General features: G+C 48.5%; 33 protein-coding genes and 2 rRNA genes (2 of these 35 cut by a window edge). 20 read left to right on the forward strand and 15 right to left on the reverse strand.

What is annotated here, in order from left to right:
- From ACO05Z_RS11255 to ACO05Z_RS11300, 10 genes are all read left to right on the forward strand, one after another.
- Positions 1-78, forward strand: the 3' end of a protein-coding gene (locus ACO05Z_RS11255; RefSeq protein ID WP_421902274.1) for a nitroreductase family protein. 759 nt of this gene lie to the left of the window's left edge; only the last 78 of its 837 coding nucleotides appear in the window; the start codon falls outside the window, past its left edge; the stop codon is at positions 76-78.
- Positions 79-187: 109 nt separating this feature from the next.
- Complete coding sequence (locus ACO05Z_RS11260) at positions 188-1084, forward strand: phosphatidylserine decarboxylase (RefSeq protein WP_421902275.1); 897 nt, start codon at positions 188-190, stop codon at positions 1082-1084.
- 702 nt (positions 1085-1786) lie between these two features.
- Positions 1787-2869, forward strand: coding sequence for a hypothetical protein (locus ACO05Z_RS11265; protein ID WP_421902276.1), 1083 nt, complete (start codon positions 1787-1789; stop codon positions 2867-2869).
- Between the two features lie 41 nt (positions 2870-2910).
- A complete protein-coding gene (locus ACO05Z_RS11270; protein ID WP_421902277.1) occupies positions 2911-4440 on the forward strand; it encodes a TolC family protein in 1530 nt (509 codons plus the stop codon).
- Between the two features lie 2 nt (positions 4441-4442).
- The gene (locus ACO05Z_RS11275) at positions 4443-12215 is read left to right on the forward strand and encodes an Ig-like domain-containing protein (protein ID WP_421902278.1); all 7773 of its coding nucleotides are present in this window, start codon (positions 4443-4445) and stop codon (positions 12213-12215) included.
- 35 nt (positions 12216-12250) lie between these two features.
- Positions 12251-13198, forward strand: a complete 948-nt coding sequence (locus ACO05Z_RS11280) for a hypothetical protein (protein ID WP_421902279.1) — start codon at positions 12251-12253, stop codon at positions 13196-13198.
- A gap of 11 nt (positions 13199-13209) precedes the next feature.
- Positions 13210-15462 (forward strand): ATP-binding cassette domain-containing protein, encoded by a 2253-nt coding sequence (locus ACO05Z_RS11285; RefSeq protein ID WP_421902280.1) that lies wholly within the window; start codon positions 13210-13212, stop codon positions 15460-15462.
- 2 nt (positions 15463-15464) lie between these two features.
- On the forward strand, positions 15465-16757 hold the full coding sequence (locus tag ACO05Z_RS11290) for an HlyD family type I secretion periplasmic adaptor subunit (protein WP_421902281.1): 1293 nt from the start codon (positions 15465-15467) through the stop codon (positions 16755-16757).
- Between the two features lie 36 nt (positions 16758-16793).
- The gene (locus tag ACO05Z_RS11295; RefSeq protein ID WP_421902282.1) at positions 16794-18794 is read left to right on the forward strand and encodes an HD domain-containing phosphohydrolase; all 2001 of its coding nucleotides are present in this window, start codon (positions 16794-16796) and stop codon (positions 18792-18794) included.
- A 166-nt stretch (positions 18795-18960) separates the two neighbouring features.
- A complete protein-coding gene (locus ACO05Z_RS11300) occupies positions 18961-20661 on the forward strand; it encodes a hypothetical protein (RefSeq protein ID WP_421902283.1) in 1701 nt (566 codons plus the stop codon).
- A 38-nt stretch (positions 20662-20699) separates the two neighbouring features.
- On the opposite strand, the gene ACO05Z_RS11305 is transcribed toward ACO05Z_RS11300, so the two are convergent.
- A complete protein-coding gene (locus ACO05Z_RS11305) occupies positions 20700-21581 on the reverse strand; it encodes a mechanosensitive ion channel family protein (RefSeq protein ID WP_421902284.1) in 882 nt (293 codons plus the stop codon).
- Between the two features lie 200 nt (positions 21582-21781).
- Here ACO05Z_RS11305 and ACO05Z_RS11310 point away from each other — a divergent pair, with 200 nt between their 5' ends.
- The 5 genes from ACO05Z_RS11310 (at position 21782) to ACO05Z_RS11330 (ending at position 26023) form a co-directional block, all read left to right on the forward strand.
- Complete coding sequence (locus tag ACO05Z_RS11310) at positions 21782-22573, forward strand: LytR/AlgR family response regulator transcription factor (RefSeq protein WP_421902285.1); 792 nt, start codon at positions 21782-21784, stop codon at positions 22571-22573.
- 106 nt (positions 22574-22679) lie between these two features.
- On the forward strand, positions 22680-24416 hold the full coding sequence (locus tag ACO05Z_RS11315) for a LytS/YhcK type 5TM receptor domain-containing protein (protein WP_421902286.1): 1737 nt from the start codon (positions 22680-22682) through the stop codon (positions 24414-24416).
- 68 nt (positions 24417-24484) lie between these two features.
- Complete coding sequence (locus ACO05Z_RS11320) at positions 24485-24913, forward strand: hypothetical protein (RefSeq protein ID WP_421902287.1); 429 nt, start codon at positions 24485-24487, stop codon at positions 24911-24913.
- Between the two features lies 1 nt (position 24914).
- Entirely contained in the window at positions 24915-25271 is a 357-nt protein-coding gene (locus ACO05Z_RS11325; RefSeq protein ID WP_421902288.1) for a hypothetical protein, read from the forward strand.
- 185 nt (positions 25272-25456) lie between these two features.
- Complete coding sequence (locus ACO05Z_RS11330; RefSeq protein ID WP_421902289.1) at positions 25457-26023, forward strand: flavodoxin family protein; 567 nt, start codon at positions 25457-25459, stop codon at positions 26021-26023.
- An 84-nt stretch (positions 26024-26107) separates the two neighbouring features.
- Here ACO05Z_RS11330 and ACO05Z_RS11335 read toward each other — a convergent pair whose 3' ends face one another.
- On the reverse strand, positions 26108-26833 hold the full coding sequence (locus tag ACO05Z_RS11335; protein WP_421902290.1) for a Fic family protein: 726 nt from the start codon (positions 26831-26833) through the stop codon (positions 26108-26110).
- Positions 26834-27037: 204 nt separating this feature from the next.
- On the opposite strand from ACO05Z_RS11335, the gene ACO05Z_RS11340 reads away from it, so the two are divergent.
- Positions 27038-28456, forward strand: coding sequence for a carbon starvation protein A (locus ACO05Z_RS11340; RefSeq protein ID WP_421902291.1), 1419 nt, complete (start codon positions 27038-27040; stop codon positions 28454-28456).
- A gap of 116 nt (positions 28457-28572) precedes the next feature.
- Here the strand turns inward: ACO05Z_RS11340 and ACO05Z_RS11345 are convergent, their stop codons facing one another.
- The 9 genes from ACO05Z_RS11345 to atpD all read right to left on the reverse strand — a co-directional run bounded on the left by ACO05Z_RS11345 (position 28573) and on the right by atpD (position 35313).
- Complete coding sequence (locus tag ACO05Z_RS11345) at positions 28573-29433, reverse strand: F0F1 ATP synthase subunit gamma (RefSeq protein WP_421902292.1); 861 nt, start codon at positions 29431-29433, stop codon at positions 28573-28575.
- Entirely contained in the window at positions 29420-30946 is a 1527-nt protein-coding gene (locus ACO05Z_RS11350; protein WP_421902293.1) for a F0F1 ATP synthase subunit alpha, read from the reverse strand. Before ACO05Z_RS11350 ends, ACO05Z_RS11345 begins: the two co-directional genes overlap by 14 nt.
- A gap of 124 nt (positions 30947-31070) precedes the next feature.
- A complete protein-coding gene (locus ACO05Z_RS11355) occupies positions 31071-31802 on the reverse strand; it encodes an ATPase (protein ID WP_421902294.1) in 732 nt (243 codons plus the stop codon).
- Positions 31803-31804: 2 nt separating this feature from the next.
- Positions 31805-32083, reverse strand: a complete 279-nt coding sequence (locus tag ACO05Z_RS11360; RefSeq protein WP_015852105.1) for a F0F1 ATP synthase subunit C — start codon at positions 32081-32083, stop codon at positions 31805-31807.
- A gap of 133 nt (positions 32084-32216) precedes the next feature.
- Positions 32217-32885 (reverse strand): F0F1 ATP synthase subunit A, encoded by a 669-nt coding sequence (locus tag ACO05Z_RS11365; RefSeq protein WP_421902295.1) that lies wholly within the window; start codon positions 32883-32885, stop codon positions 32217-32219.
- Positions 32876-33193, reverse strand: a complete 318-nt coding sequence (locus tag ACO05Z_RS11370; RefSeq protein ID WP_421902296.1) for an ATP synthase subunit I — start codon at positions 33191-33193, stop codon at positions 32876-32878. Before ACO05Z_RS11370 ends, ACO05Z_RS11365 begins: the two co-directional genes overlap by 10 nt.
- Positions 33180-33566, reverse strand: a complete 387-nt coding sequence (locus ACO05Z_RS11375) for an AtpZ/AtpI family protein (RefSeq protein ID WP_421902297.1) — start codon at positions 33564-33566, stop codon at positions 33180-33182. The genes ACO05Z_RS11370 and ACO05Z_RS11375 overlap by 14 nt, the downstream gene beginning before the upstream one ends.
- Positions 33563-33943, reverse strand: coding sequence for a F0F1 ATP synthase subunit epsilon (locus tag ACO05Z_RS11380; protein WP_421902298.1), 381 nt, complete (start codon positions 33941-33943; stop codon positions 33563-33565). The genes ACO05Z_RS11375 and ACO05Z_RS11380 overlap by 4 nt, the downstream gene beginning before the upstream one ends.
- Positions 33940-35313 carry a F0F1 ATP synthase subunit beta gene (atpD, locus tag ACO05Z_RS11385; protein ID WP_421902299.1) on the reverse strand — a complete coding sequence of 458 codons (1374 nt, stop codon included), beginning with the start codon at positions 35311-35313 and terminating at the stop codon, positions 33940-33942. Before atpD ends, ACO05Z_RS11380 begins: the two co-directional genes overlap by 4 nt.
- A gap of 221 nt (positions 35314-35534) precedes the next feature.
- Between atpD and map the strand changes: the two genes are divergently transcribed.
- The 3 genes from map (at position 35535) to ACO05Z_RS11400 (ending at position 39396) form a co-directional block, all read left to right on the forward strand.
- Positions 35535-36314, forward strand: a complete 780-nt coding sequence (gene map / locus ACO05Z_RS11390; protein ID WP_421902300.1) for a type I methionyl aminopeptidase — start codon at positions 35535-35537, stop codon at positions 36312-36314.
- 6 nt (positions 36315-36320) lie between these two features.
- The gene (gene recQ / locus ACO05Z_RS11395) at positions 36321-38543 is read left to right on the forward strand and encodes a DNA helicase RecQ (RefSeq protein ID WP_421902301.1); all 2223 of its coding nucleotides are present in this window, start codon (positions 36321-36323) and stop codon (positions 38541-38543) included.
- Positions 38544-38646: 103 nt separating this feature from the next.
- Positions 38647-39396: a substrate-binding periplasmic protein gene (locus tag ACO05Z_RS11400; RefSeq protein WP_421902302.1), complete on the forward strand. Its 750-nt coding sequence runs from the start codon at positions 38647-38649 to the stop codon at positions 39394-39396.
- Positions 39397-39453: 57 nt separating this feature from the next.
- Here ACO05Z_RS11400 and ACO05Z_RS11405 read toward each other — a convergent pair whose 3' ends face one another.
- Positions 39454-40794, reverse strand: coding sequence for a PpnN family nucleotide 5'-monophosphate nucleosidase (locus tag ACO05Z_RS11405; RefSeq protein ID WP_421902303.1), 1341 nt, complete (start codon positions 40792-40794; stop codon positions 39454-39456).
- Between the two features lie 89 nt (positions 40795-40883).
- On the reverse strand, positions 40884-41825 hold the full coding sequence (locus tag ACO05Z_RS11410) for a hypothetical protein (protein ID WP_421902304.1): 942 nt from the start codon (positions 41823-41825) through the stop codon (positions 40884-40886).
- 206 nt (positions 41826-42031) lie between these two features.
- On the opposite strand from ACO05Z_RS11410, the gene ACO05Z_RS11415 reads away from it, so the two are divergent.
- Complete coding sequence (locus tag ACO05Z_RS11415; protein ID WP_421902305.1) at positions 42032-42808, forward strand: cyclase family protein; 777 nt, start codon at positions 42032-42034, stop codon at positions 42806-42808.
- A gap of 347 nt (positions 42809-43155) precedes the next feature.
- On the opposite strand, the gene rrf is transcribed toward ACO05Z_RS11415, so the two are convergent.
- Both rrf and ACO05Z_RS11425 read right to left on the reverse strand, forming a co-directional pair.
- Positions 43156-43270: ribosomal RNA gene (gene rrf / locus ACO05Z_RS11420) — 5S ribosomal RNA — on the reverse strand.
- Between the two features lie 97 nt (positions 43271-43367).
- Positions 43368-43983: ribosomal RNA gene (locus ACO05Z_RS11425) — 23S ribosomal RNA — on the reverse strand; it runs 2318 nt beyond the window's last position.

Here is a 43983-nt window from a genome sequence, read left to right on the forward strand (position 1 = left end):
TTCGGCCGCCCTGCTGTACAATATCAGCGAACAGTACAGCGTACTCCACCGTCCCTGAATCTCGTCAGCAAATTCTAAATCACTAGAACGAAGGACTCATATGAGTCCTTCGTTTTTCCTTATTGCCGCCCCCCCCTTCAAGTGCTATCACTCGCCTCAAGCTAGATGAACAAACACGAGGCAAACTATGGATTATATAGAATACATTAATCGCGATTCAGGAGAACTGTGCAAAGAAACCGTTCCGGGTGAAGGATGGTTGAAATGGCTGTACCATAACCCCCTAGGCAAATTAGCCTTGCATGGGCTGGTTAAGAGAAAATTCATTTCCCAGTGGTATGGCAACAAAATGGACACTGCGGACTCTAAAAATAAAATCCCCGGATTCGTGAAAGAATTAGGAATTGATATGAATGAAGCCACCCGTCCGATGGAGGATTATGAATCATTCAATGACTTCTTCATTCGTGAACTCAAACCTGAAGCCCGCCCCATCGATAGCAATCCTGACGCCATAGTCTCCCCTGCAGACGGCAAAATACTGGCCTTTAAGAACATCCGCGGCCTCGATTCTTTCTTTGTGAAAGGACAAGAATTTTCCCTTGAAAAATTCCTGCAAAACAGCATGCTCAGTAAGCAATACGAAGGCGGCACCCTGTTAATCATTCGCCTTGCCCCGGTAGATTATCACCGTTTTCACTTCCCGGCTGAGGGTAAAATATCCGCATCAACTCTTATTAATGGTGAATACTTCTCTGTTTCGCCTTATGCGGTCAAACACATGCTCAACGTATATTGGGAAAACAAAAGGGAATACAGCGTCCTAAAAAACCAGACCGCAGGAGACATTCTGCTGTGCGAAGTAGGAGCGACTATGGTCGGCTCCATCGAACAGACTTACACACCGGACAGTGAAATTAAGAAGGGTCAGGAAAAAGGCTGGTTCAAATTCGGCGGATCAACTGTCATTATGCTTCTGGAAAAAGGAAAAGCACAAATTGATGCTGATATTCTTAAGAACACAGGCAACGGTTTCGAAACCAGTGTTAAAATTGGTGAGCATATCGCAACAATCTGTTCTTAATTTCCATAAATACGCCCCAAAAGGATTGCATGATCTCTCATGCAATCCTTATTTTTTGAACAACTTAAACACATACATTCAGCAATGCATTATTCCCTTGTTACAATTGCTAAATTATAATAAGGAGGGTCTTCACATTTTTATAGAAATAATATAAAAATATATACCTTGAGTGACACAATTATTTGCAAAACAACACTCATGATATTACCAATTTAATTTCACTGATCCGGGGAGGGAGTCTGTGAAAGATATCTTTATTAATTTTTTGGGCGTAATATGCTCAATATTTCTATTCTTTACGTACAAATTGAGACCATCAGCAACGGCTGTCCCTGTTTGTGAATGCAGGGAAGACCTCGCCTGCCCAGCACCTCTAAAAAGTACCAGCTGCAATTTTACCTTTCGGGAAATATCATTTTCACTCCACCAGTGCCGAGCTTGTGGGGGGATATCCGGACGCCCGCAGGATGCCTTCAAACAATTTCTCGCCACCGCTTCCAACGATGAAAAGGAAATGGTTTTAGGGGAATTCTACAAGCATATGCATAGCCCCATATAAGGCATTAAGGCCCGCCAGCTCTCAAAAAAACGTTTTATAAATTTTCTTTAGAACTTTTCATTTAATTATTTTTCTTTTATAGCGTTGAAGTGCCAAAGCGGCATTATTTTTCAGCTAAAAGTATAAGGAATTGAACCACAATGGCTTACAACAGCAATAAATATAGAATATATCTAACTTTATCCATCTTTGTACTGCTCGCGGTAATCGGAAGCGTAGTGGTTAGTTTTGCATTTCTGAAAACACTCTTTGCTACATCAGAAATAATCAACTCCATTATCCTAGTCGTGTTTACCGGAAGTGTGATTACAGCCTTCCGTTATATCTTTTCTGTACGCAGGGACATGAAGCTTTTTGCCGCTTTTACTGAATGGTGTGAAAGGCCGGAAGAAAGCACTTTTGAACTGGATGACCTGAACAAAGGGTTGCTCGGAAACGTCCTTGTTTCCATCGGTTGCTCCATCAAGGAAAATGGCGTCCTGATCGTTAGATCGTCCAGTGACAGCCGTTCCATTATAGAAAGCCTTGAACAAAATATTTCCTCTCGCTCTTCCTTGATCTCTTTTCTGAGCGGATTCCTTGTTCTGCTTGGCCTCATGGGAACTTTCCTCGGCCTGACACTGACCCTGCAATCAATGGGCGAGATCCTTTCAACCCTTGCTGGCGGTCTGACTGACTCCAGCGATACATCCATCATGCAGGTCATGATTCAGCTCATTGTTGAGCTGAAAAACCCTATGGCCGGCATGGGAACAGCTTTTTCAACCTCCCTGTTCGGTCTTGCCGGCAGTGCCGTTGTAGGTGTTTTGTCCATTCTTTTAAGCCGCATGCATGACCAGCTCAAACAGCGCCTTGAGAACTGGCTCAATGAAAAAACCGAATACGCCGCAAGCAAATCCGGTACAGCAGGGACAGTATCCCCGGATCAGGATCTGGGCAGCCAGATGGCCGCCATTTCCACCCAGCTGGAAAAAAACAACGAAGCTCTGCTTGAATCCCTTGAAAACACAAACAAGTTCCTGCTGAAACTGACTTTGCTCCAGCAACGCTCAGCTGAAGCAATCAATACTGTTCAGGATCAGTCCATGGAAACAACCAAAGAAATCGGTCTCGGTAACGAACTGACCGGAAGACTGATCAAAGAATCGCGCCAGATGGTCACTGCTTTGGAAAAAAGCATTGAGACCATGAACACAGTTAATGAAAAACAGCTAAAAAATTAAGCCTGTTATTAAATATTTTGGGTGAATATATGTCAGGGAAGATGATTAAGAAATTTGGGACAGCTTGCATTCTCTGTGCGCTTCTTACTTTCCAGAGCAATGTTTCTTTTGCTGAAAATTCCACACAAGGCACTCCTCCCCAGCCTACAATGGAAGACTCAGTAGAAACAGTCAACCTTTCAGGTCTGGAAAATAAGAACGAAGAGTATAAAAACGCTGAAGACATTGAATCCTTCAAACAGGGAGTCATCAAAATTGAAGACCCCGGCGAGAAAGGATCTTCCTTGCAGGAGAACAGCCCCAACGCTGCGAATGCAACAACCCTGACCCTCCAACACGCCTGTGAACTGGCTGTTGGCAACCATCCGCTGGTAGCTTCGTCCCGGTACTCTTTACTTGAAAAAGATGCCGAGTACGGCATGGCCCGTCAGGTATATATGCCCCGGATCGACTTTACTGCACAGGCCGGACCATCACACAACCTTGATACCGATACCACCAGCTACGGCCAGTCTTCCGTTGCCATGACCCAGACATTGTTTAACTTCGGCGGTCTGGATGACAGTGTGGACAGTGCCAAGATGAAGGCTGTAGGCGCAAAATACCGTCTGGCCCGTACACAGGAAGATATCGCCGCTCTTGCCATCAATTCTTACCTGAGCGTGATGCAGGCGCAGGAAACCCTGCTGGTCTACAACAACAGTTTGGAATTCTATAACAAACTGCTGAAGACTTTCTGGGAACGCTACAATGCCGGTATTTCCTCAAAGGCAGATGCCCGCAAGGTTGAAGTTTCACTGCGGTCCACTGAATCTCAGGTCACTGTCCAGAAGCAGCAGCTCAAAACAGCCAGACTACTTCTGGAAAACATCATCAAGCAGCCGGTCAATGAAGTTGAAACCGACATTGCCATGGCTAAAATGAACATTTCAGACACCCTTGAAGGGGCTTACGAAGTTGCCAAGGCCAACAACGTCAACCTCCGGGCCTATGATGCTGAGATTGAATCACAGAAAAAAGCAGTCTCCACTGTGGAAGCAAACTACTACCCTTCTTTCGGGTACAGACTGCAAGCCAAAAGTGAATTCAAAAAATACGATGGCTATGAAAATGCCCTTGACGCCCAGCTCACCGTTAACTGGAACCTCTTCAACGGCTATGCAACTGATGAAGGCGTAAAAAGGGAAGAAGCTGTCCTTAAAAGATTGCAGGCCACCAAGGAAGCCACTGAGCTTGAAGTCCAGAACATCCTTTCCGACGCCTTCAATGCCTACAAATCATCTGAAAAGGAATTCGAGCTTGCCCGTGATGCCTATGACGCAAGTATCAACCTCATGAGTCTCTATTTGAGCGAGTTTGATCTCGGCATCCGCACCCTGCTTGATCTCATCACTGCCCGTGAAGGGCAAACAAGCGCAGCTGTGCGCGAAGTAAATGCCCGCTATTCAAGGATTCGCGCGGCACTCAATATTTTCCTCGAACAAGGCCGACTCCCTGAAATTCTGGGCCTTCCCATTGAAGAAGTTCCTTTTGAAAACAGCAACTCTCTCTACTCTGCTAAAGGTGAATAATCATGGCTGACGCACAGAAAGTTTCTCCGTCAACAGTATACAATGTTCAAGGCTCCCCTGATGACTACAATTACGTTCTCAAGGGTGCCGACCTAATTCTGGTAAACAAGCAGACCAATGAAGAGCAGGTATTCCTCTTTGTCGGTAACATCATGAGTCTCGACGGACAGGTCAATATGGAATTCTCCAACGGCCAGTCCCTTGATTCCCCGAATCTGTTTCAGCGTTCTGAAATGCCGGACATGGATAAGCAGGACGAAGAAGCCCCGGAATGGGAAGCTGTAACTGATGATTCCACCCCGTCAGAAGACGAAGAAGGCAACTCCGATGACGGTAACCTTGGAGAAGGCGACCTCTTGGGCGCTCAGGCCGCACTCGTAACCGACCCCACCGACGACATCCTCAAGACCCAGCAGCGCATGTTTGATGATATCAACAAGTTCGCGCAGCAGGAAAGTCTTTCCAGTACTCCGGAGCCGATTGAGAAGTTGGAAAGTAAAGAGAATGAGCAGGATGAGAAGAAAGATGACGAGAAAGAAGAAGAGATAACAGAAGACGATAAAACCGGCCAAGACAATAAAACCGATGCCAATAACGAAAACAGCGGAAAGGTAACTATCGCCCTTTCGCAGGAATCTGAGTCCGGTATTAAAGAGACTGACAGTGACACCGGTGAGACCAAATTCAAAGAAGACGGAATCACCAAAAACACTGACCTAAAAATTGAAGGTACTGCCGACCCAGATACCAAGCTGAATATTTTCATGGACGGAACAAAGGTAGGGGAAGCCACTGCAGATAAAGACGGTAACTACAGCATTACCATAACAGGTGTTGCTGAAGCTGAGCATGAGTTTTTTGCCCGCATAGCAAACGACTCCGGTGAGAGTGCTCCCAAATCCAGCACCCTAAAAGTTGAAGTTGATACTACAGCACCTACTCTCAATGACGATGCTACTGCAGATTCAACTTCCAAAGTTACCTTCGCAGAAGATGCCGGTAAAATTTACACCAACCAGAACCGCCCGCTCATTGAAGGTACTGGCGAAAGCGATACTATCCTGACCATTACTTACACCAGTACGGACGGTTCGGTTACAGGGACTCTTAAGGATATTACCGTAAACAGCAGTGGTAACTGGAGCTACCGTTTCCCTGAAGGCAGTGAGCTTGCAGACGGAACTTACACTTTTACTATAGCTGGGCAAGATGACGCTGGTAATGCCTTGACTACAACCCAACAGATTCAGAATGTAGTGATCAAGACATCTTTCACTACTGGTGCAACTATCAGTCTCGACACTGCATCAGATTCCATGGGAACCCATGCTGATGCCACAGCAAACGATAAAATCACTAATGAAACTGACTTAAAACTGACCATCAGCAACATCAGCACAGATGCACGTCAGGTAACAGTATACCTTGCTAACGCTGACGGAACCAAAACCGAACTTGGAACTGCAAGCCTGAATGCGGCTAAAACTGCGTGGAATTACACTGTAGACAACAGCAAGATTCCGACAGATGGCACATACACTTTCATGGTTGAAGCTATGGATGTGGCAGGTAATGTTTATCAGCCAGCTTCCAGTTTGCCTGTTGAAATCGACCGCACTGCTCCTACTGAAGGTTTAGATATTGATCTTGACGCCGACAGTGATTCACAAGACCACCGCGCTGAGCTTGGCAACAAAACAGACAACTACACCCATGGAACCGAAGCAAGCGATCCAGACGGTGCTGGAATTCTGCATATCAGCGGAACAGGCGCCGGATCAGCAGGCCGCGTAAACCTTTATTTCGAAGACGCCAGCGGTAACAAAACTTTAATCAACACTGGCGGTTATATTCAGGCAGAAGCAGACGGCAGCTGGAAATACAACCTTGATGCTTCTACTTACGGCAAAGCTGGTGCAGAGCAGCTCAAAATTGTTGCTGAAATCACAGACGTAGCAGGCAACATTGAAAGCGCAGACCTAACCGTAACTGTAGATAACACCGCCCCGGTAAAATCCACCATCACCATTGATGGCCTTGATGCCGCTAAAATTTCACACGACTCTGATGGATACTCCGCGACAGTAAAAGGAGACTCCCTAACTCTCACAGGTAAGATTCTGGAAGGTGCGGATGACGTAATAGTTACCCTCTACCGCAAGAATGCGGACGGTAGCGTTACCGAAATTGCACACAGCCAAGCTGACGGCGGTGGACTCCTTTCCATTACCGAGTCCGGCGGATCAATCAACTGGTCCTACGATGTTACCGGACTGGTGCATGGTGATGAGTACTCATACTACGTCACTGTGGAAGATGCCGCAGGTAACGTAAGTGACGCATCCGAAACCTTCACTTTTACTTCCGACCAGCAGATATCCACCCCGACCATTGCGCTTGATGCTTCCAGCAACACCATCGGCGGTCCAGGCACTGTAGGCGATAACATCACCGGATTCATGAAAGACGGTTCCGGCACTAAAGATACTGACGTTGAATTCAAGGTAACCGGTGACCATGATGATACCATCAGCGTCTATGTCGTAGATGCTGCCGGGACTCACACCATCAGGGTTGGCGGCGTGGATTACAAAGCGACTCTGGTTGGTACAGCCAAAAACGGCCAGACTGTTTCCTTTGATGCTTCCGCCTATGAGAATAACACCACAGACCTCCAATTCATCGCAGTTGCTGAGGATGAAGCCGGTAACACTGCCACTTCAGCAATTTACCCGGTAACCATTGATGATGAAGCGCCTGTGGTCGGCGATATTGAAGTTGAAGACGCAGCGAGCCTCGGTCTTTCCGATGTGGATAATGAAACCAACGCCACTAAACTGACCCTGACCGGAACACTTCAGGAAGGTTCAGACAAGCTTGTTGTGCGCGTATACGACGGCGTGGATGGCGCAGGCAATCCCCTTTACATCGGAGATGCAACCATCACCAACACCGGAAGCGGCTATGAATGGTCATTTGAGGTTGGTCACGACACAGACTCCGCCAAATACATTTCTGAGGGCGAACATAACTTCAAAATTGTTGTTGAAGATTCCGCTGGCAACCAGACAACTGTTCCGTCCAGCGACACTTTCGACATCAACATCGACCGCACTGATCCGGTCATTACCGCGGCTCTCGGTACTGGACTGGATACCGGACGCGGCGGTTCATACACCGATGACTGGATCACCAGCATTGACGATAACTTGAGCATCGATGTTAACGCCAGTGAAGGCGCGACCATCACCGTTACTGTGAACGGTAACGTGTTCACCCATATTGTCACCGATGCGGAAGCTGCTGCGGGCAAGATCAGCTTTGATCTTTCTTCACTCAGTCTGGACAACAACAAGCTGAATCTCGGTAACAACGATGTTGTTATCAAAGCCACCGATCCTGCGGGTAACAGCACTACCCTGAACAAGACTCTGGTAATCGATAACAAGGTCGATACCGATACCAGCACAATTAGACTGGCTGCGGGGTCCGATACCGGGGTCAGTGGTGACAATGCCACCAGTGACCATACCCCGACTATGCAGGGGGCAACTGAAGCCTATGCCCTGGTAGAACTGCTCATCAAGGGTACTGATAAATTTGGAAACGACGTTGAATACGCTGAAAGCGTAACTGCCGATAAAAACGGAAACTGGACCATTACTCCGGACAACGCCATCCCCGACGGCAGCTATGACGTCACCGCCAAAATCACTGATATTGCAGGCAATACCGGAACAATCAACCTTGACTCCCAGCTTGTAATTTCATCCAATCCCACGGCTCCGGTCATCTCCATGACTGAGGACACCACTGCCAAGTACTTTGGTACGAACACTGATCAGGACTGGGTAACACGCGATTCCGACCCGGATTTCAATATCCAGAAGGACGTTGGAACCAAGCTTGTAGTCACCGCCACCAAAGCGGGGGACTCTGCATTTTCATTCAGCCAGACATATGATGATGCCGGCGAGCTGGCTGCGGACCATATTGATATGTCCACTTCTCTGGCTGACGGCACTTACACTTTTACTTTCACCACCACCGATGCCTACGGAAACCCCACCACTACAACCAAAACCATTGTCATCGACTCTGAATACGACTCTGACGACCTGACTTTGGCAATGGATGCAGGTTCCGATACCGGGGAAACCGACATCGGGGTTAATGACATCATCCTGACCAAAGACTCTACCCCTGAACTCACAGGTAAAGCGGAAGTCGGCAGTAAGGCCAAGATGATGATCATGAGCTTTGACAGCGAGGCAGAGCTGAATGCCAGCGTTGATCCCACATCCATGAATGATGATCAGCTGCGCTCTTTCATGGAAACCTACAAAGCATCTTTAATCACCGATGTAACCGTCGGCAGTGACGGAAGCTGGGTGGCTACCCCCAACCTCACCGACGGGGACAAGTACTATAAGGTTATCATCGTCTCCGAGGATCAGGCGGGTAACGTTGAAGCTGAATCCATATCCATCAACCTCGACACACAGGCTCCCACTGCCCCGGCAATCAACCTGACCGAGGATGACGGCGACATTTACCCCGATGCTGCCCTTGATTCCATCACTGACCTGACCCCGCGTCTGGCAGGTACATCCACCACCGAAAGCGGTGTAACCACCATCGTTACCATTACGGATAAAAGCGGAACCGAGGTCCTGAAATTTGATGTCAGCACAATCGCTGATGCCAGCGGTAACTGGGAATACCATTATGGACAGGGCAGCAATAATCCTTACCTACAAGGCGGGGATTATACAGCCACTATTACCAGCACAGATAAGGCCGGGAATGTCAGCAGCGACACTAAAGATTTCAAGATTCTGCAGGACCTTGCAGCCAAGCCCACAGTAGAACTGGCTGCCGATGACGACACCAATATTGTCGGCGACGGCGTAACCAGTACCGCCCTGCTTGCAGCAGACACCAAGCTGACCCTGACCGGTACTGCGGTGGCATTTCAGGAAGTCAAAATTTATGACAGCAGCGACAATCTGATCGGAACATCCAAATCCGGTGAGGACGGGGTCTGGACTTACGACTTCGATACCAATCCTTCGGGCGTGAATGTCTACTATGTTGTTGCCAATGGTAAACGATCCGATAATTATACCCTCAACGTAGATAACTCCACACCGGACCCCACTGCCGGACTGAAAAACGATACCGGAACCGATGGAGACTGGATCACAAATGATCCGACCATTGAAGGTAATGTTGAAGCAGGCAGCACAGTCAAAGTAAGTGCCGAAAGGGTTTACGAGCTGACCGACAACGGAAACGGAACATACTCCTACACTGACAGTTCCGGCGCCAGCCACACCATCAATGCGGCTGATAAAACTGTTATCGACGGCAAAAACTATTTTGTAAGCACTGAGAAATACACATACACTGTGGACTCGGATAACATTAAGAGCGACGGCTCCTATGAAACCGGGGAACTGGCAACCATCCTGAACGGAAAGGACGGCCAGTACCGGGTTACCGTAAACTCCACAGACGTTGCAGGTAACAGCAGCGAACTCGTGATTCCGAATGTGCTCGAACTGGACACAACCATCGATAAACCGACCATCGGTATCAAGGCCGGAGATGACTCCTACCTTGCACCTGATGCTGACGGCGACATTGTGAACAGCAGCGGCACCAAAGTCGGCTCTTATGCAGACCTGCCCAGCGGATTCCGAAATCCCAGTGTGGCCTACAATGAAGATAACATCACCAATGACCGTAATCTGGTCCTCACCGGGGACGCAGAGGCAGGAGCCACTGTTGTTATCTCCATCACTCTGGACGGCACAATCACTAAATACACCGTGACCGCCAAAGCAGACGGAACATGGGAATGCACCCCCGGCAACCTTGCAGACGGTAACTACACTGCATCAGTCACAATTACCGATACCGCAGGCAACACCTCCACCAGTGACTCGCTCTCGTTCGAAGTGGACCTCAGCCCCACCCGTTCCGCTTATATCGATCTTGCAAATGATGACGACACATATACCAACGACGCCACCCCTCAACTGAACATTATCGGGGATACCGGAGCGGCTTATGTCCTCTACTATGTAGACGGAAGTACTGGGGATTTGACTGCAGTTAAAAACGGTACATTTTCAAATGCATACCAGAGCTACACAGTTCCCGATGCAAGTGCCCTTGCAGAAGGCGACCACAGCTACAGGCTGGTTACCGTGGATGCTGCGGGTAACGTTCAATCCACAGATTACACCATCCATGTAGACCTGACCCCGCCAGCTGCTGCGGAAGGTGTTACTTTCAGCCGTATCGATGAAACCGGCAGTACTCCCACAACAGTCAACACCTATGTTGAGCAGACAGGCAAGGTCGTCAACATCCACACCAACGACAACACCACAGACCTGATCGTTAAGACTGCGACAGGAACTTCTCTGGTGGAGCTTGTCAGGTCTGACGGCCAAGTCATCGCCAGCGGTTCAGTCAACGGTTCCGGTAACGCTCTCTTAGATTTGACCACCAAAGACCTGAACATCATCGATGACGGCAGCTATACTTACACCCTGAAATTTTACGATGCAGTGGGCAACCAGCTGGATGCCAACAACGTAACCGTTAACCTCGTTGTTGATACTACCGACCCCACTGTCACCATGGACATGTCCAGCAGTTCCGACCGCGGTTTCAATGAAGAAGTCGGGTCAATTCTGACCAGCGGTGAGACTTTTACCTTTGAAGGTAAATTCACAGAAGACAGGTCCATCAACTATACTACTGAAATGGCCTATCTCATTGTCATCAGCAATGGTGTGGACACATGGACATACAATTCCTTGGACAGTGCAAATCAGGATAGTCATATCCAGAATATCACTGTAAATGCTGATGGAACTTACCATTTCGATTTTGTTGACAATGACTCCACGAATCCGCTTGATGATGGAAACTACAATGTAAGCATCAAGGCCATTGATCAGGCAGGTAACACTTCGGATGCTTCGACTGTTGATTTCCAGTTGGACAACAACGATATCAACCAGACCCAGCTGACCATGAATGCAGATGTTGTCGGTTCCAAAAGGTATATATCTCTGGAGCAATCTCACTATACCGGAGACAATGATCCTTCGACCACCGACACTCACTATAAATATGAACTGACCCTTCATGACACTGACGGCAACACTACACAAACAAGTTCCGGTGACCTGACCGAGGGAGATAATATCGAACTCACTTTCAGGGACGACTCCAGCACTTACGATTATGCCGAAGTCAAAATCACGGACAAAGCGGGTAACGAATCGGAATCACAATACATTGATCTCGACAAAAGTGACCTGAACTACAGTGCTGATCTCGGAAATGACTCCGATGTAGCTTCAGTGAAGGCCAGTCTGTATGTGGACACCAACAACAACGGCATTGTTGATGCTGGTGACACCGTTTATGATGGCTTTCAGGATGTTACGGTTAGCGATAACTGGAGCAAAAATTTTGGCTCCTCCCTTGCTGAAGGGAACTACGTGCTTCAACTCAAGGGTTATGATTCCGGTGGAACAGCCATCGACTCCTCAAAAACTGAATTCAGTTTCAGCCTTGACGACATGGATACCGGAACAACCACTGACGACATATTCACAAGCAAAAGTGATCAGGATTTCAACGGGGCCAAGGAAGGACTGGGTGGAGATACAACCGACACCACTTCCGGAACCCATACTGTGGTCGATGTGGAAGTGCATCACGACCATATTGATTTTAACATTTCATAAATTGTAGATATACGATTTTACGGGGAAAAATATAAATGTCTGCTGATAGCGGCCCTCCGTGGCCGGGTTTTGTTGATGCGCTCTCAACCGTACTCATGATGATGGTGTTCTTCACCTTGCTCATGGTGCTGGTGACCGGAACGCTCTCATATATTGTAGCGCTCAAGGAAGTTAAGCCTGGAGCTGCCCACTCCACCGAACAGGTTGAGACTCTGGTGGCTGCGGCGCAGGATCTTTCTTTTATGGAAAAACCTTCTTCCATGGACAAATTGGCCGAAGCCATGACCCAGAGCGCAGTTCTGGGCAAGGAAGACCTTGTAACCACTCCCCCGCCCCAGCGCTTTGACATTGAAGAATATGAGCGGGAAAAGGAAATGCTCCAGAAAAGAGTAGCCCTTGCTGAAAGTGCTGCATGGACTGCACATCTGGAACTTCAAAAGCTCAAAGAAGAAGTCAAAAAACAACAAACTTCACAGGACCCCAAACTTGCTGCAAAACTTCAGGCTGCACTTGATAAAATCAAGCGTCTTGAAGCCAAAGGAGCAGTAGAAAAGAAAGTTCAGACTGAAGATGAGTTTGTTCCCCCGCCGTTTATTACCAAGATGGTTCAAGGGTTGAACAATAAGAACCGGGTCATCATTCTTTACAACAAGTTAACCAGTACCCTTGAAGAAAAGACCGAATCAGAACTGCTAGCCTGGGTTAAGCAGAATGAATCCGCAATCATGCAAAAAGGATTGCTGCTTACTGCTACTCTCAATCACGAAGCGGTTTCATCCAGTATGGCCAACTCAGTATCCTTCAAAAGGCTCTACGGGCTGATCAAGTTTGTGAACGATCAGGCACACATTCCCAAAAGCAAGATTAAATTCCGGGCTTTAAATGAAGGAGTACCCGGCACCAACCAGGTTGTAGTCAGCATCGGCAGCAGCTTTGGCAAAATTAATAAAAACAAAGACTTGAACATTTCTGTTAAAAAATAAGGGGCAGGGACTTGGACAACCAGAAAAAACCAACCCCGGCTCCTGATACTGCGGCTGAGAAGCAAACCGAATCAGCCGCAGATTCCGGCGATACCATCAATACCAAGGGTGCCTCGCAAACGGAAAATGACGGTTCTGAGAAGAAAGACTTTGTTCCTCAGGAGAATATAGGCCTCTTCAATCCCGGTGAGGATGAAAAAGGGGCTTCTGTAACTTCCTGCCTGAAAAAGATTGCCGATAAATACGGCATTGTCGTTACCGGCAGTTCCCTGCAACTGGGCAGTTCTTCCCCCATCAATGAATACCTGCGACTACAGGCGGATAACATGGGGATGAACCTTTCCATCAAGCCTCTGCCGCTGAAAATAGACGATGAAATGCTGCCCCTGATTGTGCAGTATTCGGACGGTAGTTTCGCACTTATCGAAGAGAAGGTTGGCCGCAGGCTGACCCTTTGGAACGGCAGGCAGGAAATCATCAGGAACCGCAAATCGGAATTCACTGAATTCAAAGACTGGTCCTGTTCACTCAAGCCTGTTTTCGAAACCGACAAAGTCCCCTTCCTGAGCCTGACATGGTTTTTGGGACAGATCGGCAAGATGTGGCCCATGTACTCTCAGGTCATATTAGCCACGGTGATGATCCATTGCTTTACTCTGGTCATCCCTCTGCTGATGGGTATCTTCTATGACCGCATTCTCCCCAACCTTGCGGAGAACTCGCTCAAGGTGCTGATTACCGGAGCCATCATTGTACTGGCTTTTGACTATATCCTCAAAAACGTAAGAACGTCCCTTGTGGAAAAAGCAGCCCTGCGCGTAGAACAGGATGCGGAACCACAGTTACTATCCCTTGTACTGGACACCAACTACTCCAAGCTACCCCTTTCAGCCGGACATCTGGCCCATGCGGTGCAGGAATTTTCACGCATTAAATCCCTGTTCACCACCCAACTGGTGGTCGGGTCCATTGATTTCTTCTTTCTCTTTTTCTTTCTCTTCATCATTTACCTGAACAGCGGAATGCTCTTTGCCGTTCCGGCTGTAACTTCTTTTCTAGTCCTGATTGTAGCTATCGTTTACGGCTTTTTCATTGATGCCAATGTCTCTGCCCAAAGCAAACTGCAATCACGCAAGAGCTCATTTTTAAATGAAATTTTCAATGGTGTTGAATCCATCAAAGTAACCAATGCGGCAAGACTCTTTGTTTCCCGCTGGGCTTCTGAAATTGAAAAGTCCGGGGAAATGTCCTCAAAATACCGCCTTGCCCAGTCCCGGTGTTCCATGACTACCGGGTTTCTTGGCCAGCTCAATTCCGCAGGGTTGCTCATCGTAGCATTCTTCCTGATCAAAAGCGGCAGCATGAGCAGCGGAGGCCTGCTGGCGACCATGGTTCTTTCCGGCCGCTGCATTGCGGTTTCCGCCAGTATGTCCAATCTGATCACCTCCTACCTGTTTGCGCGCCGCTCTTACAAAGACCTGCGTAAAATCCTTGAGCTGGAAAAAGAAAGCTGCGAAACACGCCAGTTTAAAATTCAACAACTGGGCGGAGGAGTTCGTTTTGACAGCGTTTCTTTCCGCTACCAGCCTGAATCCCCTTACGCACTCGAAAACGTATCCTTTAAGACACGACCGGGAGAAAAAGTAGGGATCATCGGTCCCATGGGCAGCGGCAAATCCACCTTACTCAAACTGCTGGCCGGACTGGCCGACCCCAGTGAAGGACTGATCATGATGGACGGGCACAACATGGCCCATCTGAATATCGAAAAAGTACGTGAATTTGTCGGCGTTGTTCCGCAGTCCCCCGTACTCTTTCACGGCACCCTTGAACTGAACCTGCTCATGGGCTCGCGCACTGCCACCCAGAAATCACTACGCTCAGCTCTGGCTATTTCCGGCATTGAAAGATTTGTTTCCAAGCACCCGCTGGGTCTTAAAATGCCCATCCTTGAAGGAGGAAAAAACCTCTCCAGAGGACAGCGTCAGGCAATAGCTGTGGCCAGGGCCCTAATCAGTTCTCCCCCCCTGCTGCTCCTTGACGAACCGACCAGCTCCATGGACTCCACGCAGGAACGGATGCTGATCAACCAGATCAAAGAAACCATGGCCGATAAATCCATTTTCGTTGTCACCCACAGACCGCAGATCCTTGAGGTTGTGGACAGAATCCTTGTTGTGGACCAAGGACGCATTGTTGCCGACGGCCCACGCGATGAAATCATCCGCAAACTTTCCAGCCCGGCTCCGGCCAGACAGGGGTAATCATGGGAAAGAACTGGAAAAGCAACCTGCTCTGGTCCTTGGAAAAAAGCCTTGGGAACTGCATTGTCCTGCTGCTCATACTGGGATTTTCAATCGTATTCATACTCTGGGCCCACTCCAGCAAGATAGAAAAGACTGTACGCGCCCAAGGTGTGGTGGAAACCAACCTTACCGACAAAATCGTTGGACACTTCGAAGGTGGTGTAGTTGAAAAAGTATTTGTGGAAGAAGGTGATACCGTTCGCAAAGGACAGGAAATCGTCGCCATTGCCAACACAAATATCACTGAAAAGCGCAATAAATCTCTCATCAAAATGAAACGGCTGCAGGCCAAGCTCAACCGTCTCATTGCTGAAAGCAACAACAATACAGATGAGTTCGCGCAAAAGGCTTCGACCCCGGAAGAAAGGAGCGAAATTCAATTCGCCCGTATCCGTGGGGATGCCCTTGAAGAAAAGATCAACATCCTCAAGACCCAGATTCAGCAGTCAAAGGCAGCCCTCTCAGCCAGTGAAAAGCATGTAAAAAACCTGCTTGATGAACAAAAAGTGCTCAAGGAGCAGCACGATATGCTGGAGCCCATGGTAAAAAAAGGTATCGGTTCCCGTCAGCTTCTGCTGCAACGCAAAACCGAACTGGCAAAGATCACTACCAGCATTGCCGAAATTTACAACAAACGGGACGAATACTCCCTTGAAATCCGCGAACTGGAACAGCGCATCAATCAGGAAGAGCTGGATTTCTACCGGGACATCCGCGAAGAGATCAACCTTGTCAGTTCTGAACTGAAAGGAGTCCGCGAAGAACTTAACGCCGCCAACGAACAGATCGTACGCTCCGTTATCCGTTCTCCCATTGACGGTACCATCTACAAACTCAGCGCAAACACTGTAGGCGGTATTGTCCGTTCCGGAGAAGCATTGGCTGAAATCGTACCCCTTGATGCCACTATCCGCATTGAAGGGAAGGTTCAGCCTAGCGACAGGACCAAAATATGGAACGGCATGACTGCCAAAATCAGGCCCTCATCATATGAATTTTCAGATCAGACAATGCTCAAGGCCAAGATTGTCAACATCTCGGCCAAGACATATTTCGATGACTTGACCCGTACATGGTACTACCGGGTAATTTTCAACACCGTTAAGGAAGATGCGGACAAGGTTAAAGAATTCCTGCCGGGCATGATTGTAGAAGTTAATATTCTCTCCGGCGAAGAAAGTGTCCTTGAATACCTGCTCTCCCCCATCACACGGGGAATGCGTGGTGCCCTTTCCGAGCATAGAACCCGCTGATAATCGACCACCAAGTTCATGAACAGGAAACAAAAAATGGCAAACAATATTAATGCAACTATCAAACAGATTTTCTCAGTCAAAAACCTGCTGCTGGTCCTACTGGTGCTGGCACTGGTTGGCGGGACTTTTGAAACTCTTAGCTACCTATGGAAAGAGAAAGAGCAAACCGTCCGCACTGAGCTCAAAGACTATCAGAAAGCTGTTGTTGAAAATGAATCAGAACTGCTCTCTTCCCAGCTGATCAACTACGTAACACGCGGTAAGGAACTGGCCCGTGCCAGAATTTTCCGACTCGCCATGGACGGCCTTAAATCTCCCAAAAAAGAGACTGTTCGCAAGGCACAGGAAGACTTCGAAAACTTCGTGAAAGTCAACGGCTTCTCCGCAGGAAGTCTGTTTGAACCGGACGGAAATATTTTCGCATCCACTGAAGGTCCGGAAGAAATTATGGGCCGTGGATACAAGCAGGCTATCCAGAACACCCTGCGCAGTCGTACCCCCATGTTTACACCACTTCGAACAAAAGGTAACGGTCTGGTCGCTGATCTTTTTCTTCCTGTTTACGATGCATATGCGACCAGCACTGCCACACCTCCATCGCGTGTACTGATGCTTGAAGTTCCCATGACTTCTGTTCTGCGCGCTTTTCTCGGTGCTGAACGAAGCTTCAAATTCAAAAGCTCAATCCACCTGATCCAGCAGAACGGCAAGACCAGCGAAGAGACCACTTTCAGTTACCCCAACAGCCTGAAACTTCAAGCCATGAAAGTTTCTTTTGACGGGGTCAGCGAAGTTCTTTTTGGAATCAGGACTGATCTTTCCATGGAGAAACAGGTTTACTCCACAGCCCAGTTTATCCCTGTCGTAAACTGGTGGGTGATGATTGAAACAGCCACAGCTGTACCAAACAGAATTATTTCTAGATACCAGCAGGAAAGCATTATCTTCGCATCCCTGCTGCTTGCGGCAATGATCTTCTTTGTACTCACGGTCCGCTTTATTGCCTCCACACGTAAGTACCACCGCAAAAGCTCCAGACTGGAAGAAAAAATTCCTACTCTGCAAAAAGAACTTTCTCTGTTGCGCATTATCAACAATGCCCTGCCGGAACCGGTAACCCTGAAAAAAAGTGAAGACGGTGCATTTATTCATGTAAACAAATCCTTCACTGACTTCACCGGCTTGAAGCAAAGAGAAGCCCTGAACCTGACTGATAATCAGGTATTTGACCATCACGAAGCAGAGACCCTTTCCCACGGAGACCAAATGGTCAGCATGTCCAACAGCTCCTATAGCGAAGAGCTGACAATGACCCGCGGCTCCAACAAGTCTACTATTCAGGTTACTTTTGTCCCCTGTTCTGTTGACGATGAAAGCGACGCCATCCTCACAGTCTACCGGGATGTTACCTCTGAAAAGAATGCATCTGAAAGGGGAATTGAAGTCCGCCAGCAGGTAATCAATGCATTGATCAGAGCGGTAGAAAGTGTCCCTTTTCTGGATGGCCATACTTCACTCATGCGTAAGCTGGCCCTTGAAATCGCTGAGACACTTCTCCTGAGTGATGCAGATTGCGCAACAGTGGAAGCTGCGGCAATTCTCTCGCAGGTGGGTAAAACATTTGTCCCCAGAGAGATCATGGAAAAAGAAGGTAAACTTACCCCGGAAGAGATCAAGGAAACCCAGAGGTACATTGAACATACCTGCAAAATCCTTGAAGGCGTTGAATTTGACCTGCCTATCACCCAGACCATCTGGCAGATGCAGGAAACTCTCGACGGTACCGGATATCCCAACCAGCTGGAAGGTAGAAGTATCTCTACTCTGGCCAGAATCCTAGGTGTAACAAACACTTTCAGCGCGCTGGTCCAGAAACGCTCCTACAGAAAGGCCAAAACAGCCCGGCAGGCTGTTGATATCCTGCAAAGCATGGCTGACAAAAAATACGACAGCTCAGTTATTGAAGCGCTGGGGGCAGTAATCGAAACACAATCCGGAAAAGCTATCCTGCAGGAAAGCCATGTAGAATATTAACAACCCACCGTATTAAATAAGATTACCAGAGCAGGCATGGAGGGATTTTATCCGCATGCCTGCTTTTTATATCTCTCCTCGATCAATAAATACTTGATCGCTCCCGACAATTTTAGGTACTTTTAAAGTCTGCTTAATTATTTAATCCAATCAGGAACTGACCATCATGACCAAGATTTTCCGTATTTTTCCGGCCATAGCCGTTTTATCCGTATTTCTTCTGCTGCAAAATCCAATTTATGCAACAGCCCAGACCGAAACGTCTGTTAACGCTTCAGCAGAGGCAGCTAAAAGTCTCGTAGAACAACAGACAACTCAGTCTGAAACTCTCATCAACCTCATCCAATACAAAACCACGCTGGAAAAACAGATTGCGGAGACCAAAAAAGAGCTCAAAAAAACCACACATCAGATGGACAAGGAAGTTCTGTCCACAAAATTGAGCGACCTCAAACAGCAGCTTAAGGATGTCCGCCAGAACTTCGTAAAAGTCGCCACCGGACTTGATCTTGCAGTTTTCGATGAAAATGCACAGCAGCATTTCGTTTGGCAGGAAGAAGTGGAAACCTTAGTCCGCCCGCTGCTGCAGGAGCTTAAGGAAATGACCAAACGTCCCCGACAGATCGAACGTCTGAAAAGCCGGGTAGCTTACTTTGAAAGCAGACTTCCAAGAGCCGAGGAAGCGGTTAACAATATTGATGTTCTGATTAACGCAAGCAAATCTCCGGTACTCAAGTGGGAACTTGGATTACTCAAAACAGATTTTGAAAAAAGACGAACCAACATTGACAACCAACTCGATGTTGCTCGCTTTGAGCTCAAGGAACTTACCAAGGATAAACAGTCTTTCTACGAATCAACAAAGAAAGTCATGGCCATATTCTTCAAAAGCAGAGGCAAGAACATACTCTTCGCCCTGCTGGCGTTTACTGGAGTTTTCTTCTTTTTCCGCTTTGTGGATCGTGTTTTCAAAAAGACTCTCCCGGCATTCAAAAGTAAAGAGCGCCCATTTTACATTCGACTCATCGAAGTTCTATTACTGATATTTACTGTAATTGCAGCAACGTCCGCCTCCCTTTTCACCCTCTATATTTCGGGTGACTGGTTCCTGCTCAGCATTGCCATCATCTTTATCATCGGTGCACTCTGGACCGCCCGTGCAGGATTTACCCGCTACTATGAACAGGTAAAACTAATTCTCAACCTCGGTTCTGTTCGCGAAAACGAACGTGTTATCTATAACGGCGTTCCCTGGCAGGTAGAAAGACTAGCTCTTTTTGCCAAACTGAAAAACCCGGCCTTAAGCCCTAGCAGAATCAGATTACCCATCGGCGAACTGGAAGATGTAGTTTCCCGCCCGTTAGGCAGAAACGAACCGTGGTTCCCCTGCATGATTGATGATTGGGTCATCCTTTCCGACGGTGTACGCGGCAAAGTAATCAGCCAGTCCCCGGACATGGTGGAACTCATCCAGCGCGGCGGTGCCTATGTAACCTACCAGACTTCGGATTTTCTGGGCCTCAACCCCAAAAATCTGTCCCGTAATTTCCGTTTGAAATCCGTATTCGGCATTGACTACGTCCATCAGGGAGAGTGCACATCCACCATCCTCAAGCAGGCCAAGGAATTCATCACCGCCAAGCTCGAAGAGGATGGGTACACTGAACATGTTCTCAACCTGAATGTGGAATTCGAATCAGCTGGTGCATCCTCGCTCAATCTGGTCATCATTGCTGATTTCCACCGTGATATTGCTGCACTGTACGGACGTCTACAACGCGCCCTGCAACGATACAGCGTTGATGCCTGCACCCATTACGGATGGGGAATTCCATTCGACCAGCTGGTCATTCATAAAGCAGAATAGTAAAAGGGGTGCCGTTTGCAGCGGCACCCCTTATTTTTTTATTCCACCTTATGCAGATGAACATCGCTCTGCGGATAGGGAATGGAAATTCCGGCTTCATCAAGAGAAATCTTGATCTTCTCCAGCAGGGCAAACTTGGTTGCCCAGTAATCAGCCTTTCCAACCCACGGGCGTACAAAAATATCTACGCTTGAATCTCCAAGATTACCGACAGCAATCAACGGCTCCGGAGACTTAAGCAACCTGTCTTCTGCATCAAGAATGGACTTAATAATAGACTTGGCCTTCTCAATATCGTCCTCATAACCTATCCCGATGATTAGATCGAGACGCCTTGTTTCGTGGGCACTGGTATTGACAATTACCGAACCAAGAATAGATGAGTTAGGTACAACCACCCGCTGATTATCGGGAGTAGAAAGCTCAGTATAAAAAGCAGACAGTTCCTGAACTGTTCCGGAAGTTCCAGCAATAGTAACGTAATCTCCCTTCTTAAACATACGGAACAGAATCAGCATGACCCCGGCGGCAAAGTTTGCCAGTGTATCTTTTAAGGCCAGACCAATTGCAAGACCGGCAGCACCGAGTACAGCAAGGAAGGAGGTGACATTGATTCCCGCCTGCCCAAGCGCGGCAACAACAAATGCCGATAAAAGAGCATAGTAGACAATAGTCGCGATAAATGATGTGAGGATATCGTCAACCTTGGCCTTAGCCATCACCCGCTTGACCACATTCGAAATCTGCCGGGAAACAAGACGTCCCACCAGCAACACTAGTATAGCTACAAGTATCCGTAATCCGTGCACACTGACATAGGCTATGGCATCTTCGGCAAATTTGCTCACCGAATCAGGGTTCATTAAATCAATTTGAATTTCCGACACAGCATCAGCAGCAGCTTTCCCAGTCTCATTCATAAAAATCACCCGTATGTTTTGTTGTTAACGACAGATAACACCTTTACCATTAGTATCTCTTTAGCGCGTTTTATATTCTTGAGGCAACGATGAAATACAAATTGCTACACAAAATTTGACCAATAGGCATATTTGCTTTTAGCCGGATTTCTCTTTATCGATGGAAAAGCTAATCCCAACCCCATAAACCGGATAACACCATGTCCAGCCAACAAAATATACGCTGCATCCTCGTCGACGATGAAACCCCGGCCCTTGATGAGCTGAGTTTCCTGCTCTCTGATTTCAACGATATCGATGTAATCGGAACAGCGACTTCTGCGACCAAAGGCATCAAGCTTATTGAAGAAAAAAAGCCCGATCTCGTATTTTTAGATATCCAGATGCCCGGCAAAAACGGTTTTCATGTCTTGCAGGAAATCATGCAGCTTCCAGACCCGCCGCTGGTAATCTTTGCCACAGCTTACGATGAGTACGCCTTACAGGCATTTGAAGAAAATGCCGTGGATTACATTCTCAAGCCTCTCTCAAGCGAAAGGCTGAAAAAATCCATCCAGCGTATTCGCTGCCTCGTTTACGCTAATTGTGAGGAGAAGGTAGAAATACCGGACATGAACGCCTTGCTGGACACCATGGGGTTGGGAACAAAAGTCCTGCGTATATCAGTGGAAGACAGCGGAAGAATTCTATTACTCGAACCATCCGACGTCATTCTCTGCCGGGTCGAGGAACGCAAGATCATGGTTTACACGCAAAAAGGCATCTTTCCCTGTTACGGAGACAAGACTCTTGATAAACTTGAGGAGCGGTTGCACGGGCAGCCTTTTTTCCGCACCAACCGAGGTGAGATGGTTAACCTGACCCATGTGCGTGATTTTGCACCATGGTTTAACGGCAAATATGTGGTAACCATGAAACATATTGATGAGCAGGAAATTATCATCAGCAAAGGGCGCGTAAAAGATTTCCGCCAGCGGTTAGGGCTGGCTTAAAAATGCCTCCGGCGGCTTAAACCCTTTTTGTAAAAAGGGTTTAAGAATCCCAAAAACTTTTAGTTTGCTTCGCAGCTTCATAAGATAGAACTTACTAGATATAAATATGAATCCAGAAACTTTGATTATTACACTTGCCGAACGTTTCGGCCTGATCGTGGCCGGTGCTTTCCTGCTTTTGACCATTACCCCGGTCCATAAAATAGGTTTTCGCCAGACTTCTCCCAAAGCTGATATTGCCATACAGATTCTTATTTTCGGCATCTGCGGAATATTGGGAACCTACGGTGGTAACTTCGTATTCCAGTCCGTTGCCAACCTGCGCGCCATGGCTGTCATTACCGGAGGTCTCTTTGGTGGACCGCTGGTAGGACTCGGAGCCGGCCTTATCGCCGGAGGACACCGCATCTTAATAGACCTCGGTGGATTCAGTGCCATCCCTTGTGGCACTGCGACCATGATCGAAGGACTGGCTGCCGGTATAGTCTCGCTGCACTTGAGCAAGAAGATGGACTGGCGTGCCGCTGCCGGACTGGCTTTCGTCGGTGAGATCATCCATATGCTCATGGTCCTCTACCTTTCCCATCCATATGAGGAAGCCCTGCAATTAGTCGAACTCATCGCCATGCCCATGATTGTGCTGAACACCTTTGGTGCTGCCCTCTTCGCACAGGTCATAAACATTGTTTTCCGCCATGGGACCAAGCAGGACTCAGTCAAGGCACAACATATCCTTGATATAGCCAACCTGACTGTAAGCCATTTGCGTTCAGGGCTGACCCTTGAATCCGCACAGGAAACCGCCAAGATCATTCACACCCACCTCAGTGCCGCAGCCGTTGCTATTACCGACAATGTCAACGTACTGGCCCACGTGGGCGCTGGAGATGATCACCATCTGCCGGGTAAGAAAATCCGCACCGAATCAACACTGGAAGTACTCAACGAAGGAGAACCGCTCTTTCTTGAATCCAGCAAACAGATCGGTTGTGGACAACCGGGGTGCCCGTTCACCTCTGCTGCAGTTGTCCCTCTGCACAAGAACGGACAGGTAGTCGGCACCCTCAAGCTTTACGGAACCCGCAAAAACCAGCTCGACCAGCTTTCCTTTGAAATGGCCAAAGGTCTGGCTAACCTCTGCTCCACCCAGCTTGAGCTAGAGGAAATCCAGATCAAAGAACAGATGCTGGCCCATGCAGAAATCCGCCGCTTACAGGCCCAGATCAACCCCCATTTTCTGTTCAACTCCCTGAACACGGTGACATCATTCTGCCGCACCAACCCGGATCGCGCCCGTGAACTGCTGCTTGAGCTTTCCAAATACATGCGCAAAAACCTCGACAGCAGCCGGGGCTACGTTCCCCTGCATGAAGAACTGGCCCAGTTGCACAGCTACCTCGCCATTGAGCAGGCCCGCTTCGGGGATCGCATCAAGGTTGACCTCAGCGTAGAAGACGTATGTCTGGAATGGCCCATCCCGCCGCTGATCATCCAGCCGCTGGTGGAAAACAGTGTAAAACACGGTCTCATGGGCCGCGAAGAAGGCGGCACTATAACTATTGATATTTATTGCAATAACGAAGAAATGAATATTTCAATTGATGACGACGGCATCGGCATGACCCAGGATCAGGTTGAAGCCATCTACGCCAAAAAGAAAATTGACTCCCGCGAAAAAGGAATCGGGGTCCGCAACTGCATCCAGCGTCTGGAACAGATATACGGACCGCAATACAAAATGGTTATCCTCAGCGTAGAAGGAAAAGGAACCACTGTATCTTTCAGGGTACCCAAACTGCGCACCGCCGTGCAGATGCAGGAATTTGCTGGGAATGCAGGGTAGAAACTTGATAAAAAATCACAGCTGCTCTAAATTGGCCCTCATAAATCCATAAACTAAGGGCCGCAACTATGAGCAAATGTTCCTGTAATACCCGTATATTCAATTCCTTTGCCGCACGCATTCAGAAACTGCATGAAACCGTGCACGCAAAATCAACTACGGGCATTAAGCTCTACAGCACCATCAGGACCCTTTGCGTAATAAAAAGCCTCAGCCGTATAGTCATTCGTAATTTTGCCAAAGACTGGCAGGAAGCATCCTGCCATATCAATGCCGATGCAGACTGTGCGGCAGTGCTCCAGAAAGCGGCAACTATCAAGGATCAGCTCACTGAATCCCACCTCAGACTCTGTACCCTGCCCTCTCCATTCGCGCGCTGGGCAGGACGCAGGCTCACCGGGCCGCTCATGGACTGGAACGACCTAGTACTTGATCTTTCCATTGCTTCAGATCCGGAAATTCAGCACTCCCTCTGCGAACTGGAGGAGATGCTTTAACATGACCATGCTTCAGGAAACAGACGCCTACCTGCGCTATGAAAAAAGTCTGCTCAAAAAGTACCCACAGGCCAAACGTGATATCAATCGTGCCAAAAAGAAAATCATCAAACGCCCGGCCCGCGGAGTTGTCTACCGGGGCCTCAACAAAATAGCCTTGCGCAAGATCAGGGTCTCAATCAGAATCCTGCGCATCTCCCCCCGCAAGGGCTTACGCCTCTTCTACTTTTACTCCGAAAAGAAAAACAAAGCCGTGCCCATATTCATCTTTAAGAAAGGCCGCCCCCAGACTGAAGGACAGGTCATGAAGCTCTTTAACCGCGCAGTGAATGAAGTCGTTGAGGAATTGAAACATTAAGTCCACTCACAACTATTTCCTATTTTTGCCCATTGCACTTCATGACGATCTTGCTTAACTTTGCCCGACAAAATTTCCGCCTGCAATTCACGCAGGCAACACCAATCCCAACCAATCAAGCCTGTGTCGCGCCTGAAAATTAATCCATATTACCGCCGCACGAGCTGACAAATCAGGAGCAGAATATGAAAGTTCTTTGCCTTCAAGGCAGTGCCAGAAAAAAAGGCCATACCGCTAAAATGATCGAATGGGTTGAAGCAGAGCTCAAAGAAACGGGCCACGAAGTTGAGACCATCTATCTCAACGACAAAGACATGAAAGGTTGTATGGCCTGTATGAAGTGTAAGGAAAAGCCGGAAGAGATCGGCTGTGTAATTAAAGATGACATCCCGGCAATTCTGGAACAGATGATAGCATCCGACGCAGTTATTTTCGCTTCCCCGCTCTACTTCTGGGGCCCCTCCGCACAGCTCAAGACTGTCATCGACAGAACATACAGCCTGTACGTAGACTACCATATGCCAACCCACGCTTCCCTCATCAAGGACCAACGTCACGGCTTTCTGGTAACCGGTGGCGGACCATACGAAAACAACGCTGCGGAAACCTTCACCGCTTTCTCCAGAATGAAAAAACCGCACCTGACCAACCACACCGCAACTCTCTTCTTAGGCGGCTGTAAGAACCCCGACAACCTCGGGGAAGAGGCAAAGCAGCAGGCTGTAGAATTTGCGAGAGAACTGGTTAAATAAGACTCTCCGCACCCATATTAAATGAATAAGCCTGACGTGATTTATGATCGCGTCAGGCTTTTTTGTTGTGAAGAGTATAAAAAACTAAAAATCAAATTTTGCTGCCAGCTTCTCATGACAACCTTTAAGAAAGGCGAGCATGTTTTCCGGATCACCGCTTTCATAATATTCGATCATCCCGGAGTTGTACTCCGCCAACAATTTAGCAGGGATAGACATAGGAGGATAACCGTTGGACAGCAGATGTCCGTTCATCATGAGCAAACCCGTTCGCTTGTTTCCGTCATAAAAAAACTGGCTGCGGGCAAAAAGCAAATGCAAAAGATAACCTTGAACTGCAATTGACTCTTCAGCCTCAATGGTTTCCATCACACTCTGAAATGCTGCTTCCAATTCATCTGGTTTCGGAGGGCTGTAATCAGTTCCGGCAATCCCCACTTGTCCTGACCAGAAACGCCCGATCTCCAAAGCTTCATCCTTCGCAATCACAGCTTGAAGATCACACGCTACCTCTTTACTTATCTCAAACTTACCGGACTCAGCCAATCCAAGCAGGGCCTCCCATCCAAGAACCTGCTGCTTAAGCTTTTCTGCATCAGAAATTTTATGACCGCCGACAGTAATCCCTTGAATAAAGGTTTGAACCTCCGGAAACGTGAACGGCATCCCTTCCAGCTTCTGTGTATCAAAAACCAATTCTGCAAAAATTTTACGGGCAACAAATAGAGCTTTCTTCTTATCAGGACGCATACATCTACCTCTAAATAGAATAGGGCGCTGCGTCCCGAACGCAGCACCTGAAAATTTCATAAAAGAGTATTTTCATTTACAAGAACTGTCAATTTACACAAAGGCAATCATATCCTGCAGCAGCCAATTCCCCCCATCTCATCCGTTATAAGTCATTTCAAACACCGAAAACGACATTTCAAACACAAAGCATAGAATTCACCCCCGCCTTTATGACAGAAAGAGCGCATAATTTCTTTTCAGCAAAAGGACGGAGGAACTTTTATGCTATTTTTCTTTGCCTGTGTGGCAGCCCTTATCGTCGGTTATTTTATTTATGGTAAATTCGTGGACAACGTGTTCACCCCGGATGCAAAACGCACCACCCCCGCATACGCAATGCGTGATGATGTTGACTACATGCCTATGCCCATGTGGAAACTCATGTTCATTCAGGTTCTGGATATCGCCGGAATCGGCCCCATCTTCGGCCCCATCCTCGGTGCCCTGTACGGTCCCGTAGCCCTTATCTGGATCGTTGTCGGCTGTATCTTCGCCGGAGCCGTTCATGACTACTTCAGCGGAATGCTTTCCATCCGCAACAACGGCGCATCTGTACCCGAACTGGTTGGTGAATACCTCGGCATGACAGCTCGTCAGGTAATGCGTATCTTTGCATTTGTACTGCTCATGCTGGTCGGTGTTGTATTCGTACTCGCACCAGCAAAGCTGCTCACCGGCCTGACCGGAGTAGAGACCGGAATCCTCGTAGCCTGCATCTTCGGTTACTACTTTCTGGCAACTATCCTGCCCATCGATAAACTCATCGGTAAACTTTACCCCCTGTTCGGCGCACTGCTGCTGATCATGACTGTATCCCTTGCAATCGCACTCATGTTCAGCGGTCACACCATGCTGCCCAACCTTGATTTCGCAGTGAACTTCCACCCCGGTGACAAACCCATCTGGCCCCTGCTCTTCATCACCCTGTCCTGCGGCGCAATCAGCGGTTTCCACGCCACTCAGTCTCCGCTTATGGCCCGCTGTGTAAAGAATGAAAAAGAAGGCCGCCCCGTATTCTACGGCGCAATGATCATCGAAGGTATCATCGGCCTGATCTGGTGTACCCTTGGCCTGTCCTTCTACGAATCCCCCGAAGCACTCAACGCAGTTATCGCTGCCGGCTCCCCTTCCGCAGTAGTCTCTGAAGTTGCTAACTCCCTGCTCGGTCCCATCGGCGGCATCTTCGCTATCATCGCAGTAGTAATCCTGCCCATCACCAGTGGTGATACCGCTTTCCGCTCCACCCGCCTCATTGTAGCGGAAACCTTCAAAATGGATCAGGGCCCCGCAATCAAGCGTCTGCTCATCGCAGTACCCCTGTTCGCTCTGGGTTACATCATCTCCACCCAGAACTTCTCCGCAATCTGGAGATACTTCGGCTTCTCCAACCAGTGCCTGTCCATGCTGGTCCTCTGGACCTCCGCAGTATACCTCGCCCAGCGTGCAAAACTGCACTGGATCGCATCCATCCCCGCAACCTTCATGACCGCAGTTGTTGCCACATTCATCTGTCAGGCCAAGATCGGTTTCGGACTGGACATGAACATCTCCATCATGATCGGTATCGCAGCAGCAGTAGCAGCATTCGGTGCCTTCTTCGTGAAGTACGTTCGCCCCAAAGCAGCAGTTGAAGCCAACTAGACCATCTTCCTAAAAATAAACACATCCCACTCCTAATAAAATTCCCCCGCTTGCTGATGCAGGCGGGGGAATTTTTATTTCCAATTTAAGAAAGCTAAGCTATTTAATTCTTCCTATCACCCCCCAACAACAGCCTCCACCCCAGCAACAATATCCAACAACTCGCCAGTGATCGAACCCTGACGGGTAGTGCGATACTCGGACTCAAGGACCTCGACATGCTCAATGATGTTTTTCTCGGCAACCTGCATGGCGGCAAGGCGGGAGCTATTCTCGGCGGCTAAAGATTGAACAATTCCACCGTATACGGAGATATATAGATATTCCCTGAATAAACTTGAGAATAAATCTTGAACCGGAACATTGGTCATTGGCAGAGACTTTCCATTCCATTTCGTGCTTCCACTACGCTTATGGAGCGGTAAAATATGACGGGCCGCGACCTTCTCCCCGTCACTGACGTGTAGGTTGTTCACTATGGTGAAATGGTTCATCCCGCGCTTGTTGCGCCATTCTTCCAAATTCTGCTCTATGTCATCAACGATGGTATCAACGCCGCGCAGGCTGCCCGGAACCCGAAAATTCAAATCCACCTCAACCCCGGAGTCCTCCAAAGAACCGCGCACCCGTTCCCCGCAGGTCCAGCAGATTACCTTCTGCCCAGCCTCACGAAACGAATCCACAACAGCCACAGTCTCAGCCCGTGCCAACTCGTTAAACTGGCCACACATGCCCTGATCGGAACCAATTGCCAGCACCACGGCAATTCCGTCCCGCGGACCATGGGGCAGTATTCCGGCATTACGGAAGAAGACAGTCCAGCCCTGCTCAATCACCTCGGCATACTCACCGACTCCCTTGGCCGCATTCTCGAAATGGCGAATATTGACCGCAGCAAGGGCCTTCATAGTCTTGACCACCGAAAGCAGATCGCCCGTGGTCGCAATCTTTTTGCGCACGGCCTCAAGCTGCTGCATGCGCCTCCCTCCACTTCTGCATATGATGGGTCACTGCCTTCTCAAGTTCAGCCCAGATTTCATCCTTGGTATCCGCCTGTGCCAGACGTTCCATAGGTTCGAAACTCTCTTCCATACGGGTCAGCAGGAACTGCTGTACCTCGGCAATACGTTCCAGCGGGATATCATCCAGCAATCCAAGCGAGACTGTCCAAAGAATCACTACCTGCTGTACCGCACTGAGCGGCGTAAAACGGTCCTGCTTGAGTAATTCTCGCACCCGCAAACCATGTTCAATGCGGTTTCGGGTATCCTGATCCAGCCTCGTACCGAACCTTGCGAACGCCTCCAGTTCCTGAAACTGGGAATAGGTCAAACGCAGGTCACCGGAGACCTTGCGGTAGGCCTTGGGCTGTGCGCGTCCGCCCACACGGGAAACCGACTTACCCACATCAATTGCCGGGAGCATGCCCTTCTGAAACAGCACCGGGGAGAGGTAAATCTGACCGTCCGTGATAGAAATCAGGTTAGTGGGAATATAGGCCGAAATATTCTGGGCCTCGGTTTCCACTATGGGCAATGCGGTGAGCGTACCACCGCCATGCTCCGGCTTGAGCCTAGTGGAACGCTCCAACAATCGTGAATGGATATAAAAGATATCACCCGGAAAAGCCTCACGCCCCGGAGGACGGCGCATAAGCAAACTGAGCTGGCGATATGCCTGAGCATGACGGGTCAGGTCATCATAAACAATGAGCACATCCTTGCCCTGTTCCATGAAATATTCAGCCATGCTCGTTGCCGCATAGGGCGCGACATATTGCATACCCGAAGGAGCATCACCCTCAACCACGACCACGAAGGTATAGGCCATAGCCCCGTGGTTACGCAGGGTATCAATGACCCTTGCCACAGAAGTACTACGCTGACCGATGGCGCAGTATACGCAGACCACGTCACCCTGTTTCTGGTTCAGGATGATATCAAGGGCAATGGAGGTCTTTCCGGTCTGGCGGTCACCAAGGATCAGCTCCCGCTGGCCCCTGCCGATGGGGATCAGCGTATCAATGACCTTGATACCGCTGGCCATGGGAGTATCAACCGGGGCACGCATTAGGATGGGCGGAGCCTCCGATTCCACCACACGGGTTTCGAATGTTTCCGGAGCCGGCCCTCCGTCCAGCGGATTGCCCAGCGGGTCTACAATGCGCCCGATCAGATCGTCACCCACGGGGACACTCAGCACCCTACCGGACGGGACAGCCTCATCCCCGGCCTTAAGGCCAGTATTAGCGCCCAGTAGGGCAACACCAATAGAATCAGGCAGCAAATCAAGAGCCATGCCCGGGACATCATTGCCAAGCGTGATCAGTTCTTCAGACCGCACAGAGCCTAATCCCTGCACCTGAGCCACGCCGCGAGCCACGGAGGTTACCCTCCCCACTTCACGCGAGTCCGGGCTGTATTCCATATTCTCGCGACCCTTTTCATGGGCATTCAAGGCCTGATCTATATTTTTTTCTAGGAAACCCATGTTTTGCCTCCGGCGGCTGGGGAAGGGGAAACTCTTGCAAGAGTTTCCCCTTCCCCAGACCCCATTCCCTTCAGAACTTTTTAGTTGGCTTCGCCGCTTCGTCTGGTGGAGAGTGAGGATAGATTTAGCTGTTGATTTCCGATAAAATTTTTTGTTCCAACTCGTTAACATACGAGCTTAGATTCCACTCCCATTTACGGTCTCCGGCGATCAATTCAATGCCGAGTCCCAATCTAGGATCAGTTGAAAATATTCGTTCATTCTGGACCGGGAACAACTCTGCAAGCAATTGCTTGAGGCTTTGCTCCTGCAGATCTGTATGCTCAAATCCAGTACGGATCAGGATTTCAGAATTACCGCAATCCACGCCACGGGCTTCATTATCTATCCGTTGCATGAACCCGCTTAAGATCAGTTGCTCAAGATCGCTGCCGGAAAGATCCTGTACAATCCTTGCGGCGGTTGCAGAAACTTCATGGATAAGCTTCTTGCGCAAGTTGAGTGCAACACTTTCCTTTTCCCGCTCCAATGCGGCCAGCCATTCCCTACGTATGGTTTCGACCTCACCCCGCGCTGAATCCATGACCTGTTCCCGCCACCTTTCGGCCTCAGCATGGATTTCAGCCATGACATCAGCCTCACGGTTATCAAGCTCCTCACGTTTACGGCGAAGCTCCATGTTAAGGGTCTGCGCTTCAGCTCTGGCTTCACGCAATGCATGCGTTTCCTGCGCAACATGCTCCTGACGCTCCTGCATAGCCTCAACAATGGGCTTGTATAGGAACAACCTGAGTAGTGCGATGAGTACAAAGAAGTTCAGAATCTGCGCAAAGATCGTGAACCAATCCAGCAACATTATCAGCCTCCGGCCTTTTCAAGGAAATAGGACCAGAAAGGATTAGCAAAGAGCAAAATCATAGCCAGCACAAAGCAATAAATTGCAGTAGATTCAACCATTGCCATCCCCACAAACAGGAACTTAACAATAGTATTAGTCTCATCCGGCTGCTGGGCAATTGAACTCAGCGCCCGCGAGAGAGCCATACCCTCACCGATCGCAGGACCGATGGCCCCAATACCCATGCAAAGACCAGCCGCAATAATCGACCCGAAAGCAATCCAACCAAGAGTTTCCATCAAAACCCCCTTTTTGATTAAATTACCCGGCGAAGCCCTATCAAAAGTTTTTGGGATTCTTAAACCCTTTTTTCAAAAAGGGTTTAAGCCGCCGGAGGCAAAATCATTTCATCCAAAACGCGAAGCGTATCAACTAACCATGCACCTCAAGACCTGCGGCGATAAACACCGCCGCAAGTACGGTAAAAATATAAGCCTGCACCACTCCGATAAGCAGCCCCAGCATCTGCATTATTACAGGCACGAACAGCGGCATAATCACCAGTAGAATCGCGCCCATCATGGTCCCGCTAAGTATGTTCCCGAACAAGCGCACCGCTAGTGCAAAAGTCCGGCTGACCTCACCGATTATGTTGAACGGCAACATGAACGGCGTAGGTTGCACATAACTTTTGAGATAATTAAGCAAACCGTTCTCCTTTATTCCGTAATAGGGAACGGCAAAAAATACGATCAGGCTGAATGCAGTGGTAGTTGAAAGCGAGCCTGTAGGCGGCTTGAATCCCGGTACTGCGGACAGCAAATTGGATACGAGAATGAAGATAAACAAAGTGCCGAGCAGAGGCAGAAACTTCTCCGGCTGTTGATTGGTGGCGTCTTTGATCTGGGAAAGCAGCCCCCCTACCAACACTTCCAACAGATTCTGCTTGGCTGTGATCTGAGCTGAAGATGTAACTTTGCGGGTCACAAACCATGAAAATCCGGCAAGCAGGACCATAACCAACCATGTATAAACAATGGTGGCATTCAGCTTGAAGAAACCAAAGCTGAAATAGATTATATGGTCCGGGCTTATTTCCATTCAATCCCCTTCATTTTGACGATATCCAGCATGCCCATGCCGCAATGATTCGCCAGAAAGTAGGTTCGCAACAGGTAGAAACCAAAAAATGCAGAAACAAACGGCAATGGACCGTAGCTCATAACCTGCGCAAAACCCCACAGGGTTATTCCGTATCGGCCCAGATAACTGGACCAGAAAAACAAGCGCGGCCTTTCGCAACGAGGCAGCATACGCACAGTCAACCATAGCCCACCGAAATGGACTGCAGATAAGAGCAATCCAATCCCGAAAGCTGCAATAGTTATCATTAAACTACTGATGATCATTCTCCCCGTCCTTCTGCCTTATGTCCTGCTGCTCCCACTCTTCACGTTCCTTGATGATCTTGTTCTTCTCGCGGTTCATCCAAATCCCGGCAAACAGACAACCTACCGCCAAACCAGCGCCAAGCATGGTCATGGTCCAATTAATTTTGGTGGGCCAGCGATGATCCAGCCAGACTCCAAGCAGACTGCCCAGCACCACAGGCAGGGCAACCAGCCAGCCGACAGCTCCCATAGCTCCAAAAGCCGACCACGCTCCGACGGTACCTTTCTGCTCCGCACGAATCTTGCGTTGCTCCTTGCTGCCTACGGTCTGACCGAATTCGTCCGGTCTATGCTCGCTTGGCCTGTGCTCGGTTGGCTTGATCTCATTCATGTAGTCTCCACTTCAATGAGGGTCCGCACAAATCCTGCTTCAAGCTTGGCAACAGCACTGCGCGCAGACTTTTCCGCCTCCGCAGCCTCATCCTGCATACGCAAAACCTCAGCTTCCAATTCACCAAGCTCCCCGGCAACAGCAGCACGGGAAGAGACACGAACCGCATCGCCCTTCTTGACCAACACACCGCCATTCACAGCCAGATGGTGCGGCTCCCCCTCCACCTCGTAAGTAAGGATACCCGGAGCAAGGGCCGATGCTGTATCAATATGGTTGGGCAACAGGCAGAAGCCACCTTTAGTGCTCTCAGCCAAAACTTTATCTACCAGACGGTCCAGAAATAGACCTGCGGGTACAAGAATCTTCAGCCTCATTTGCCGACCTCCTCAATGGAACCGATCATGTAGAAATCTCGCTCAGTAGCATCGGGAAATTCGTCATTCAATATACGCTCACAACCGAGAACCGTATCCTCAAGAGATACAATCCGCCCGTCCATACCCGTAAAATGCTTGGTGGTGTTGAAAGGCTGGGTCATGAACCGCTCCAGCCTGCGCGCACGGGAAACAATCTTTCGGTCCTCACGGGAAAGCTCCTCCAGACCGAGCATGGCGATAATATCTTTAAGGTCCTCGTATTGGGCAAGGGTACGGCGTACCTCGCGGGCAACGTCATAATGGCGCTGTCCCACAATTGCCGGAGAAAGCATCATGGACCGGGATTCCAGCGGGTCCACAGCAGGATAAAAACCTTCCCCAGCACGCTTGCGGGAGAGGACAATGGAAGATGAAAGATGTGAAAAGGTGTGGGTCGCAGCCGGGTCAGTGAGGTCATCGGCAGGCACGTAAACAGCCTGAATTGAGGTTATGGCTCCGGAACTGCTGGAGGAAATACGTTCCTGCAATTCCGCGAGATCAGAACCGAGAGTCGGTTGGTAGCCCATACGCGAGGGTAGGCGGCCCAGCAGACCGGAAAGCTCCATCCCGGCCTGAATAAAGCGGAAGATATTATCGACCAGCAGGAGAACATCCTTACCCTGATCATCTCGGAAATATTCGGCAATGGTCAAAGCTGTATGTCCGGTACGGAAACGCGCCCCAGGAGGTTCATTCATCTGCCCGAAAACCATTACCGTGTTATCGAGTACCCCGGCATCACCCATTTCGCGATATAGTTCCTCCCCCTCACGACAACGTTCCCCAATGCCGCAAAAGATACTTATCCCGCTATGTGCGCCGACCATATTGTTGATCAGCTCAGTGATAAGAACGGTCTTCCCCACTCCCGCCCCACCGAAAAGTCCGGCCTTGCCACCCTTTTCAAGAGGCATAAGCAAATCAATGACCTTAATTCCAGTAGTGAAAATTTCTTCGGAGACAACGCGCTGGGCAAGCTCGATAGGCTGATTGTGAATGGACCTGAATTCAACTTCCTCCGGCAGTTCCTTACCATCTACCGGGTCGCCAAAGACATTCAGCACCCGACCCAACAAGTCCTCCCCCACGGGAGTGCACAAGGTTTCACCATCACAATGGACCACATCACCACGGGCCAGCCCTCCGGTAGGAGTCATGGCAATAGCGCGGACAGAGTTCATATCCAGATGGTCAGCAACCTCAAGGGTAACACCCTTCTCTCCAGCAGAGTGCATCACCGAAAGCAAAGGGGGGATTTCTTCGGGGAAACGCACGTCGACTACGCTTCCCCGCACAGATATTACTTCGCCCGAAAACTTGTGTTCCATAACTTCACCGCCGCAACTTGAATCAGGTCCTGCAAGTAAAGGTTTTCTTATTCTGCTTATAGAATACGGAAACGGAAAGTTTAGTAAAGCATTTTTAAATTAAGTTTGTTTTTTCACAGAAGTAAGTGCTCCACCCAAAGAACACTGTTATATCCGGTTGACTTCCATATATTTAAGAGTAGCCTGTCCCGGTCACGAAAACATTTTCTGGAGTTATCCAAATGATTATAAAGAATAAAAAACAAATCGACCTCATGCGCGAAGCAGGTATCCTGCTCTACAACGCCCACATGGTGGCAAAAGAAATGTGCGAAGCCGGCACATCCACCGAAGTAATCAACGCCGAAGTAGAAAAATTCATCACTTCTAATGGCGCAACACCGCTTTTCAAAGGCGTTCCGGGCAAAGTCCCCTTTCCTGCCGGCTGCTGCATGTCCATCAATGAAGCCATTGTTCACGGCATCCCTTCCGCCCGTAAGCTGGAAAACGGTGATATCCTTTCCATCGACATCGGTGTGCGCCTGAACGGCTGGTGCTCTGATTGCGCGGTTACCCATGCAATCGGTGAAATTGATAAAGAGAAACAGAAACTCATGGACGTCACTGAAGAGTGCCTGCGCATTGCCATCAAGCGCATCAAGCCCGGTATAAAATGGAGCAAAATTGCCAAAGAAATGTCCAAATATGCCCGCAACGCAGGCTTTTCCGTAGTTGAATCACTGGTCGGACACGGCATTGGTGAAGGTCTCTGGGAATCCCCGCAGGTACCCAACTACCACAGCAGGCTGGTCAAAGATTTCAAGCTCAAACAGGGATTGGTTATTGCCGTAGAACCCATGATCAATGCGGGTGTGAAAACCACTGAAACCCTTAAGGATCACTGGACTATCGTCACCAAAGATGGCAAGCCCTCCGCACATTTCGAACACACTATCGCCGTTACCGCTAATGGAGCACAGGTGCTGACCTGCAGTAAAGACGGTGAAGCCTGGGCATTATAGAACTTTATGAGCGCATTACGCACTCCCTTAGACGTCCTGCGTCAAACCTACGGATATGAATCATTCCGTGGGTTGCAGGAGGACGTTATCAACCGCATTATGAGCGGCGGTAATGCCGTTGTTTTCATGCCCACCGGAGGCGGTAAATCCGCCTGTTACCAGATCCCGGCCATTCTGCGTCCGGGAGTGGGCATTGTCATTTCCCCGCTCATCGCCCTGATGCGTGATCAGGTTGCGGCCCTGAAGCAAATGGGAGTGCGTGCGGCTTGTTTGAATTCATCAATACAGCCATCTGAGGCCAACCATATTATCCATGAGCTGCATAGTAGTAACATGGACCTTCTTTACGTGGCCCCGGAAAGACTGGCCCAGCCCGGATTCATGGACATGCTTTCGGGCATCAAGGTCAGCCTCATTGCCATTGATGAAGCTCACTGCGTTGCTCAATGGGGGCATGATTTCCGGCCCGATTATCTGCGGCTTTCCGTGTTTGCGGAAATGTTTCCAAGCGTGCCGCGCATGGCCCTGACCGCCACCGCCGACGGCCCCACACGCAAGGAAATCCTCTACCGCCTTTCTTTCAGCAACGACGACATTTTTGCCACCGGCTTTGACCGCCCTAATATCCGCTATACTGTAATCCCCAAGGATCAGGAAAAGCGGCAATTACTCAATTTCATCAAGAATGAGCATTTTGCCGAATGCGGAATTGTCTACCGCATGAGCCGCAAGAAGGTGGAATCTACTGCCGAATGGCTTTGCAAACAAGGTATCAATGCGCTGCCCTATCATGCAGGATTGGACGCCCAAACCCGCGAGGCCAATCAGGCCCGGTTCATGTCTGAAGATGGTATCGTCATGGTAGCAACCATCGCCTTCGGTATGGGGATCGACAAGCCGGACGTGCGCTACGTGGCCCATCTGGACCTACCCAAGACCATCGAGGCCTACTATCAGGAAACAGGTCGCGCCGGACGTGACGGGTTGCCTGCCGAAGCTTGGATGTCCGTGGGGATTCAGGATATCGGCTTCTTGAAACGGATGATCATGTCCGGAAACAGCCCTGATGAGCGCAAAGCTTTGGAACTGCGCAAGCTAAACGCCCTGCTCGCTTATTGCGAATCACCGGGATGCCTGCGCCAGTCCCTGCTTTCCTACTTCGGAGAAGAACTAAAGGAACCGTGCGGAAACTGCTTCACCTGTATCAACCCGCCCTCTACATTTGACGGAACCATCCCGGCCCAAAAAGCGCTCTCTAATATTTACCGCACCGAGCAACTCTTCGGGGCCAATTACCTGATCGACATCCTGCTGGGTAAAGAAAACAAGCGCATTAGCACCCAAGGGCACAACAGCTTAAGCACCTATGGCATCGGCAAAGAATTTAATTCTGATGAATGGCTTTCCATTCACCGCCAACTTGTTTCCCAAGGGCTGGTAGATGTTGATATGGAAGGTTACGGATCGCTGAAACTGAATGCCAAAAGCTGGGAAGTGCTGCGCAAAGAACGAACCGTGGCCCTGCGCAAAGACCCGGTACTGGCTAAGACCAAAACCCGCAAGGCCCGTAAGAAACTGGTCATCGGCGATTCAAACAGCCCCTCACTTTCCACACCGGAAGCTCAAGAACTGTTGGAATCACTGCGTTCACTGCGCAACACCCTCGCTCAGGAACAGCATGTCCCGGCCTATGCAATTTTCGCAGACAAAACCCTGCTGGAACTTGGCTGCTACCGCCCCCAGACAACTGGAGAACTCTATGCGGTAAGCGGCTTGGGTGATCAGAAAATTTTCCGCTACGGAGCCGCCATAGTTGAAGTACTAATGGACCATCAGGAAAAACACGGCAGACCGGACGACCTTTTCCCCATCCCGGAAGACAAAATCAAGGAAGTTCCTACTTCCACCCCAAAAAAAGAAGGCCCCACAGTATCCGCTTCCGCACTGGAAACCCTTGAGCTGTTCGAAGAACTCATGGACATCGAAAAAGTGGCCGAATCCCGCAACATCAAACCCGCCACGGTCTATGCGCACCTGACTTCCTGCATCGGGGCCGGAAAAGTGGACATAAGTGATGTTCTGGATTTCAGAGCATCTGAACTTGAATGCCTTCAGGACACTCTCGCCTTTTACAAAGAAGAAGGTTTCATGCAGCTAAGCCCCGTTTTCAATGGACTTTGCGGCAATTACTCATTTGAAACCCTACGTATGGTCCGCGCTGGTAAATAGTTATTTAGCAACTTCAGAACAATACATTTGACCTTATTCATGAAAATTGAATAGAATTGCACTATTCATTGTAATCCATGACAAATTTAAATGCAGGTTCTGAATGAAACAGCTTTTCAGCACATTTATCCTTTTCATTACACTACTTGCGTGCATACCGCAGGCTGACGCAATCATCCGCGTTAATGTGTATGGCGATGACGCATATGCCCCTTATTGTTTCATGCAAAATGGAACGTATGACGGAATATACGTACGAATCCTGAAGAAAGCATTTGCTCAGATGAGGGGATATGAAATATTAATAATTCCAGTACCATACAAACGTTTACTTTTAGGACTAGAGAACGGTAAAATTTTCGCCGCCTTCCCACCTTACCAATGGCCCCAAAAACGACCATGGATAGATACCTATTCTACTCCAATACTTGAAGAAGACTATTCAATCTTCTGCGCCAAGGGCATTCTGGACAAGCCACGCCCCAATTGGCCGGATGATTACAAGGATCTTAATATCGGGGTCAACGACGGTTTCATAATCCCCAATATCGACAAACTAAAAATCGAAGATGCATCCAGCAATAAAAAAAATATCAGGAAACTCCTTGCCGGGCGCATTGACTGTTACGTGAACGACAGCAAATCCATTCTCTACACAGCCAAACTTATGGGCATTAATCCATCAAAGCTGGTACAGGGAATTAAAATCAGTACAGAATATGGACACCTTGCCTTTTCCCGCAAAAACAACCCGCCGTACAAACGCAATTTTATAAAAAAATTCAATCGCATAATATACGAGATGAAATGTAATGGTGAAATAGATGAAATAGTTAATGAATTTATTCATTAAAAAAGCCGACCTGAAAACATACAGGTCGGCTTCAATCTTTCCAATCAATTTAAATTACTACTCAATCCTATAAGCAGGCTTATTACTCTTGCTGGGATGAATCCTGCCCTGCTTGGCCAGCTTGCGGACCAGTTGGTCTGTAGCAGCCAGAATATTTTTATCACCCTTGATGAGTGGCCTGTCATCGCCCCATGAATCCAACATATCCGGGTCTTTAACTGTGAGGTGCACTACTCCGGAGAAGAAACGACGCAGGTTGATGAGTAAGGAGAAAACTTCCTGATCCCGGGAAAGATCCAGTCCTTCCATTGATTCAAAGGTAACCTCAAAGGGTTCCTGAATACGTGGATCGAAAACAAGATCATCATTCCAGAGATAACGGGTATTTAAATGCTGGGTCTGGTAGGCCACATAATTTGCATATGAACGGGCAGTACCCACATGCACATTATACAAACCGTCCAGCGCATCGCCGAAACAAATGTTAAGATATTCGACCAACTCTTTGAAATATACCCCGCCGCCCATCTCAACAAGATCGAATTCATAAGGAATTCCCTTGTTATCGGGCATGGAAAGCAGAGCCAGCATGGTCAGGATTTCCTCAACAGTACCAGCTCCACCGGGATGAACCTTGCCTCGGTGGGAAGCGCGGATAAAAGCTTCCATTCGCTCTTCAATAGTCGGGAAGGTGAGCAGTTGGGTTACCAATTCGTTCGGCGCTTCCGCAGCAAGAATCTTCTTTTCGGAAAAGCCGATAAAATCACGATGCCCAAAGCGCTCAAAGGAATTCTGCTTACCGTAAGCAACCTGTGCCCCCTTAAAAGGAGCCTTCATAACGCCCACACCACAACCGGTGATATTTTCCATGTCCGGCATGAAGAGTGCGGTCCAATAGCCGAGCTCTTTAGCAAAATTGTATTCATCAAGTGGAACCTGATGACCGCCCCAAGTGAACATGACCAAACCACGCTCACCTCGGTACATGAGTCCTGAATGCTCCACGAATTTCTTAATATTCGTAGAACGGCAATCCTCTCCTTCGCATGAATACTTCGGAGCAAATATTATATCGCGAATGACCGCCGAAATATGCTCAACAGACTGCCAAATGACATTTCGTCCATCATAGAGACAGTCCCTCGGCACACGAGAGCACTGCAGGTTGATATGCCCGTTAACCGGAGCCAACTCAATCTGCATATCTTTAAATTTGACCCGAATTTCACGGGTATCACAGACATCATTCTTGTGCACGTTGATCAATGCACCGATGATTTCAACCATACGGTTTTCAGGATCAGCCAGCCCTTGGGCAAGACGTTCAATATCAGCATCACTAAACTGCTGCGAAACAATCCTGCGGGGAAGAATGGGAATCTTTAATTCTGTTTGCATAATGAAAATGAGTAATCAGAACGTAAGTAAATGCAAGGATAAATTGCATTTTAGCACAAAAAATAAACAAAACGTCACTGGGATTCAACCTAGCTAAGTCCGGCAAACTCGCAATATTCGGGAAATCGGTCTTTAAGCCTGAGCAGAGCCTTCTGTTCAGCCACAACATAGGCCTCAGCTGAATCTAATTTTATACTGCCCAACTTGTCGTGAATCATGTCCATGTTCACATCATAATGTTTGAAGGTATGTCCCATATGCAACATATCGCGAAACCACTGCACCGCAATGTCCAAACAAACCGGGCGGTCCCAGTTTTTACCTATTAAAGCACCGGAAGGCATACGTGCGCCGAACGGAACTGCACTTCCCATAGGCATGGTATCCTTGCGGGCCTTATCCATGTCGATCAAAGCACACCACTCATTCAAACGACACTCAGGCAAAGGCCATGCATTTTCCTTGTATTGATCGGAAAGTCCAAGATTGTAGGCCCGCCGCTGGGTATAATCCATATCTTTATTATAAATTTTCATCAGGTACTGATACGAAGGCTTAAACTCCATATACCGCTCAGAATCGCATAAACCTTTCTGTCCTGCTGGGCACCACCAGCACTGGCCTATTTCGCCGATACCGGTATGCCCGTCCAGTTCATTATAAAGATTAGCCACAATATCCATAGTTACTTCAATATCATTATGCACGGTGAGCAAATAACGCTGCTGACATTTTTCCCAGCCATATTGATATCTTATAGATAAGCGATAATCTTCTGAGGAAGCAGCACGCTCCATATCATTAGGATCAATCCCATTCCAATATTTAGGAACAAAATGTTCTATCTTATCTCCAAGATATTTAAGAATCGCATCATGCTTTTTAAATTCATATTCAGCAGTACAAGCTTCTTCCTGAAAATAAATTTTGCTTATGTGCTCTCCACTACATCCCAACAAGGAAAGAAGAGAAAGAGCTGTTTGATGAACTTTTCCGAAAACATTAATGGCAACATCTGCTTTGAAAGTCATACATTTTCCTTCGTATCGAAATTTTAAACATAGTTAATATGATGATAAGGAGAATTCAATAGACAATAGCAAGATAAGAATAGACACAAGAAGCGTTAAAGATTAAAAATCAACCGAAGTTAACATCACAAAACAAGTCGATATTTCAATATGTTAGATACATCAGTGTCTGTATTTTAATTTACTTAAAAAAGATGGATAAACAAATGCCCAGAAAGATTATTGATTTGTCTGTTTCTATTAGGTCTGACAAACCTTCCGACCCTCCAGGTTTCGTCCCCGAAATTACATATGCTGATCACACAGCGGGAGCGGCCCAAATGGCATCCGTATTTCCGGGTCTAAGTCCGGAACAACTTCCAGAACAGGAAGGCTGGGCTGTAGAATTCGTAAAAATGAGTACTCATGCCGGCACACATATGGATGCTCCATACCATTATCACTCCAAAACAGATGACAACACTCCTGCAATGACCATTGACCAAATTCCCTTGGAATGGTGTATCGGAGCGGGTGTCAAACTTGATTTCCGCAATTTTTCGGATGGTTACATTGTAACACCAACCGATATTGATGCAGAATTAGAAAGAATAGGCCACGTTTTACAAGAAGGCGATATAGTTCTCGTAAACACTGCCGCCGGAAATAGATTCGGCCACGAGGATTACCTTGAAAAAGGCTGCGGCATGGGGCGAGAGGCAACTCTCCATTTGACAAAACAGGGTATCAAAGTAGTCGGCACAGATGCTTGGAGCTGGGATGCGCCGTTCAGCTCAACCGTAAGAAAATTCATGGAAACCAAAGACCCTTCCATCATCTGGGAAGGCCATTATGCAGGAAGTACAATTCCATATTGTCACATGGAAAAAATGGTAAACCTTGAACAACTCCCAGCAACAGGATTTACCGTGATCTGCGCGCCGGTAAAAGTTCATAAAGGGTCAGCAGGCTGGGTGCGACCAATTGCACTCATTGAAACGTAATAAAATTGCGCAAGAAATTATTAAGCCCGCACAAGTTACTTGTGCGGGCTTTTTTGTCTAAAACTATGGTCGCATAAAAACAAACCTTAACAGCTATATTGTTTGAATTTTCCTTTCTAAGAAGCACCTTATCGACCATAAACTCTACATCAAAAAATTAAAATAAACCGCTCAGAACTAATTCTCGTCATGAGAATAGAAAGGGCACTTTATCATCCATAGTCAGAAAGAAATTCCTCTCCTCCACAAACACACCCCGCACTCATCAAGAGTCCGGGGCTAAAAAACTCATCTTCCCCAAACGCAATAAAGCCCCCTTGAATTAACAAGGAGGCTTTGAAATAAAAAGCTTGCGGCGACCTACTTTCCCACTGGCTACCCAGCAGTATCATCGGCGATGGAGAGCTTAACTTCCGAGTTCGGAATGGGGTCGGGTGTGACCTCTCCTCAATGGCCGCAAGCAAATTTGCTTGCTCTTTTTGAGCAAAATATATTGTTTAATAGAGAAGAATTTACCCCTTACTTTAACTAGTAGAAGTTAAAGTTAAGGGAAGAGAAGAAAAATAAGTCGCACGATTTATTAGTACTGGTCAGCTGAATGCATCGCTGCACTTACACCTCCAGCCTATCAACCAGGTGGTCTACCTGGAATCTTTAGATGCTAAAGCATAGGGATAACTAATCTTGAGGCAGGCTTCCCGCTTAGATGCTTTCAGCGGTTATCCCTTCCGAACTTAGCTACCCTGCAATGCCGCTGGCGCGACAACAGGAACACCATAGGTTCGTCCACCCCGGTCCTCTCGTACTAGGGGCAGACCCTCTTCAATTATCCTACGCCCACGGTAGATAGGGACCAAACTGTCTCACGACGTTTTAAACCCAGCTCGCGTACCACTTTAATCGGCGAACAGCCGAACCCTTGGGACCTGCTTCAGCCCCAGGATGTGATGAGCCGACATCGAGGTGCCAAACCGCGCCGTCGATGTGAACTCTTGGGCGCGATCAGCCTGTTATCCCCGGCGTACCTTTTATCCTATGAGCGATGGCCCTTCCATGCGGAACCACCGGATCACTAAGACCAACTTTCGTTCCTGCTCGACATGTCTGTCTTACAGTCAAGCTCCCTTATGCCTTTGCACTCGACGGCTGGTTTCCAATCAGCCTGAGGGAACCTT

Origin of the sequence: Maridesulfovibrio sp., assembly GCF_965230075.1 — a bacterium.
In the GTDB taxonomy this organism is placed as follows: domain Bacteria; phylum Desulfobacterota; class Desulfovibrionia; order Desulfovibrionales; family Desulfovibrionaceae; genus Maridesulfovibrio.

Excerpts from the sequence above, each read along its gene's own strand:
- ACO05Z_RS11310 (WP_421902285.1), top strand. The coding sequence starts at position 21,782 with ATGTCCAGCCAACAAAATATACGCTGCATCCTCGTCGACGATGAAACC.
- ACO05Z_RS11300 (WP_421902283.1), top strand. The coding sequence starts at position 18,961 with ATGACCAAGATTTTCCGTATTTTTCCGGCCATAGCCGTTTTATCCGTA.
- ACO05Z_RS11335 (WP_421902290.1), bottom strand. The coding sequence starts at position 26,833 with ATGAAATTTTCAGGTGCTGCGTTCGGGACGCAGCGCCCTATTCTATTT.
- ACO05Z_RS11305 (WP_421902284.1), bottom strand. The coding sequence starts at position 21,581 with ATGAATGAGACTGGGAAAGCTGCTGCTGATGCTGTGTCGGAAATTCAA.
- ACO05Z_RS11410 (WP_421902304.1), bottom strand. The coding sequence starts at position 41,825 with ATGACTTTCAAAGCAGATGTTGCCATTAATGTTTTCGGAAAAGTTCAT.
- recQ (WP_421902301.1), top strand. The coding sequence starts at position 36,321 with ATGAGCGCATTACGCACTCCCTTAGACGTCCTGCGTCAAACCTACGGA.
- ACO05Z_RS11345 (WP_421902292.1), bottom strand. The coding sequence starts at position 29,433 with ATGCAGCAGCTTGAGGCCGTGCGCAAAAAGATTGCGACCACGGGCGAT.
- ACO05Z_RS11290 (WP_421902281.1), top strand. The coding sequence starts at position 15,465 with ATGGGAAAGAACTGGAAAAGCAACCTGCTCTGGTCCTTGGAAAAAAGC.
- ACO05Z_RS11375 (WP_421902297.1), bottom strand. The coding sequence starts at position 33,566 with ATGAATGAGATCAAGCCAACCGAGCACAGGCCAAGCGAGCATAGACCG.
- ACO05Z_RS11355 (WP_421902294.1), bottom strand. The coding sequence starts at position 31,802 with ATGTTGCTGGATTGGTTCACGATCTTTGCGCAGATTCTGAACTTCTTT.
- ACO05Z_RS11405 (WP_421902303.1), bottom strand. The coding sequence starts at position 40,794 with ATGCAAACAGAATTAAAGATTCCCATTCTTCCCCGCAGGATTGTTTCG.
- ACO05Z_RS11370 (WP_421902296.1), bottom strand. The coding sequence starts at position 33,193 with ATGATCATCAGTAGTTTAATGATAACTATTGCAGCTTTCGGGATTGGA.
- ACO05Z_RS11350 (WP_421902293.1), bottom strand. The coding sequence starts at position 30,946 with ATGGGTTTCCTAGAAAAAAATATAGATCAGGCCTTGAATGCCCATGAA.
- ACO05Z_RS11295 (WP_421902282.1), top strand. The coding sequence starts at position 16,794 with ATGGCAAACAATATTAATGCAACTATCAAACAGATTTTCTCAGTCAAA.
- atpD (WP_421902299.1), bottom strand. The coding sequence starts at position 35,313 with ATGGAACACAAGTTTTCGGGCGAAGTAATATCTGTGCGGGGAAGCGTA.
- ACO05Z_RS11270 (WP_421902277.1), top strand. The coding sequence starts at position 2,911 with ATGATTAAGAAATTTGGGACAGCTTGCATTCTCTGTGCGCTTCTTACT.
- ACO05Z_RS11415 (WP_421902305.1), top strand. The coding sequence starts at position 42,032 with ATGCCCAGAAAGATTATTGATTTGTCTGTTTCTATTAGGTCTGACAAA.
- ACO05Z_RS11260 (WP_421902275.1), top strand. The coding sequence starts at position 188 with ATGGATTATATAGAATACATTAATCGCGATTCAGGAGAACTGTGCAAA.
- ACO05Z_RS11380 (WP_421902298.1), bottom strand. The coding sequence starts at position 33,943 with ATGAGGCTGAAGATTCTTGTACCCGCAGGTCTATTTCTGGACCGTCTG.
- ACO05Z_RS11330 (WP_421902289.1), top strand. The coding sequence starts at position 25,457 with ATGAAAGTTCTTTGCCTTCAAGGCAGTGCCAGAAAAAAAGGCCATACC.
- ACO05Z_RS11360 (WP_015852105.1), bottom strand. The coding sequence starts at position 32,083 with ATGGAAACTCTTGGTTGGATTGCTTTCGGGTCGATTATTGCGGCTGGT.
- ACO05Z_RS11280 (WP_421902279.1), top strand. The coding sequence starts at position 12,251 with ATGTCTGCTGATAGCGGCCCTCCGTGGCCGGGTTTTGTTGATGCGCTC.
- ACO05Z_RS11275 (WP_421902278.1), top strand. The coding sequence starts at position 4,443 with ATGGCTGACGCACAGAAAGTTTCTCCGTCAACAGTATACAATGTTCAA.
- ACO05Z_RS11365 (WP_421902295.1), bottom strand. The coding sequence starts at position 32,885 with ATGGAAATAAGCCCGGACCATATAATCTATTTCAGCTTTGGTTTCTTC.
- ACO05Z_RS11315 (WP_421902286.1), top strand. The coding sequence starts at position 22,680 with ATGAATCCAGAAACTTTGATTATTACACTTGCCGAACGTTTCGGCCTG.
- ACO05Z_RS11325 (WP_421902288.1), top strand. The coding sequence starts at position 24,915 with ATGACCATGCTTCAGGAAACAGACGCCTACCTGCGCTATGAAAAAAGT.
- ACO05Z_RS11320 (WP_421902287.1), top strand. The coding sequence starts at position 24,485 with ATGAGCAAATGTTCCTGTAATACCCGTATATTCAATTCCTTTGCCGCA.
- ACO05Z_RS11400 (WP_421902302.1), top strand. The coding sequence starts at position 38,647 with ATGAAACAGCTTTTCAGCACATTTATCCTTTTCATTACACTACTTGCG.
- ACO05Z_RS11265 (WP_421902276.1), top strand. The coding sequence starts at position 1,787 with ATGGCTTACAACAGCAATAAATATAGAATATATCTAACTTTATCCATC.
- ACO05Z_RS11340 (WP_421902291.1), top strand. The coding sequence starts at position 27,038 with ATGCTATTTTTCTTTGCCTGTGTGGCAGCCCTTATCGTCGGTTATTTT.
- map (WP_421902300.1), top strand. The coding sequence starts at position 35,535 with ATGATTATAAAGAATAAAAAACAAATCGACCTCATGCGCGAAGCAGGT.